Source organism: Streptomyces sp. Ru71 (genome assembly GCF_002920535.1).
GTDB lineage: Bacteria > Actinomycetota > Actinomycetes > Streptomycetales > Streptomycetaceae > Streptomyces.
On the sequence record NZ_PQSS01000064.1, the window covers coordinates 1 to 42,901 of the forward strand.

General features: G+C 73.4%; 42 protein-coding genes, 4 tRNA genes, 1 other RNA gene and 1 pseudogene. 26 read left to right on the top strand and 22 right to left on the bottom strand.

Annotated elements, in window-relative coordinates; translation table 11 throughout:
• Both C3489_RS28605 and ffs read right to left on the bottom strand, forming a co-directional pair.
• The coding region (locus tag C3489_RS28605) for a DNA polymerase III subunit gamma and tau (protein WP_103784979.1) at nt 1-1,770 on the bottom strand (1,770 nt) is incomplete at its 3' end.
• Between the two features lie 95 nt (nt 1,771-1,865).
• An RNA gene (gene ffs / locus C3489_RS28610) (signal recognition particle sRNA small type) lies at nt 1,866-1,964 on the bottom strand.
• A gap of 72 nt (nt 1,965-2,036) precedes the next feature.
• Here ffs and C3489_RS28615 point away from each other — a divergent pair.
• From C3489_RS28615 to C3489_RS38850, 4 genes are all read left to right on the top strand, one after another.
• Nucleotides 2,037-2,124, top strand: a tRNA-Ser gene (locus C3489_RS28615).
• Nucleotides 2,125-3,490: 1,366 nt separating this feature from the next.
• On the top strand, nt 3,491-4,240 hold the full coding sequence (locus C3489_RS28625) for a YeeE/YedE family protein (protein ID WP_103784981.1): 750 nt from the start codon (nt 3,491-3,493) through the stop codon (nt 4,238-4,240).
• Nucleotides 4,240-4,656 (top strand): YeeE/YedE thiosulfate transporter family protein, encoded by a 417-nt coding sequence (locus C3489_RS28630; RefSeq protein WP_103784982.1) that lies wholly within the window; start codon nt 4,240-4,242, stop codon nt 4,654-4,656. Before C3489_RS28625 ends, C3489_RS28630 begins: the two co-directional genes overlap by 1 nt.
• Nucleotides 4,653-4,826: a hypothetical protein gene (locus C3489_RS38850; protein ID WP_181139892.1), complete on the top strand. Its 174-nt coding sequence runs from the start codon at nt 4,653-4,655 to the stop codon at nt 4,824-4,826. The genes C3489_RS28630 and C3489_RS38850 overlap by 4 nt, the downstream gene beginning before the upstream one ends.
• Before the next feature lie 79 nt (nt 4,827-4,905).
• On the opposite strand, the gene C3489_RS28635 is transcribed toward C3489_RS38850, so the two are convergent.
• Complete coding sequence (locus C3489_RS28635) at nt 4,906-5,556, bottom strand: CGNR zinc finger domain-containing protein (RefSeq protein ID WP_103784983.1); 651 nt, start codon at nt 5,554-5,556, stop codon at nt 4,906-4,908.
• Between the two features lie 91 nt (nt 5,557-5,647).
• Between C3489_RS28635 and C3489_RS28640 the strand changes: the two genes are divergently transcribed.
• Both C3489_RS28640 and C3489_RS28645 read left to right on the top strand, forming a co-directional pair.
• The gene (locus C3489_RS28640; RefSeq protein WP_103784984.1) at nt 5,648-6,559 is read left to right on the top strand and encodes an arginase family protein; all 912 of its coding nucleotides are present in this window, start codon (nt 5,648-5,650) and stop codon (nt 6,557-6,559) included.
• Nucleotides 6,556-7,065, top strand: coding sequence for a hypothetical protein (locus tag C3489_RS28645; protein ID WP_103784985.1), 510 nt, complete (start codon nt 6,556-6,558; stop codon nt 7,063-7,065). The genes C3489_RS28640 and C3489_RS28645 overlap by 4 nt, the downstream gene beginning before the upstream one ends.
• Before the next feature lie 25 nt (nt 7,066-7,090).
• Here the strand turns inward: C3489_RS28645 and C3489_RS28650 are convergent, their stop codons facing one another.
• The 5 genes from C3489_RS28650 to C3489_RS28670 form a co-directional block, all read right to left on the bottom strand.
• Complete coding sequence (locus C3489_RS28650) at nt 7,091-7,720, bottom strand: response regulator transcription factor (protein WP_103784986.1); 630 nt, start codon at nt 7,718-7,720, stop codon at nt 7,091-7,093.
• On the bottom strand, nt 7,717-8,925 hold the full coding sequence (locus tag C3489_RS28655) for a sensor histidine kinase (protein WP_103784987.1): 1,209 nt from the start codon (nt 8,923-8,925) through the stop codon (nt 7,717-7,719). The genes C3489_RS28650 and C3489_RS28655 overlap by 4 nt, the downstream gene beginning before the upstream one ends.
• A gap of 140 nt (nt 8,926-9,065) precedes the next feature.
• Entirely contained in the window at nt 9,066-10,790 is a 1,725-nt protein-coding gene (locus C3489_RS28660) for a copper resistance CopC/CopD family protein (protein ID WP_103784988.1), read from the bottom strand.
• Nucleotides 10,791-11,022: 232 nt separating this feature from the next.
• On the bottom strand, nt 11,023-11,628 hold the full coding sequence (locus C3489_RS28665) for a GNAT family N-acetyltransferase (RefSeq protein ID WP_103784989.1): 606 nt from the start codon (nt 11,626-11,628) through the stop codon (nt 11,023-11,025).
• Nucleotides 11,621-13,681, bottom strand: coding sequence for a penicillin acylase family protein (locus C3489_RS28670; RefSeq protein WP_103784990.1), 2,061 nt, complete (start codon nt 13,679-13,681; stop codon nt 11,621-11,623). The genes C3489_RS28665 and C3489_RS28670 overlap by 8 nt, the downstream gene beginning before the upstream one ends.
• Before the next feature lie 217 nt (nt 13,682-13,898).
• Here C3489_RS28670 and C3489_RS28675 point away from each other — a divergent pair, with 217 nt between their 5' ends.
• From C3489_RS28675 to C3489_RS28690, 5 genes are all read left to right on the top strand, one after another.
• Complete coding sequence (locus C3489_RS28675; RefSeq protein WP_103784991.1) at nt 13,899-14,489, top strand: HhH-GPD-type base excision DNA repair protein; 591 nt, start codon at nt 13,899-13,901, stop codon at nt 14,487-14,489.
• Nucleotides 14,490-14,625: 136 nt separating this feature from the next.
• A complete protein-coding gene (locus tag C3489_RS28680; protein WP_181139893.1) occupies nt 14,626-14,958 on the top strand; it encodes a hypothetical protein in 333 nt (110 codons plus the stop codon).
• Nucleotides 14,959-15,017: 59 nt separating this feature from the next.
• A complete protein-coding gene (locus C3489_RS39600) occupies nt 15,018-15,143 on the top strand; it encodes a hypothetical protein (protein WP_258054994.1) in 126 nt (41 codons plus the stop codon).
• A gap of 214 nt (nt 15,144-15,357) precedes the next feature.
• Complete coding sequence (locus C3489_RS28685) at nt 15,358-15,654, top strand: type II toxin-antitoxin system VapB family antitoxin (protein ID WP_004943146.1); 297 nt, start codon at nt 15,358-15,360, stop codon at nt 15,652-15,654.
• A 179-nt stretch (nt 15,655-15,833) separates the two neighbouring features.
• Nucleotides 15,834-16,445 carry a LytR C-terminal domain-containing protein gene (locus C3489_RS28690; RefSeq protein ID WP_103784992.1) on the top strand — a complete coding sequence of 204 codons (612 nt, stop codon included), beginning with the start codon at nt 15,834-15,836 and terminating at the stop codon, nt 16,443-16,445.
• Between the two features lie 87 nt (nt 16,446-16,532).
• Here the strand turns inward: C3489_RS28690 and upp are convergent, their stop codons facing one another.
• Nucleotides 16,533-17,168, bottom strand: a complete 636-nt coding sequence (upp, locus tag C3489_RS28695) for a uracil phosphoribosyltransferase (protein WP_103785015.1) — start codon at nt 17,166-17,168, stop codon at nt 16,533-16,535.
• 141 nt (nt 17,169-17,309) lie between these two features.
• Between upp and C3489_RS28700 the strand changes: the two genes are divergently transcribed.
• The 4 genes from C3489_RS28700 (at nt 17,310) to C3489_RS28715 (ending at nt 19,277) form a co-directional block, all read left to right on the top strand.
• Nucleotides 17,310-17,564: a hypothetical protein gene (locus tag C3489_RS28700; RefSeq protein ID WP_258054995.1), complete on the top strand. Its 255-nt coding sequence runs from the start codon at nt 17,310-17,312 to the stop codon at nt 17,562-17,564.
• Nucleotides 17,565-18,103: 539 nt separating this feature from the next.
• Nucleotides 18,104-18,634 carry a hypothetical protein gene (locus C3489_RS28705; protein ID WP_103784993.1) on the top strand — a complete coding sequence of 177 codons (531 nt, stop codon included), beginning with the start codon at nt 18,104-18,106 and terminating at the stop codon, nt 18,632-18,634.
• Nucleotides 18,635-18,693: 59 nt separating this feature from the next.
• Nucleotides 18,694-19,125, top strand: coding sequence for a tRNA adenosine(34) deaminase TadA (tadA, locus tag C3489_RS28710; RefSeq protein WP_103784994.1), 432 nt, complete (start codon nt 18,694-18,696; stop codon nt 19,123-19,125).
• A 67-nt stretch (nt 19,126-19,192) separates the two neighbouring features.
• Nucleotides 19,193-19,277, top strand: a tRNA-Ser gene (locus C3489_RS28715).
• A gap of 58 nt (nt 19,278-19,335) precedes the next feature.
• Here C3489_RS28715 and C3489_RS28720 read toward each other — a convergent pair.
• Nucleotides 19,336-19,677, bottom strand: coding sequence for an MmcQ/YjbR family DNA-binding protein (locus C3489_RS28720; RefSeq protein WP_103784995.1), 342 nt, complete (start codon nt 19,675-19,677; stop codon nt 19,336-19,338).
• A gap of 132 nt (nt 19,678-19,809) precedes the next feature.
• Between C3489_RS28720 and C3489_RS28725 the strand changes: the two genes are divergently transcribed.
• The 5 genes from C3489_RS28725 to C3489_RS28745 all read left to right on the top strand — a co-directional run bounded on the left by C3489_RS28725 (nt 19,810) and on the right by C3489_RS28745 (nt 23,381).
• Nucleotides 19,810-19,989 carry a hypothetical protein gene (locus tag C3489_RS28725; protein ID WP_103784996.1) on the top strand — a complete coding sequence of 60 codons (180 nt, stop codon included), beginning with the start codon at nt 19,810-19,812 and terminating at the stop codon, nt 19,987-19,989.
• A gap of 16 nt (nt 19,990-20,005) precedes the next feature.
• Nucleotides 20,006-20,299 carry a Dabb family protein gene (locus tag C3489_RS28730; protein WP_103784997.1) on the top strand — a complete coding sequence of 98 codons (294 nt, stop codon included), beginning with the start codon at nt 20,006-20,008 and terminating at the stop codon, nt 20,297-20,299.
• Between the two features lie 181 nt (nt 20,300-20,480).
• A complete protein-coding gene (locus C3489_RS28735) occupies nt 20,481-21,299 on the top strand; it encodes an RNA polymerase sigma factor SigF (protein ID WP_258054997.1) in 819 nt (272 codons plus the stop codon).
• A gap of 307 nt (nt 21,300-21,606) precedes the next feature.
• A complete protein-coding gene (locus tag C3489_RS28740) occupies nt 21,607-22,524 on the top strand; it encodes an RNA polymerase sigma factor SigF (RefSeq protein WP_103784999.1) in 918 nt (305 codons plus the stop codon).
• Nucleotides 22,525-22,562: 38 nt separating this feature from the next.
• The gene (locus C3489_RS28745; RefSeq protein WP_103785000.1) at nt 22,563-23,381 is read left to right on the top strand and encodes a hypothetical protein; all 819 of its coding nucleotides are present in this window, start codon (nt 22,563-22,565) and stop codon (nt 23,379-23,381) included.
• Between the two features lie 12 nt (nt 23,382-23,393).
• Here the strand turns inward: C3489_RS28745 and C3489_RS28750 are convergent, their stop codons facing one another.
• A complete protein-coding gene (locus tag C3489_RS28750) occupies nt 23,394-23,594 on the bottom strand; it encodes a hypothetical protein (RefSeq protein ID WP_103785001.1) in 201 nt (66 codons plus the stop codon).
• 194 nt (nt 23,595-23,788) lie between these two features.
• Here C3489_RS28750 and C3489_RS28755 point away from each other — a divergent pair, with 194 nt between their 5' ends.
• The 4 genes from C3489_RS28755 (at nt 23,789) to C3489_RS28770 (ending at nt 28,341) form a co-directional block, all read left to right on the top strand.
• Nucleotides 23,789-24,328: a MarR family winged helix-turn-helix transcriptional regulator gene (locus tag C3489_RS28755; RefSeq protein WP_103785002.1), complete on the top strand. Its 540-nt coding sequence runs from the start codon at nt 23,789-23,791 to the stop codon at nt 24,326-24,328.
• 13 nt (nt 24,329-24,341) lie between these two features.
• Complete coding sequence (locus tag C3489_RS28760) at nt 24,342-26,891, top strand: MFS transporter (RefSeq protein ID WP_103785003.1); 2,550 nt, start codon at nt 24,342-24,344, stop codon at nt 26,889-26,891.
• A gap of 108 nt (nt 26,892-26,999) precedes the next feature.
• Nucleotides 27,000-27,821, top strand: a complete 822-nt coding sequence (locus C3489_RS28765; protein ID WP_103785004.1) for a YceI family protein — start codon at nt 27,000-27,002, stop codon at nt 27,819-27,821.
• 49 nt (nt 27,822-27,870) lie between these two features.
• Nucleotides 27,871-28,341: a PPOX class F420-dependent oxidoreductase gene (locus C3489_RS28770; protein WP_103785005.1), complete on the top strand. Its 471-nt coding sequence runs from the start codon at nt 27,871-27,873 to the stop codon at nt 28,339-28,341.
• A 4-nt stretch (nt 28,342-28,345) separates the two neighbouring features.
• On the opposite strand, the gene C3489_RS28775 is transcribed toward C3489_RS28770, so the two are convergent.
• From C3489_RS28775 to C3489_RS28825, 11 genes and pseudogenes are all read right to left on the bottom strand, one after another.
• Nucleotides 28,346-29,107, bottom strand: a complete 762-nt coding sequence (locus C3489_RS28775) for a TetR/AcrR family transcriptional regulator (protein WP_103785006.1) — start codon at nt 29,105-29,107, stop codon at nt 28,346-28,348.
• Between the two features lie 143 nt (nt 29,108-29,250).
• Nucleotides 29,251-30,324 (bottom strand): calcium-binding protein, encoded by a 1,074-nt coding sequence (locus C3489_RS39910; RefSeq protein WP_146075362.1) that lies wholly within the window; start codon nt 30,322-30,324, stop codon nt 29,251-29,253.
• A gap of 260 nt (nt 30,325-30,584) precedes the next feature.
• Complete coding sequence (locus tag C3489_RS28785; protein WP_103785008.1) at nt 30,585-32,780, bottom strand: glycosyltransferase family 39 protein; 2,196 nt, start codon at nt 32,778-32,780, stop codon at nt 30,585-30,587.
• Nucleotides 32,777-34,150, bottom strand: a complete 1,374-nt coding sequence (locus tag C3489_RS28790) for a bifunctional glycosyltransferase family 2/GtrA family protein (protein ID WP_103785009.1) — start codon at nt 34,148-34,150, stop codon at nt 32,777-32,779. Before C3489_RS28790 ends, C3489_RS28785 begins: the two co-directional genes overlap by 4 nt.
• 14 nt (nt 34,151-34,164) lie before the next feature.
• Entirely contained in the window at nt 34,165-35,721 is a 1,557-nt protein-coding gene (locus C3489_RS28795; protein WP_103785010.1) for a HAMP domain-containing sensor histidine kinase, read from the bottom strand.
• Complete coding sequence (locus C3489_RS28800) at nt 35,718-36,458, bottom strand: response regulator transcription factor (RefSeq protein ID WP_103785011.1); 741 nt, start codon at nt 36,456-36,458, stop codon at nt 35,718-35,720. Before C3489_RS28800 ends, C3489_RS28795 begins: the two co-directional genes overlap by 4 nt.
• 107 nt (nt 36,459-36,565) lie before the next feature.
• Nucleotides 36,566-36,925, bottom strand: a complete 360-nt coding sequence (locus C3489_RS28805; RefSeq protein WP_103785017.1) for an antibiotic biosynthesis monooxygenase — start codon at nt 36,923-36,925, stop codon at nt 36,566-36,568.
• 54 nt (nt 36,926-36,979) lie between these two features.
• A pseudogene (locus C3489_RS28810) lies at nt 36,980-37,857 on the bottom strand (DUF2797 domain-containing protein).
• A gap of 52 nt (nt 37,858-37,909) precedes the next feature.
• A complete protein-coding gene (locus C3489_RS28815; RefSeq protein ID WP_103785012.1) occupies nt 37,910-38,296 on the bottom strand; it encodes a hypothetical protein in 387 nt (128 codons plus the stop codon).
• 135 nt (nt 38,297-38,431) lie between these two features.
• Nucleotides 38,432-38,504: transfer RNA gene (locus C3489_RS28820), tRNA-Arg, on the bottom strand.
• A gap of 204 nt (nt 38,505-38,708) precedes the next feature.
• A tRNA-Ser gene (locus C3489_RS28825) sits at nt 38,709-38,799 on the bottom strand.
• Between the two features lie 159 nt (nt 38,800-38,958).
• On the opposite strand from C3489_RS28825, the gene C3489_RS28830 reads away from it, so the two are divergent.
• Both C3489_RS28830 and C3489_RS28835 read left to right on the top strand, forming a co-directional pair.
• Entirely contained in the window at nt 38,959-39,465 is a 507-nt protein-coding gene (locus tag C3489_RS28830) for an SSI family serine proteinase inhibitor (RefSeq protein WP_103785013.1), read from the top strand.
• A gap of 176 nt (nt 39,466-39,641) precedes the next feature.
• Nucleotides 39,642-42,901: PAS domain-containing protein (locus C3489_RS28835; protein WP_146075363.1), on the top strand; the 3,260-nt coding region annotated here is incomplete at its 3' end.

Sequence of the window (42,901 nt, forward strand, 5' to 3'; positions counted from 1 at the left end):
GGCGGGAGCAGCCGCGGGGCCCGGGCCGCCGGGACCGGCGGTCGCCGTGGGGCGGGTACCGCCGCCCGCCGGGGCAGCGGTGGGCCAGCCACCGGGCCTGCGGCCACCTCCGGCCGGGGCGGCCGTGGGCCAGGCGCCCGGGGCAGGAGCAGCGGGGGACGGGGTGGCGGCCGGCGCGTCGGCAGCCGGGGAGACGGCGGCGGAATCGCCGTGCTGGGCGGCGGGGGCGGCGTGCTGGGCGGCAGGGGCGGCGGCCTCGGTCGCCGGCCGGCCTCCGCCCTGCTGCCCGGCACCACCGGGCGCGGCGGCCGGTACGGCCGGGGAGGCCGGCGGAGCGGCCGGCACCGGCACCCCGGCACCGGGGCCCGGGCCCGGACCGCCGACGGGCGCCCCGGCACCGGGCGCACCCGCGCCCGCGCCCGCGCCCGAGGAGCGGACCGCCGCGCGCGCCGCGGCAGCCCCGCCACCGGCGGGAACGGGCGCACCGGCGCCCCCACCCGCCGGACCGGCGGGAACGGCGCCCGGGCCGCCCGCGTGGGGCATGGCACCCCCGTGCGCCTCGGGCCCGGGGACGTACCCCATGGCGGGCATCCCCGCGCCGGCGGAGAAGTTCACGCCGCGCTCGATGCGGTCGAGCCGGGCCATCACGGACCGCTCGTCGCCGTAGGCGGCCGGGAGCAGGACGCGGGCGCAGATCAGTTCGAGCTGGAGACGGGGCGAGGTGGCGCCGCGCATCTCCGTGAGGCCCTCGTTGACGAGGTCGGCGGCGCGGCTGAGATCGGCGGCGCCGAAGGAGCGCGCCTGGGCCTGCATCCGCTCGATGACGTCGGCCGGGGCGTCGATCAGCCCCTTCTCGGCGGCGTCGGGCACGGCGGCGAGGATGACGAGGTCGCGCAGCCGCTCCAGCAGGTCGGCGACGAACCGCCGGGGGTCGTTGCCGCCCTCGATGACGCGGTCGACGACCTCGAAGGCGGCGGCGCCGTCACCGGAGGCGAAGGACTCCACGACGGAGTCGAGCAGCGAGCCGTCGGTGTAGCCGAGGAGGGAGGTGGCCATGGCGTAGGTCACACCGTCCTCGCCGGCGCCGGCGAGCAGCTGGTCCATGACGGACATCGAGTCACGCACGGAGCCGGCGCCGGCGCGCACGACGAGCGGCAGGACGCCGTCCTCGACGGGGATGTTCTCCTTCTGGCAGACCTCGCCGAGGTAGTCGCGCAGGGTCCCCGGGGGCACGAGCCGGAAGGGGTAGTGGTGGGTCCGCGACCGGATGGTGCCGATGACCTTCTCGGGCTCGGTGGTCGCGAAGATGAACTTCAGATGCTCCGGCGGCTCCTCGACGACCTTCAGCAGCGCGTTGAAGCCGGCCGACGTGACCATGTGGGCCTCGTCGATGATGTAGATCTTGTACCGGCTGCGGGCGGGCCCGAAGAACGCCTTCTCACGCAGGTCACGGGCGTCGTCCACACCACCGTGGGAAGCTGCGTCGATCTCGATGACGTCGATCGAACCCGGCCCGTTCCTGGCCAGGTCGAGACAGGACTGGCACTCGCCGCACGGCGTCGGGGTGGGACCCTGCTCACAGTTCAGGCAGCGGGCGAGGATGCGCGCGCTGGTCGTCTTGCCGCATCCGCGGGGCCCGCTGAACAGGTACGCGTGATTGACCCGGTTGTTCCGCAGCGCCTGCTGCAGCGGGTCGGTGACATGCTCCTGCCCGATGACCTCGGCGAAGGACTCCGGGCGATAGCGGCGGTACAGCGCGAGAGACGACACGCTTACGAGGTTATAGGCGCCCACTGACAATCCGGGCAGCCGGAAGAGGCGACGAAGGACACCCCGGGCACCAGGCGCCGCGGCCCCGTCGCACACACGCAAGCGCCCCCCACGCACCCGCCAGAGCCGACCTACCCTTGCTGCCTTCCGGCCCTGGGGGAGTTCAGTCAGATAGCGCCGCGTGAGGGGCTGCGCACAGCCTACCCGATGCGGGCCAGGGGGAACGAGTTCGCGAGCACTCCCCTCGGTCATGTAATGTTTCCGGCGGAGGATTCGCCTAGAGGCCTAGGGCGCACGCTTGGAAAGCGTGTTGGGGGCAACCCCTCACGAGTTCGAATCTCGTATCCTCCGCCAGCCCAGAGGGCCGGACCGCGAAAGCGGCCCGGCCCTCTGGCGTTTGTCCGGCCCGCCCAGCGCCTGGCCAGGCTCACCGCGCGCCTGGCTGAGTGTGAGCCCAGTCACAGGCGCGCGTCGGCGAGGGCCGCGACCGCCCCCTGTTTCAGGCCGGGCTTTTCATCCAGGCGGTGAGCCGGGCCCACCAGCCGCCCCTCCCGACCGACCGGGCCGGCACCGACATCGGCACCGGCGCAGGCGCAGGCACCGACACCGGCCCCGGCTCGCACCGGCACCGCTGATCCGCCGGCACGCCGGAGAGCACCTGCTCCACATGCTGTCCGCAGCCCTCGTAAGTCACTTTCCGGCATGACCCGCAAACAGCACGCTGGCACATGATTCGCTCCCTTGACGCCGACCCCTCATTTACGGACCAGTAATATCAACAGTTTCGTCACAGCCGAATTTCACCGTTCCGCCACAACGGATGTCCGTATCCGCATTGTCTCCACAAATGATCGACTCTCGTCGATGAAGGAGTCGGCCAGGAGGGGGCGTCCGGCTCTCAGAGGGCCCGCCATGGGGCGCACAGATCCGGACGCAAGGGGCATAGGGCTCAAGTTCGGCATGGCGCGTCTCACCCGACGGCATCGAGCGACCACGATCCGCAATCGCCCTGAGTTTGCCCGGAATACCGAAACAGTGGTTCCATCGCGCCCGGCCGGGAAATGGAGGCGCTCCTCCACATTGTGACAGGCCGTCTCCGCGTCATTTTGAGATCGTCGGCCCGGGCGCGGCGAGGGCGACAGACCGAGAACGGCAACCGCCCTCACCGGACGGGTGGTGTGCGCCGGTCGGAAGGGAGCAACGTGAGTTGCTCGCACGCCGTAGGGTGCCCCCTTTTCCCCCTTCTCAGGGAGAGCTTGCAGGGGTGGCGCGACTACTACTGCGACAGCGAGGACCAGTGGCGCGGCTGCGCGCGCTACCAGATGTCACTCACCGGTGAGCGGGTGCCGATCAGCCTGCTGCCCAACGGGGCCCGGGCGCGGCACCTCGAAGACGCCGACCGGCCCAGCCGCGCCCAACCGCAGCAGGGAGCCGGGCAGGCGCCGCCGCCACGGCACGATCCCTGGGCACCGACGGGCGGTTCCTGGCAAGGGCCGACACCGGCCCAGCCGCCCCACCCGTCGGCACCGGTGCCCGAGGCTTCGCAACCCGCGGCCGGGTTGGGGCCGGCGTCTCCGACGATCCCGGTCTCGCATCACCGGCCGTCGTCATCCACGCAGTTTCCCCAGCCCGCGGAACGCCCGTCCCGACGCGCGCGGCGGGGGAGCGGCGGCAAGCGCGGCTGGTGGGCCCGATTCACCGAATGGATGGGAGGCCCCGCATGAGTGGCTACTGGCCCTGGTGGGCCGGCGCTGCCGGGCTCGCTCTGATCACCATCAACTACGCCCTCACCACGGACCGTTCCTTCGGGGTCTCGTCCGCGTGGGATCGCGTGCTGCACTGGCGCAGGGAGCGCCGGCTGGAGCGGATGGACGAGGAGTTCACCGACGAGCGCGCTCTGGCCGACGCCCTCGCCGCGGCGACGGCGGAGCACTTCGGCACCGCCCCGGCGAACGCTGAACACCTCGGCACCGGCCCGGCGAACGCAGCGCACTTCGCCACCGCCCCGGCGGCGGCCCAGCACTTCGGCACCGGCCCCGCCGCGCCCACCGTGCCGCCGGCCTCGTACGGGACGTCACAGCCGGCCGTGGCGGACGTCGAACCGGTGGTGAGCGCGGACGGCACCCCGGTCACCGGACCGGGCCCGGCCCCGCTGGTCACCCAGGCCGCCCTGCTGGTGTCGATCTTCCTCGGCGGACTGATCGCCGCGGTCGCCTCCGGGCGGTTCCGCCTCCGGTTCGACATGGGCCCCGGGTTCCGGGACCTGGTCACGGCCGATCCGGTCACCATGCTCGTCCTGCTGTTCGTCGGAGGCGTGCTGGTCGGGTTCGGCACGCGGCTGGCCGGTGGGTGCAGCTCCGGTCACGGACTCAACGGCTGCGGCCGTCTGCGTCCGGTCAGCCTCGTCGCGACCGCCGTGTTCTTCGGCACCGCCGTCGCCGTGTCGTTCCTGCTGTGGAAGGTGATCTGATGCGTACGCGCGGTGCGGTCCTGGTGGCCAACATCATCACCGGACTGACTCTCGGCTTCACCGTCTCCAACATCGGCTTCGGCGACTACACCGAGCTCAACCGCATGTTCACCTTCCAGGACCTGCGCATGCTCCTCTCCTTCGCCGGCGCCGTCGCGATCATCGTGTGCGCGTTCGCCCTGCTGCGGGTCCGCCGCACCCCGGGGCGCATCCACGCCGGTGTGATCCCCGGCGCGGTGCTGTTCGGCACCGGCTGGGCGATCTCCGGTGGCTGCCCGGCCATCCCGATCGTGCAGGTCGCCGGCGGATACCTGCCCGCCCTGGTCACCCTGGTCGGCGTCAGCGTCGGTATCCGGCTGTGCCGGTGGGCCAACGCCCGCTGGTTCCACCTCGACCGCGGTTCCTGCGGACTGTGACCGAGGACGCGACGGCCCGCCCGGGTCAGCTCGGCGACTTACCCCCCGGCCAGACCGTCGAGCGCGTCGGCGACTGGCACGCGACCGGACGTGCCGCGCGCGCGGCCGCCCTGATCGCCGAGACCGCCGAGCGGGCGGCGGCCGAGGCCGACGCGCACACGCCCGATTGAGCTCCACCTCCTGCGCCCGTCAGGACGAACGAAGGCCCGACTCGTGCGAGGCCGGACCCGTGGCCCTCCGGCAGCGCCCTCAAGGCCCGTCCGGCCCCGCGCCCTGGGCTCGTCTGCGTTGGTAGTGGGTCCGGCCCTTGGCGGAGTTCCCGCAGGTGGCCATCGAGCACCAGCGGCGACGGCCGCCCCGGGAGCTGTCGATGAACACCCAGCCGCATCGCGGACCCAAGCAGACACGGGTGCGTTCCCGTGGCAGGGCACGCAGCAGGTCGAGCGCCTGCAGGGCGATCTCGTGCTGGAGGTAGTCGAGCCCCGACGTCCCGACGCCGACCTCGACTCGCGGCGTGTCCCCGCGGACGGTGAGGCGGGCATGGGCGGCCGCTCGCTTCCAGTGACTCCCGATCCGGTCGACCGCCTCCTCGGGAGCGGGTGCCTCGTGGTGGATCAGTGCCGTGAGCACATCGTGCAGGGCCTCGCGCAGCTCGCGGACGCGGTCCAGGGACTGCTCGGCCGCGTCGGGCTCGGTGTCGGCCAGCCGTCGCAGGGCCGTGAGGTCGGCAGGGGCGAAGTGCCCGGTGAGGGCGGCCCATTCCAGCAGGCGCGGGTAGCCGTCGAGCCAGTCGACCGGCTCCGTGTCGCGTGCGGTCACGGTGTTGACCAGGTCGATGACGACATGCCCGCCGACCAGGTCGCGGGGCCTGAAGGTGTGGGGCTGGACGGTTCCCGCCACGGCTGACCGCCTTTCTGCTTGCCTCCGTCTGTCCAACCGGTGTACTGATGTTATCCGGTTGGATCGGCTTCAGGTCGCGTAGGAGACGCCCATGGCCACTGCCGTCGAAGTCATCGCGGCCCCCTGGAACATCGGCTTGCGGCCGCCCGCGCCGGGCCGGGAGCCCGGAACCTGGCGGGCGCCGCACGCACTGCTGTCCGCGGGGCTGGAAGAGCGTCTGCGGCCGGCCCGGGTGGTGGAGCTCGACCGTCCCCGCTACGCGTTCGACCCACAGCCTGCGACCCGCATCCGCAACGGGGTGACCCTGCGCGAGCACACGCTGCGGCTCGGCGAGGCGGTCCGGGACGCCCTCGCCGCCACCCGGTTCCCCGTCGTCCTGGGCGGCGACTGCAGCATCCTGCTGGGCTGTCTGCTGGGGGCCCGGCGCCACGGACGCTGCGGACTGGTCCACCTCGACGGGCACAACGACTTCCGCCACCCCGGCAACTGGGACGCCGGCTCGTCCCTCGGCGCGGCGGCCGGAATGGACCTGGCCCTGGCCACCGGCCGGGGCGAGCTGCTGCTGACCCACTGGCCCGAGGTGGGCCGAGGGCTGGTCGCCGACGAGGACGTGGTCCAGATCGGCGACCGGGAGGAAGGGGAAGCACCCCCGGTGACCCGGTTCACCGCCCGGGAGCTCCAGCAGACCGGTGTCGCCCGCGTGACGGAGCGGGTCGCCCGCCGCCTGGCAGAGCGCGAACTGGACCGCGTCTGGCTCCACCTCGACCTCGACGTACTCGACGAACGCGTCCTGCCCGCCGTGGACTCCCCTGGCCGGCCCGGCCTGGACTTCCCGCAACTCGCCGAACTCGTCTCGACCCTGGCCGGCACCGGCCGGCTGGTGGGGCTCGACGTCGCCATCTACGATCCGGAACTCGACCCGGACGGTGCGTACGCCGCTCCCCTCGTCGACTGTCTCGCCTCCGCCCTGGCTCCCCTCGCGACCGTGGAGACGCACGCATGAAGACGTTGCTCGCCGACGGGCCCAGCCCCCTTTACGCCGCCGAGATGGAGCAGTTCGGCCGGCTGACCGGGCACTGGGCGACCCGGATCACCTACTACCCCGCCGACGGCTCACCGGCCCACAGCGTCAGCGGTGAATGGGAGTTCGGTTACGCCCTGGAGGGCAGGGCGGTCCTGGACGTCTGGCAATGGCCCGGGCGCGAGGAACTCCCCGCCGCAGGTCGCGCCCCGGACCAGGAGTGCGGTCTGTGCGTGCGCATCTGGGACCCGCGCCTGCAGCTGTGGCGGTTCACCTTCCACGGGACCGCCCACGGCGATCCGGTGCACATGTACGCCCGCCAGATCGACGACGACATCGTGATGGAGCGCGCCGTGGACGGCGACCTCGTCCGCTGGACGTTCACCGACATCACCTCCGACACCTTCCACTGGCGCAACGAACGGTCCACCGACGGCGGACTCGGCTGGCGACTCGACCAGGAGGTCAGTGCGCGCCGCCTGCGGTGAGCCCGATGCCTTGCTTCCGGCCCGCTCAGGGCACCAGCCGTCGCTCCTTCGCCACCGCCACCGCGCCCGAGCGGGTGTCGACGCCGAGCTTGTCGTAGATGCGGCGCAGATGGGTCTTGACCGTGGCCTCGCTGATGTGGAGCTCGCGGGCGATGTCCCGGTTGCCGAGGCCGCGGGAGAGGTGGGTGAGGATGTCCCGTTCCCGGGGGGTCAGGGCGGGGGCGGGGTTGCGCAGATGGGCCATGACGCGCCCGGCGACGGGGGCGGACAGGGTGGTGCGGCCCCGGGCGGCGGAGTGGATCGCGGCGAACAGCTCCTCGGGCCGCTCGGCCTTGAGCAGGTAGCCGGTGGCGCCGGCCTCGATCGCCCGGGTGATGTCGGCGTCGGTGTCGTAGGTGGTGAGGACGAGGACGTACGGGGCGTCCCGCTCGGCGACCAGCCGGCGGGTGGTCTCGACGCCGTCGATGCCCTCGCCGAGCTGGAGGTCCATCAGGACCACGTCCGGGCGCAGCTTGCGGGTCAGCGCGAGCGCCTCCTCGCCGCTACCGGCCTCCCCGATCACCTCGATGTCGGGGGCGCTGCCCAGCAGGGCGAGCAGCCCGGCGCGGACCACGGCGTGGTCGTCGCAGACCAGGACTCGGACGACGGTGCTCATACGGGCGGCTCCAGGGGGATCGCGGCCGACAGCACCGTGCCCTCGCCCGGTGCCGACTCGATGGTGAGGGTGCCGCCCAGCTGCCGCAGGCGGGCCCGGATCGCCGGCAGTCCGTGGCCGCGCACGGAAGTGGCGGGCCGTGCCTCGTTCGCCGAGGCGTCGAAGCCGCGGCCGTCGTCGGCGACGTCCAGGACGATCTCGTCGTCCAGGCAGGTCAGGGTCAGCGTCGCGGTGCGGGCGCCGGCGTGTTCGCGGACGTTGGCGAGGGCGCCCTGGGCGATGCGCAGCAGGGCCGACTCGACCAGGGCGGGCAGCGGATGCGCCGGGCTGCCCTCGGCGTGCACGCGGACCGTCAGGTCGGCGGTGGCCGCGCGCTCGGCCACCGCGCGCAGCGCCTTGAGCAGCCCGCCGCCCTCGGCGAGGTCGGCCGGGGCCAGGTCGTGCACGAAGCGGCGGGCCTCGGCGAGGTCGCGCTCGGCGATGGAGGCGGCCGTACGGACGTGGGTGCGGGCCGTGCCCGGGTCGCTGTCCCAGAGCCGGTCGGCGGCCTGGAGCAGCATGCGCTGACTGGACAGGCCCTGGGCGAGGGTGTCGTGGATCTCGCGGGCGAGGCGTTCGCGTTCGGCGAGGGTGCCCTCGCGGCGTTCGGTGGCGGCCAGTTCGCGCCGGGTGCGGATCAGGTCGTCGATCAGCTCGCGCTGGCGGCGGGCCTGGCGCTCCATGACGACGAACACGGCCGTGGCGACGGCGGCCACGGCCGGCGGGGCGAGCAGCACGTTCGGGTCGGGCCAGCCCGCCAGCTGCGCCTGGGCGGTCACGGCGAGCGCGGTGAGCCCGCCGACGAGGACGATCGCGGCGCGGGCCGGCAGGGTGCGCAGCCCGGTGTAGAAGAGGGGGACCGCGCACCAGGCGAAGCTCGGGGCGAGCGTCACCAGCACCGCCCAGGTCGCGACCACGGCCGTGAGCCAGGCCAGCCGGCGTGCGGTGAGGCGGGCGCCGAGGGCGGGGCCGAGGACGTAGAGCAGCGCCAGGAACAGGGACAGCGCCACCACCCAGGGGGTGCGCGGCTCGCCCGGGTGGCGGAGCAGGAAGCGGGCGAGCGAGGCGCCGAGCAGCACGAAGAACGCCGTGTGCATGATCACGGCGAGGGTGCGGGTGTCGTCGTCGCCCTCCGGACGGGGCGCGGCCGTGGCCGTCGTACCCATGACGCGCTCACCTCCCCGGTACGCCGCTGAACTGGGCAAACAACTTCATTGTCGCCCCGGGTCCGGGAACGGGGGGTCATCCGATCGGCTGACCTTCACCCCATTGGCGTGGGGCCCGCGCGGCTGTGCCGGTGCGCCGGTCAGCGCGCGAGGACGACCTGCCGCACCTCGCTGACCTGGTCGGTCTCCGACACCCGCACCGTCACCTTCATCGTCCAGGTGCCGGGCAGGGGGAGGGTGACGCGGTCGGCAGCCCAGTAGCCGCCCCGGTCGGTGACACGGGCGTCGATCGGCCCGATCCGCTGCGCCGGCAGGGTGAAGGACACCCGCAGTTCGGGCACGGTCGCCAGGCCGCCGTCGGGGCCGTAGACCACCGCCTGCACGGAGGTGTCGCCGGCCCGCCCCGGGTCCAGCGTGACCTGCACCTTCCCGCGGCCGCCCGGGGTGCCGACGTCGAACGGCACGTCGGTGACCGAGGCCGTGGGCAGCCCGGGCGCGGCGACCGGCTGCGTCTTGGCCGCCTCGGCGGCGGCCCGCCCGGGGAGGGTCCCGGCGAGGACGGTCGAGATCAGCAGGACGAGCGCGCCGAGGGCCGTCTCAACGAGGACGGCCCGGCGGAGCAGCCGGCGGTCGGGCCGCGGGGAGAGCGCCGGGTCCGGGTCGCCGCCGGCGGCCGTCCCGTTCGTGTGCGGCTCCGGTCCCCCGGCCATCGCGGGCAGCCGCTCCCGTACGGCGCCGGCCTCCGCCCCTGTCCGCAGCCGCCCGGTGAGATGCCGGGCCCCGGCGGCGGCCGTCAGCAGCAGCGTCACCGCGGCCAGCTTGAGCAGCAGCAGACGGCCGTACCCCGTGCCGGTGAGCGCGTCGAGGGAGCCGAGGCCGCGCCAGGACTGGTAGACGCCGGTGAGCGCCAGGACGGTGACGCAGCCGAGGGCGAGCCGGGAGAAACGGGTGACGGCGGCCACCGGCACGTCGGACGTGCACAGCAGGGTGACCAGGCCCCCGAGCCACACGGCCGCCGCCAGCAGGTGCAGCAACGCGGCGGCCATCGCGACGGGCACCTGGATCCCGGCGGCGGCGTGCTCGGCGACCGCCCAGGTCAGGGCCAGGCCGAAGGCCAGTGCCGCGCCCGCCGCCCGCGCCCTTCGGCCCCACGCCCGGCGCCGCACCAGCACACCGGCCGCCGCCAGCAGGCCCAGCCGGGCCACCAGGGCGATCCCCGGGCGGGTGGTCAGGGTGCGGGCCGCGCCGGAGGGATCGAGCACGGTCGACAGGCCCGTACCCCTCTCATAGGGCGCCCGCAGGAGCAGCAGTACGGCGGTGGCGGCGGCCAGCGTCGTCCACCCCACCGCCGTCGGGGTGCGCGCCGCCCCCGGTGCCAGCGCCCGGAACACCCCGCCGCCGATGAGCAGGGCGGCGCCCAGGTAGGCGGCGTACCGGGCGAGGTCGTAAAGGCCGCCGACGGCCGTGTTCTCCGGCTGCGTGGCGGCGACGGGCGGCGCGGGCGTGGGGGCGCCGACGGAGTAGGTGAAGGCGCCGGAGACGGGGTGGCTGTCGGCGGACACCACCCGCCAGGCCACCGTGTACGTGCCCCGGCCCTGGCCGGCCGGCAGGGTGACGCGGACGGTGTCGGAGCGGCCCGGCGCGTGCTGTGGCTCGCCGGTGCGCAGCCGGTGGTTGCCGGGATCGAAGACGCGGACCGAGTCGTCGAGCAGGGCGACGGACTCGGTGAAGGTGAGGGTGAGGTGGTCCGGGGCCGTCGTCAGAACGGAGGCGTCGGCGGGGTCGGTGCCGCGCAGGACGGCGTGCGCCCAGGCGGGCGCCGCGCCGCCGAGGAGGAGCAGGGTCAGCAGGGCGCCCAGCAGCACCGCGCGCCCTGTCCGTCGTTGTCCGCACGCATGCCTGTCGACCACGCGGTCCGCTCCCCTGCCGCCGTCCGCTCCGCTTGCCGCCGGATGTCCCGGGCGCCCGGAACTCCCCTCGGCAGTACGTACGCGCGCGAGACGCGGATCGCTCAGCGGGCTCCCGTACGGCCGGGGCGGACGGTCACCCGGCTCCCGTACGGCCGGCCCGAGCGGACGGTCTCCTCGCAGCCGTCGGCTAGCCGGGGCGGACGGTCTCCCGGTGCAGGAAGGCCAGTTGGGCGTGCTTCTGCGGCAGGTACACGTCCGGCAGGTCGATCTCGGGCAGGACGACCACCGGTCCCATCTCGAAGCCCAGCCGTTCGAAGCGGGTGATCGCCTTGCCGTTGCGCACGTCCGGGTCGACGACGATCCGCTGCCGGTCCAGGCCGCGCAGCACATAGGCCGTGATCGCCGAGACCAGGTGGGCGGTCCAGCCGGTGCGCGCACCGGCGGGGCCGGCCGGGGCGAGCAGCAGGTGGACGCCGATGTCGCCGGGCCGCACGGGGTAGCACTCGCCGACCCGGTCGGCCTCGGGCTCGTAGGTCTGCAGGAGGGCGGCCGCCTCACCGTCCTTGGCGACGAGGAAGGCGTGATGGGTGTCCAGGGTCTCCATGTGGGCGTAGATCTCGGCCACCTGCGTCACCGTCAGCCCCGTCATGCCCCAGAAGACGGCGCGTTCCTCGCTGACCCAGCGGTGGATCACCTCGGCGTCGGCGTGCGGGTCGAGGGGCAGCACGCGGACGGTGCCGAAGCCGTCGATCCGCTGCTCGTGCACGGCCTCGCGGTGCTGGAGGTCAGACATCGCTCTCCTTCGTGAGCTGGTCCCAGTCGGTGACGACGGGAACGAGTTCTCCCTTGAGCCACAAGGGGAGTTGGTCGCGGTGGTGCGGCGCGTCGGCGGTGCCGTCCGCGCCGAGGGGCACCACCCAGCGGCTGTTGTCGCGCCGGTGCAGGTCCCAGACGTAGCGGGCCGCCGGTCCGCGCGCGGCGAGATCGGTGACGCCGGGCACGGCGGTGGTGCACAGCACGCAGTCGTGGTCGCCGGACAGGCCCGGTGCGTCGTACGGCGTTGCCGTGAGCGCCCGCCAGGGGGCGAGGCGGTGGGTGTCGCCCCAGGTGCCGGCCGGCGGCCGGGCGGCGACCTCCTCCACGGCGGCGCGCAGCAGGGCGGCGCGGTCGATGCCGTAGACGTCCGGTGCCCGCAGCAGGTGTTCGAGTGCGAAACCGATGCGCGGGGTGAGGGCCAGCCAGGGCTGGAAGACCTCCGGGTAGGCGGGCGGGGACGTGAGGGCCGCGAACGCCTCCTGCGCGGCGAACCGCCGCACGAGGGCGCCGCGCACGGCCGCGTACAGCGCCGCGTCCCGGCTTGCGGCGTCCATCCGGCGGTCCCAGCCCAGCAGCCGGTCGCGCAGCGCGGCCGCGTCCGGGCCGAGCCCTTCGAGTGCGGCCAGACCGTCGAGCAGGGGCCCGGCGGAGGCGAGGTGGGTGTCCATGTGGACGGCGGCCATGTCGCCGGCGGACCACTCCCGCCGACCGGACAGCAGGGCGCGGATGCGTTCGGCGCGATGGTCCGGGGCGAACTCCGTGCCCAGCTCGGCCGCGAGGCCGCGCTGGTTGGCCATGACGGCGACGCCGTCGTCGAGGCCGGCGCGGGGCATCTCGTGCCAGCCGGTCCACTCGTGGCCCGGCTCCCAGGCCGGAACCAGCCGGGTGCGGTTGGCCCGGGCGCGCACCGGCACGCGTCCGGCGACCCGGTGCAGCAGCCCGCCCTCGGTGTCGGCGGCGTGCACGACGTTGACGGGTTCGGCCCAGGCGTCCAGCGCCCGGTCCACGTCGGCGACCCGGCGGGCCCGCAGCAGGGGCAGCAGGGCGCCGAAGCCGAGGTCGTGGGTGACCCGGGGCGGATGGCGCAGGCTCAGCGCGAGGGGTGTGCCGTCCTCCAGGCCCTCGGGTCCTCCGGCGACGACGGGTCCCCGGGCGGTCTCGATGACCTCGACCTCGACGCTCTCCTCTCCCGCGACCCGCACCAGCTCGGTGTGGCGGGCGGCGCGGTGCCAGCGTCCGTCCGGCCCGAGTGCCTCGACACCGGCGCCGGTGCGGCGCAGGCGTTCGCGGTAGAGGTCCTGGTAGTCGGCCATGGCGTTGGTGATGGCCCAGGCGACGGTGCCGGTGTGGCCGAAGTGGGCGATGCCGGGGACGCCGGGCACCGCGAGGCCGACGACGTCGAACTCGTCGCAGGCCAGCCGGATCTGCTGGTAGACGCCGGGGTCCTCGATGAAGCGGTGCGGGTCGCCGGCGATGAGCGGCTGCCCCGTCGTGGTGCGCTCCCCGCTCACCAGCCAGCCGTTGCTGCCGGCGGTGGCGGGGCCGTCGGCGGCGAACAGCTCGACCGCGCCGGGGCCGAGGTGCCGTGCCACCTCCTCGCGCCACAGCTTGGCGGGGAAGCCGGCGAACAGGATGTGCGTGGACAGCCACACGGCGAGCGGGGTCCAGGGCTCCCAGCGGCCGGGGGCGAGGCCCACCTGCCGGAACTCCCCGGTGGGGTGCAGGCCTTCGTTGACGCCGTCGACGTACGCGCGTACCCAGGCGGAGGTCTCCGCGTCCCGCTGCTCCAGCGCGGCGAAGCAGCGGCGGGCGGTGTCGGCGAGCCGGACCCGCCGGGCGAACCGGTCCCAGTCCAGCGAGGCGGGGCCGAGGAAGGCGGCCGAGGTGCCCTGGGCGCGGTGGCGTTCGACCTCCAGCTGCCAGGACCGGTCGCGTGCGGTGACCAGGCCCTGGGCCCGCGCGAGCGCCAGGGCGCCGGTGGCGCGCAGGTGCGGGATGCCCCAGGCGTCCCGGTGGATGGTGGTCGTCACTCCGGCCCCTCTTGACTTTAGGTTAGCCTCACCTAAGTAGGCGGTTCCGGGGATCGTACTCGAACCGTGGGAAGGGCCATGGCGACGGGGCATGCGAGCCGACGGCGCCGCAGCCCACCGAGGGGCGCGGGGAACTGCGCGAGCGGCCACCCACCGGCCCGCGGACGAACGGCCACCTCGGCGCGCAGACACGCACCCCGCGCGGGATCATCGAGACATGGACGTCACCCTGCACCTCGCCCAGGACGCCGAGGCCGACGCGCTGCTCGGCCGGTCGCCGCTCGCCGCGCTGGTCGGGATGCTGCTGGACCAGCAGATCCCGATGGAGTGGGCGTTCAAGGGCCCCCGCACGATCGCGGACCGCCTCGGCGCCGACGACCTGGACGCCCACGACATCGCCGCCACCGACCCGGACGCGTTCGCCGCCGTGCTGTCCGAGAAGCCGGCCGTCCACCGCTACCCGGGCTCCATGGCCAAACGCATCCAGCAGCTGTGCCAGTACCTCGTCGACCACTACGACGGCAACGCCGAGCTCGTCTGGAAGGGCGTCGACGACGGCCGCGAACTCCTGCGCCGCCTGGAGGAACTGCCCGGCTTCGGCAAGCAGAAGGCGCAGATCTTCCTCGCCCTGCTGGGCAAGCAGTTCGGCGTGCGCCCCGCCGGCTGGCAGGAGGCCGCCGGCTCCTACGGCGAGTCCCAGTGCTTCCGCTCCGTCGCCGACATCACCGGACCGGAGTCCCTGGCGAAGGTCCGCGCCCACAAGCAGGAGATGAAAGCGGCGGCGAAGGCGGCCAAGAGCAAGAAGTAGCGCGGGGTGCGCCCCCGCGCGCGGTGCGCTCCCGCGCCGATGTAAAGGAAGCTCGCCGCAACGGGTGTAGTCCGAGCGGGCGGATCTCGCGGCCGGTGCGAGGGCCGGCCCGCACGCCCCGGGCAGATGTCCTTGCGTGAGCCGCACCGCACGCGCCCTCCCCCGCAGCCACACCTGGCTGCGGGCGCTCGTGCTGCTGCTCGCGCTGCTCGTGCCCGGTGAGGCGTTCGGCGAGGCATACGCTCCGCCGGCCACCCCCGCCGCCACCGCGAGCGCCGAGCACGACGTGACCGACACCGCCGTACGGCCGCCCGTCCAGGGCGCGCACCGCACGGCCGTACCGCCGCGCCCCGCGCCCCTGCCGGACGCGCCGGCGCCGGCCAGGGCCACCGGCCCCGTCCCGCGGGCGGGGGTGCGGACGCCGTACACCGCCCTGCTCGCACTGCGCTCCGTGGTGCTGCGCTGCTGACCGAACCCGGCTTCCGGCCGCCATCGGTCCGTCAGTTCGACACCACGAGGAGCACGACCATGCCCACGGACCCCTACGCGGTCCTGCGCGCCCTGCTGCGCGCCGAGGCCGCACGCAGGACGCCCGAGCGGGGCGGGACCCCGCGACCCGAGCAGACCCCGCCGCAGCAGAAGCGGGAGCGCTGACGCACCCGGCGGGGGTGGACTGCCGCCTCCGCCGGGCCGTGCCGACCCCTTTCGGGCGAACCGGCCGGGGAAGAGGCCACAGGAAGCCGGTCGCCGCCGCCGAGGCCGGGCGCGGCCCCCGTTTCCGTTTCACCCTGTTCTGCAACATCTTTTCCGGTGGCGCACTCCGTCTCCATGGCTGCGCCCCGAACGCCAGGACCGGTAGGCTTTCCGTGTGATCTTCAAGCGCATCGGAAACGGCCGGCCGTACCCCGACCACGGCCGGGAGAGCACCCGGCAGTGGGCGGACGTCGCGCCGCGCCCGGTCCGCCTCGATCAGCTGGTGACCACCAAGCAGCAGCTCGACCTGGAGACCCTGCTCGCCGAGGACTCGACGTTCTACGGCGACCTCTTCGCGCACGTCGTGAAGTGGCAGGGCGACCTGTATCTGGAGGACGGCCTGCACCGCGCGGTCCGGGCCGCGCTCCAGCAGCGCCAGGTGCTGCACGCACGCGTCCTGGAACTGGACTGACGGCAGGGGCGCAGCCGGACTGACGGGCGTCCGAGGGCGGCACCGACCCCACGGAGTGACTCCGTCCGGTCACGGTGTGGCCCTTTCGGGTTCTCCTGGGCGGATCGAATGATCATCTAGTAGGCATCGCCGCCCGGGCGCACTACGCTGCGCCCATGAGCATGCTGACTCCCCCCGGCATGGGCGGCAAGTACCGGATCACGGGGGACAAGTACCCGCGCATGCGCCGTCCCCGGCGCCGCGGCAGGCTGGTGTTCCTCACCGTCGCCTGCGTCGCCGTGCTCGGAGTGATCGGCTGGGGCACGCTGCAGCTCATCGACGTCTTCACCGGCGGCGGCAAGAAAGCGACGGCGTCCGGCTCCAAGGGCGACTGCCGGACCAAGGCCGGTCCGTCGTCCGCCGCGGCCGCCGCCCTGCCCGCCCCGGGCTCGATCACCGTCAACGTGTTCAACGCGACGCCCCGCAGCGGGCTCGCCAAGCAGACCGCCGACGAGCTGAAGAAGCGCGGCTTCCGGATCGGCGAGGTGGGCAACGCGAGCAAGGACTACGACAAGAAGGTGCCCGGCACCGCGGTGCTGCTCGGCCCCGCCTCCTCGCTGAACACCTCGCTGCCGGTCCTCGCCACGCAGCTGGCCGGCGCCGAGCGCCGCACCGACGCCGCCCACAAGGGCGCGGCGATCGACCTGATCATCGGCAACACCTTCAAGTCCCTGGACGCCAAGCCGGCCGCCGACCAGGCCCTGAAGAAGCTGACGGCCCCGGCGTCCACGGCACCGAAGAAGGGCTGCTGAGCGCTCCGCCGATCCGGCGCCGTGCCAACGGCGCCGGGGCGCCGTGTTCCGGGGTTGCTCACCCGCGCCGGGGTGCGCGCTCCGGTGTTACTCCGCCGCCCCGTAGAGCCGGTCGCCCGCGTCGCCGAGGCCCGGGATGATGTAGCCGTGCTCGTTGAGGTGGTCGTCGACCGCCGCGGTGACGACCGTGACCGGCGTGCCCGCCAGTTCGCGCTCCATGATCTCGACGCCCTCGGGCGCGGCCAGCAGCACGACGGCCGTGACGTCGTCCGCGCCGCGCTTGATCAGCTCGCGGATCGCGGCGACCAGGGTGCCGCCCGTGGCCAGCATCGGGTCCAGCACGTACACCTGGCGCCCGGAGAGGTCCTCGGGCATCCGCGTGGCGTACGTGGAGGCCTCCAGCGTCTCCTCGTTGCGGATCATGCCGAGGAAGCCCACCTCGGCCGTCGGCAGCAGCCGCATCATGCCGTCCAGCATGCCGAGCCCGGCCCGCAGGATCGGCACCACCAGCGGACGCGGCCGGGCCAGCTTGACGCCGGTGGTCCGGGCCACGGGGGTCTGGATGTCGACCGCCTCGGTGCGCACGTCCCGGGTCGCCTCGTAGGCGAGCAGGGTGACCAGCTCGTCGGCGAGCCGACGGAAGGTCGCGGAGTCGGTGCGCTGGTCGCGCAGCGTGGTGAGCTTGTGGGCGACCAGGGGGTGGTCGACGACATGGAGACGCATGTCCACAACAGTAACCGGGCGCACCGCACCCGGCGTCCGCACGCTGCGTGAGCCTTTGCGGATCGTTTTCTTCCGGCTGCTGGCATCGGACCGCCCGCCCGGGGGAAGGTGGTGGGGACGGACCGGGGGTGGTGTTCCCACATGGCTGACCTGTCAGAACCCGAGATACCCGAGCGCGCTTCCGCGCGGCAGCCGGATTCCCAGCAACGGGACTCCCCACGACGGGACTCCCCGCAGCGGGACGTTCCGGAGACCGACGCGGAGCGGCGGCGCCGCCGCGCCCAGTTCCTGCGCGACCTGGCCGAGGCGCGCGAGCTGCGCGACCGGGTGCAGCCCCGCCGCGCCAAGGCGGCCCGGCTCCGGCACGCGATGCGTATGCGCACGTTCCGCTGGTGACCCGCCGGACGCGGGACACGCGGCGACCGGCGGACACGGACACGCGCAGACCGGCCGCGCGGGGACACGCGGTGACCCGTGAAAGCCAGACACGCGCAGACCGGCAGGCGCGGACACGCGCAGACCGGCGAACGCGGACACGCGCAGACCGGCGGCGCGGGGAGACGCGGTGACCCGCCGGACGCGGACACGCCGTGCCCCGTGGACGCGGAAGCGCGTGGCGCCCGTGGACGCGGGGCCATGGGCGGGAAGATCCGCGGGCCGTGCGGGCGTTGCCGGGGTGGGCGTGCGTGGGAGATGTGAAAACCCGCGTACGATCCGCAGGTGGCGGCAACGAGTGTGCTGGTGAGTCCAGATGGACGTGCCCGCGGACCCGCGTGCAAAACTGCCGGACACAGGGAGCCGAAGACGTCCCCTGAACGCCTTGTTTCTGCCACGATTCCGAGTGGGTGGGGCTCGGAGCCCGAGCTTCTCCCCGTCCGTAACCTCCGCCGGGGGGACCCCCAACCGGCACGCCTAAGACCAGTGGGAGAGTCACGGTGTACTTCACCGCACTGCTCGCGCGCACCGAAGACGGGTGGGAAGCGAGCGACACAGAGCTCGACGATGTGGAGACCCTGTCGGATCTGGCCGACCTGGCCCGGGAAGCCTCTCCCGACGAGGACACGGTGCTCGTCCTGATCGAGCAGGAGGACGCGTGGTTCGGCGTCGTCCGGGTGGACGGCGAGGAGGACCCGCGGGTCTTCGTCTCGAACGCCTCCGTCGCCGCCCGCAGCTCCTACGGCGAGCTGCTGCTCACCGACGAGCTGCTGGGCCGGGAGCCGGGTGAGGACGACACCGACCTGGACGCGCTCGACCTGGACGGCACCGAGGACGGCGACCCCGAGGACGCCGCCGGTGACGAGGACGGCGGCACCGCCGAGGCCGTGCCGAACGGCCCGGTGGGCGACTCCGCGCTCCTGGACGACCTGGGCGTGAGCGCGAAGGAGCTGCTGGCCCTGGAGGGCGACGCGCTGTCGGAGATCGCCGACGCGCTGGGCGCCTCCGAGATCCTGGAGGCGGTCCGCTGACCGTCCCGCACGACACCGCGCCGGCCCCGGACCCGGTACGCGACCGCTGGCGGCCCGCGATGCGGCTCGCCCTGGACGAGGCGGCGCGGGCGGCCCGGGGCGGTGACGTGCCCGTCGGAGCGCTGGTCCTGGCGCCCGACGGCACGAGCGTGCTCGCGACCGGGCACAACGAACGCGAGATCACCGGCGATCCGACCGCGCACGCGGAAGTCGTGGCGATCCGCCGGGCGGCGAGCGCGCTCGGCGAGTGGCGGCTGACCGGCTGCACGCTCGTCGTGACGCTGGAGCCGTGCACGATGTGCGCGGGCGCGATCGTCCAGTCCCGGGTGGACCGGGTGGTCTACGGCGCCCGGGACGACAAGGCGGGCGCGGCCGGCTCCCTGTGGGACGTGGTCCGCGACCGCCGGCTCAACCACCGGCCCGAGGTGATCGAGGGCGTGCTGGCGCGGGAGTGCGCGCAGCAGCTCACGGACTTCTTCCGCACCCGCTGACCGCCGCCCGGCGGCCCCCCGCCTATCGATTTCGGTCCACGGCCCCCCGTGCTGTAAGGTCTCCCTCGGTAGCGTGTCCGAGCGGCCGAAGGAGCTCGCCTCGAAAGCGAGTGTGGCGCAAGTCACCGAGGGTTCAAATCCCTCCGCTACCGCTGACAACACCCCCCGCCGCGGCAACGCGGACGGGGGGTGTTCTGCGTCCCAGCCCCCTCACCCCCCGAGATGCCCCCGAGCCACACTCACCGGGACACACATCCGCCAGGCGTCCGTGACCAGTTCCGCCAGTTCGTCCGGCGTGAGCGCGGCGAGCCGGGCCTCGGCCCAGTTGAACCGCAGGTCGGACGCGCGGGGGAGGGAGAACTTCTCCGGCTGGGAGGCGACCAGCGCCGCCCGCTCCTCCTTCGGGAAGGCGAAGCCGAGGACGGTCTCGTCGCGCGACAGGGCGAGGTAGACGATCCGCCCGATGCGGAACTTCACCCGGTCCCGGATCAGATGCTCCTCGGTGCGCGGCAGCGCAAGCGCGAGCCGTCGTACGTCCTCGACCGTGGCCATGCCACCACCCCCGCCGCCAGAGTCTCACGCAACGTCTCGGCGTGGGCCGTTGGTCCTCAAATACGACTGGTCGTTACACTCACGGCCGGCAACAGGGGACCCACCAGGCACGTCCGTGACAGGGAGGCCGCGATGGCGGTGAACGCGAAGAAGATCGCCGTCTATGCGCTCGTGGTCTTCGCGCTGTACGTGATCATCACGGACCCGGCCAAGGCCGCGGACTACGTCCAGATAGGGTTCGAGGGCATATCGGACGCCGCCAAGGCCATCGGTGACTTCATGACATGGGTCGCCAATGGAGGCAAGGGCTGACCCCCGGGAGTACCCCATGATCCGCCACCTGGTTCTCTTCAAGCTCAACGAGGGCGTCGAGCGCGACGACCCGCGGGTCGTGAAGGGCGTCGAGGCCTTCGAGGCGCTCGACGGCAAGATCGACGAGATCCGCTTCTGGGAGCTCGGCTGGAACATCAGCGACCGCCCCATCGCCTACGACTTCGCGATCAACTCGGGCTTCGACGACGCCGACGCGCTGCGCCGCTACGTCGAGCACCCCGAGCACCAGGCCGGCGTGGCCCTGTGGCGCGAGTTCGCCACGTGGGTGATCGCCGACTACGCGTACTGAGCCTCCCGGCCCGAGCGCCGGCCTGCCCCGCACCCGCCAAGGGTGCGGGGTTTTAGTCGTCTTATGGCCCATCTCTTACCCCAACACGTAGATATGCGGTGCTTGCACACAGTGGACATGTCTTGTGATGCTATGACCGCTTTTGACGGATGAGTTGACGGATGACGAGGTGGAGTTGACCGTGCCGGCCAGTACTGCGCCTCAGGCACCGCCCCAGGACGCCGCACCCCGACGCAGCCGGGGCGCCGACACCCGGGCACTCACCCAGGTGCTCTTCGCGCAGCTGAAGGAGCTCACGCCGGGCACGCCGGAGCACAACCGGGTACGAGGGGCGCTGATCGAGGCCAACCTGCCGCTCGTGCGCTACGCCGCCGCCCGCTTCCGGTCCCGCAACGAACCGATGGAGGACGTCGTCCAGGTCGGCACCATCGGGCTGATCAACGCCATCGACCGGTTCGACCCGGACCGCGGGGTGCAGTTCCCGACCTTCGCCATGCCCACGGTCGTCGGCGAGATCAAGCGCTACTTCCGCGACAACGTCCGCACCGTCCACGTCCCGCGCCGGCTGCACGAGCTGTGGGTGCAGGTCAACAGCGCCACCGAGGACCTGACCACCGCCTTCGGGCGCTCCCCGTCCACCGCCGAGATCGCCGAGCGACTGCGCATCAGCGAGGAGGAGGTGCTGTCCTGCATCGAGGCCGGACGGTCGTACCACGCCACCTCGCTGGAGGCCGCCCAGGAGGGCGACGGGCTGCCCGGCCTGCTCGACCGGCTCGGCTACGAGGACCCGGCCCTGGACGGCGTCGAGCACCGCGATCTCGTACGGCACCTGCTGGTGCAGCTGCCCGAGCGCGAGCAGCGCATCCTGCTGCTGCGCTACTACAGCAACCTCACCCAGTCGCAGATCAGCGCCGAGCTGGGCGTCTCCCAGATGCACGTCTCCCGGCTGCTCGCCCGCAGCTTCCAGCGACTGCGCTCGGCCAACCGGATCGACGCATAATCGGACCGGCGAGCAACCCGTTCGCGCCACCGGCGCACAACCGAATACCGGATCGATCCCTCACCGCCGCGAGCGAATCGCTCATCAGCGCGGATGTCGGTGTTTTCGGCCCGAAAGCCCGTCAGACCCCTTGTTTCCAGGGCCGTTTCGCATCTCGCATGTCGACATGTCACTACAGCGTGTTGCCGACATGTGACATTCTGCCGGAAGAGCGTTTGCCGTGGCTTCGGCTCCGGTATTCAGGTGAAGGCTGCGTTCCTTCGTGGGAGCGTCCGCCGCGACCGTCCCGCGACCCAAAGGGGGTGGCATGTCCGCAGACCAGGGCAGCTCGAAGGTGCTCACGCTCACGAAGAGCGAGACAGCGCCGGAGACGCTCGACGTTCTCGATGACGCCTCGGCCCTGGAGGCCGTGCCGGCCCCCGCCCTGCCGACGGAGCCGGCCGCGGCCCCTCCGGTGACCGGGGACATCGACACCCGCACGCTGTCCCGCTCCCTGTTCCTGCGGCTCGCCGCCCTCGACGAGGACAGCCCCGAGCGTGCCTACGTCCGGGACACCCTGATCGAGCTCAACCTCCCCCTCGTGCGCTACGCGGCCGCCCGCTTCCGCTCGCGCAACGAGCCGATGGAGGACATCGTCCAGGTCGGCACCATCGGCCTGATCAAGGCGATCGACCGGTTCGACTGCGAACGCGGAGTGGAGTTCCCGACCTTCGCGATGCCGACCGTCGTCGGCGAGATCAAGCGGTTCTTCCGGGACACCTCCTGGTCGGTGCGCGTGCCGCGCCGGCTCCAGGAGCTGCGCCTGGCGCTGACCAAGGCCAGCGACGAACTGTCGCAGAAGCTGGACCGCTCCCCGACGGTCGCGGAGCTCGCCTCGGTGCTCGGCGTGTCCGAGGAGGACGTGGTCGACGGCCTCGCGGTCGGCAACGCCTACACCGCCTCCTCGCTGGACTCCCCGGCCCCCGAGGACGACGGCGGCGAGGGCTCGCTCGCCGACCGGCTCGGCTACGAGGACAGCGCGCTGGAGGGCGTGGAGTACCGCGAGTCGCTCAAGCCGCTGCTGGCCAAGCTCCCGCCCCGCGAGCGGCGGATCATCATGCTGCGCTTCTTCGCCAACATGACCCAGTCGCAGATCGGCGAGGAGGTCGGCATCTCCCAGATGCACGTCTCCCGCCTGCTCACCCGCACGCTGGCCCAGCTGCGCGAGGGACTCATCTCCGACTGACCCTTCATTTCTGATGCGGCGTCAGTCACCATGGCGCGATGCTGCGATCGACGTGGACACGTGGCCGCCGGGGCGCCGTGATCGGTGCGTCGGCGGCCGTCGTCTGTGCGGGCGGGGTGCTCCTGGCGACGGGCGGCGGTGACGGCCGCGAGGGATACGCCGCGGTGGGCGCCGCCGGCGGCCCCCTGGCCTCCGGTACGGCGGCGAGGCCGACGGAGGACGTACGGCTGGTCCCGCTGGACGGCCGGGCGGACAACGCGCCCGGTGAGAAGGGGAGTTCACGGCCACCACGGACGCCGGCCGAGTCCGCCGCGTCCGCCGGGACCGCGGCCCCTGACCGCCGTACGGCCGCTGACATGGCACCCGGCGCACCGGCGCCCGCGAACGCCTCCGTGCCTTCGAGGGCACCGGCTCCGGCGTCACCGCACGGGCCCGGAGCGCCCCCGGCGCCTGCCCCGGGGCACACCTCCCCGCAGGCCCCGCCCTCCGCCGGCACACCATCGCCGACGCCGAAGCCCGCACCCTCTCCCGCCCCGAAGCCGCCGCCGGCCCCCGCCGCCCTCACCTGGACCGGCCCGGTCCGGGCGCCCGCGGATCAGCGCTGGTGCGAGAAGGTCACCGTCACCTTCCGCAACTCGGGCGGCACGCCGGTGCGTTCGGGGACGGTGACCTTCGGGACGCACATCATCGGCGGGCTCGGGATCGACTGGGGGACCGTCGAGTCGACCGCGGCGCTGCCGGCGCCGATCGGGGCCGGGGCGCGGCTGGAGCGGACCTGGACGGTGTGCGTGGACGCCTGGCGGGTGCCGCTGGGCATGCACGTGGAGACACGGGACGTCGCGGTCGTCTGGAAGTGACCGCGCCGCTGCCTACTTGAGCGCGAGCCAAGCCACCGCCGCGACGATCACCACGGCGGCGATCACCCCGACGATCAGTCCGATGCGCGGGCCGGAGGAGGTGGCAGCGGCCTGCTGCTGCCGTCCCTGGGGAGCCTCGTCGACGAACGCGCGGAACATCTGGGTGCTGCCGGCGGGGTCGTAGTTGCCCTGGGGGCCCTGGGTGTTAGCCATGGCCCGAGACACTAGCGAATCCGCCCCTCGGGCCCAAGTGCGGGGCTGATCACCCCTGCGACCACCCCCACCTGCACGTTTACTTCCGCAATACTTGCCTTTGCCAAGTTTTTATCCCGGCGGCTCCCCCTTTATTTGCCTGCGGCAACCAACCAAGCCTATGGTTGCCCTAAGCAACGAATACGGGAGGCGTGATGGCCGCAAAGGCGCAGTACGAGGAGCTGATCCGTCAGTTCAGCGCCTTCGGCGCCGTCAAAAGGGAGCTCGGCAGGATCCTGCCGTCCGACTGCCCGAGCGGCTCGGCCGCCGTGCTGACCCTGCTCGGCCGGTACGGCGACATGCGCATGAGCAAGCTGGCGGAGCTGCTGGCCGTGGACATGTCCGTCACCAGCCGCCACGTGGCGCACGTCGCCGAGCGCGGCTGGATCGAGCGCTCCCCGGACCCGGCGGACAAGCGGTCGCGCATCGTGCGGCTCACCCCGGAAGGGAACCGCAAGCTCGACGCGATGTCCCGGGCCACCACCCAGCTGCTGGCCGAGCGGCTCGGCGACTGGAGCGACGAGGAGGTCGCCCAGCTCACCCGCCTGATGCAGCGGCTGCGGGCCAGCTTCGACGACTGCCGTTCCCCCAAGCTCCCGGCCGCGCTCGAACAGGCGGGACCCCCATCCCCGCTGCGGCCCCCCGCACCGCCACCCGTGGTCGAGACGACCACCCGTACACCCGCAAGCACGTAAGTAAAGGAAGCCCATGGCAACGACCACACCAGCCGGTGTGCGGGCTCATGCCAAGCACGGGGGAGGCGCCTCCGGCGGCCATGCTCCGATGACGCACCGGCAGATCATGGAGGCGCTCTCCGGGCTGCTGCTCGGCATGTTCGCCGCCATCCTGTCCTCCACCATCGTCTCCAACGCGCTGCCCGAGATCATCACCGACCTCGGCGGCGGTCAGAGCGCGTACACCTGGGTCGTGACCGCCTCGCTGCTGGCGATGACGGCCACCACTCCCCTGTGGGGCAAGCTCGCCGACCTGGTCAGCAAGAAGGCGCTGGTCCAGATAGCCCTCGTGGTCTACATCGCGGGCTCGGTCGTGGCCGGTCTGGCGCAGAACCCGGGCATGCTGATCACCGCGCGTGCCGTGCAGGGCATCGGCGCCGGCGGTCTGTCCGCCCTGGCGCAGATCATCATGGCCGCGATGATCTCCCCGCGTGAGCGCGGCCGTTACTCCGGCTACCTGGGCGCGACCTTCGCCGTCGCCACCGTCGGCGGTCCGCTCATCGGTGGTGTCATCACCGACACCGACTGGCTCGGCTGGCGCTGGTGCCTGTACGTCGGTGTGCCGTTCGCGCTGATCGCCCTGGTGGTGCTGCAGAAGACGCTGCACCTGCCGGAGACCAAGCGCAAGGTCAAGGTCGACTGGGCCGGTGCCTTCTTCATCACCGCGGCCGTCTGCCTGCTGCTGATCTGGGTCACCTTCGCCGACGACAAGTACGACTGGCTGTCCTGGCAGACCGGCGTCATGGTCGGCGGCTCGGTGCTGCTCGCCCTGCTGTTCGTCTTCACCGAGACCAAGGCCAGCGAGCCGATCATCCCGCTGCGCCTGTTCAAGAACCGCACCATCACGCTGGCCTCGGTCGCCTCGCTGTTCGTCGGCATCGCGATGTTCGCGGGCACCGTCTTCTTCAGCCAGTACTTCCAGCTGGCCCGGGACAAGTCCCCGACGATGTCCGGCGTCATGACCATCCCGATGATCGGCGGCCTGTTCGTGTCGTCCACGGTCTCCGGCCAGGTCATCACCCGCACCGGCAAGTGGAAGGCCTGGCTGGTGGCCGGCGGTGTGCTGCTGACGGCGGGCCTCGGCCTGCTGGGCACGATGCGCTACGACACCCCGTACTGGCACCTGGCGATCTTCATGGCGCTGATGGGTCTCGGCGTCGGCATGATGATGCAGAACCTCGTGCTGTCCACGCAGAACCAGGTCGCCCCGAGCGACCTCGGTGCCGCGTCCTCCACGGTCACCTTCTTCCGCTCCCTCGGCGGTGCGGTCGGCGTCTCCGTGCTGGGCTCGGTGATGACCACCCGGATCAGCCACTACGCCAAGGACACCATCGGGCAGCTCAGCCCGAAGGAGCAGCTGGCCGCGGCCAAGGCCGCCGGCGGCAGCACGCTGCCCGACATGGACGCGCTGCCCGGCCCGATCCGCACCTGGCTGGAGGGCGCCTACGGGCACGGCATCGGCGACATCTTCCTCTACGTCGCGCCGATCGCCTTCCTCGCCTTCCTCGTGACCCTGTTCATCAAGGAGGTCCCGCTGCGCACCACCGGTGCCCTGGCCCAGGCCGCCGAGGCGCACACCGAGGCCGCGGCCCCCGCCGCCGCCCCCTCCGCCGCCGAGGCCGCCGCCACCCCGGCCCAGCCGGTTCAGGACAAGACCCCCAGCTGGGCCTCGGCCGCCTCGGACACCGAGGCCGCCACGGACGGCACGGCACCGCAGAAGCTCGCCGCCGTCGCCACCATCGAGCGGGAGGAGCCGACCGTAGGCGGCATCCCGGTCCGCGGCTTCGTCCGCGGCGCCGAGAGCGCGCCGGTGGCGCAGGCCGCCGTCACGCTGATCTCGCTGGCCGGCCGGCAGCTCGGCCGCTCGGTGGCGCAGGCCGACGGCTCCTACGCGGTCAGCGCGCCGGGCGCCGGGTCCTACGTCCTGATCGCCTCCGCCGACGGCTTCCAGCCGCAGGCGTCCACGATCGTCGTCGGCGACGAGCCGGTCACGTACGACATCCTGCTGTCCGGTACCAGCGGTCTGACCGGTGTGGTGCGGGCCGTCGAGTCGGCGCTGCCGGTCAAGGACGCGATGGTCATCGTCACCGATGTGCGCGGTGACCTGCTGGCCAGCGCCACCACCGGCGAGCAGGGCGAGTTCTCCTTCGCGGAGCTGGTCCCGGGCACGGTCACCATCGCGGTCAACGCCGCCGGTTACCGGCCGCGCGCGCTGCCCGTCGAGGTGGGCGGCGCCGGCGTGACCCGCGTCGAGGTCGACCTGGAGACCGGCGCCCAGCTCCAGGGCGTCGTCCGCGCCCCGCACGGCCCGCTGGCCGACGCCCGGGTGACCCTGGTCGACGCCGCCGGCAACGTCGTCGGCACCGCGACCACCGGCTCGGACGGGGCGTACGCCTTCACCGACCTGGACAGCGGCGAGTACACCGTCATCGCGACGGGCTACCCGCCGGTGGCGACCGCGCTGACCGTCAACGGCGGCGGCGTGGACGGCCACGACATCGAACTCGCCCACCCCGGCGAGTAGTCCGACCCCGGCCCGCGGCGGGCGAGCGCACTTCGAGCGGAGGTGCGCCCCGCCGCGGGCCGGACTCTTACGACCGATTTGCACAGCTTCGCAGGGAGAAGAAACGGGATGGGACTGACCGCGAGGATCCGCACCCGGGACGGATGGGCCGTGTCGCACGCGGTCGTCACGGTGACCGACATGACCGGCACCCAGGTGCTGCGCGCCGAGGCCGACACCGAGGGCGCCGTACGCGACGACACCGCCCTGGCTCCCGGGGCGTACACCGTCATCGTCACCGCCGTCGGCTACGCGCCGGCCGCCTCCAGCGCGATCGTCACCGCGTCGGGACGCGCCGAGGTCGGCACGGTGACGCTGGCCCGGCAGGGCGGCACCGAACTGCCGCCGCCCGGCCCGTGGACCATCGATCCGGTCCACTCGTCCGTGGGCGCCGTCGCCCAGCACCTGGGCATCTCCAGCGTGCGCGGCCGGTTCACGGACTTCGCCGGCCGGATCGAGATCGCCCCGGACGACGTGACCGGCTCCCGGGTGGAGGCCGTCATCCAGGCCGCGTCCATCGACACCGGCAACAAGATGCGCGACGACCATCTGCGCTCGCCGGACTTCCTGGACGTCGACGCCTACCCGGAGATCACCTACCGGTCCACGGGCCTCACCGCCGCCGGCCCCGACCGCTGGACCGTGCACGGCGAGCTGGGCATGCACGGCGTGCTGCGGCCCGTCGACCTCGACCTCGCCTACCTCGGCTCCGGCGCCGACCCCTGGGGCGGCACCCGCGCCGCGTTCCGCGCCACGACCGAACTGCACCGCGAGGACTTCGCGATGAACTACAACCAGGTCCTCCAGGCCGGCATCGCCGCCATCGGCACCACGCTGAAGGTGGAGCTGGACATCCAGGCGGTGCAGGGCGACACCCTGCCGCAGGCGTAGGAACGCCAGGGTCAGGCACATCCGGGCGCCCGCGGCCTAGGCTGCGGGCATGGCACCGAACATCGCGACCAACACCCGTGTCTCCCTGGACGAGCTGCTGGACTTCGTACGCCCCCGGCACCGCGCCCTGCTGCTCACCCGGCGCGCTGACGGCAGCCCCCAGGCGTCTCCCCTGACCTGCGGGGTCGACGACTCGGGGCGGATCGTGGTCTCCACCTACCCGGAGCGCGCCAAGACCCGCAACGCCAAGCGCGACCCCCGGGTCAGCCTCGTCGTGCTGAGCGACGAGTGGAACGGGCCGTGGGTGCAGATCGACGGCACCGCCGAGGTGATCGACACGCCCGACTCCGTCGAGCCGCTCGTGGAGTACTACCGCAACATCGCCGGGGAGCACCCCGACTGGGACGAGTACCGGCAGGCCATGGTCAAGCAGGGCAAGTCCATCATCCGGATCACGCCCGAGCGGTGGGGTCCGGTGGCCACGGGCGGCTTCCCGGCACGGCTGGCCGAGCAGGACTAGCGCGTCACCCCTCGCGCTCCACCAGCGCCTCGATGCCCGCGATCAGCAGGTCGAGCGCGTAGGTGAAGTCCCGCTCCATCATCTCCTCGACCGTGTCCCCACCCCGGGCCTCCATGATCGCCCTGGACTCCTGGAGGACCTCGGCGCAGGCCGGGGACTCGCTCACCTGAGCCACCGAGTTGCGGAAGTACTCGTCGCGGGACATGCCGAGGGCCGCGCTGCGCGTGTTGAAGTGGCCCTCCAGAGTGCCGTAGCCGTACACGAACTGGAAGACCGCCGAGATGGTGCTGGTGAGCCGGTGCACCGGCAGGCCGGTGCGGCGCACGACCTGCTGCACCACCCGGGAGAACGCCACGTTGTTGGGCCCGATGTTGAGGTAGCGGCCGACCAGTGGCGACACCCAGGGGTGGCGCACCAGCACCCCGCGGTACTGCGCGGCCAGCTCCCGCAGCTGCTCGCGCCAGTCGACGCCGTCCGCCGTGGGATCGGGCAGCCGCATCTCGCCGTAGACCGCGTCGAGGGCCAGTTCCAGCAGGTCGTCCTTGGTGTCGACGTACCAGTAGACGGACATCGCGGTCACGTTCAGCTCGGCGGCCAGCCGGCGCATGGAGAACTTCGCCAGACCCTCGGCGTCCAGCAGCCGCACGCTGACGGCGGTGATCCGGTCCCGGTCGAGCCCGGACGGCTGGCCACCGCCCCGGCCGCCGCGCCGTGGCTTGTCCTGCCGCCACACGCTCAACCGCGCCGGCCCCGCTGCCCTCGCCATCGGCGCAACCTCCAAAGACTCGGCCACTGCGCCCCACTTTAGGGGGGTGCCGCCGTGTCGCTCCGTGGCCCGTGTCCCTCGCGGGGCCGGGGCACGCGGAAGGGGCCCGGCCGCTCACCCGGCCGGGCCCTTCTGCCGGTCCGTCATGTCTCGCAGTTGATCACGATGTTGCGGCCACCGTCGCCGTCGCACGTGTCCGTGCCGGGGCCGCCGTCGAGGAGGTCGTCGCCGGGGCCGCCGAAGAGGGAGTCGTTCCCGGCCCCGCCCGCCAGGCGGTCCCGGCCGCCCGCGCTGCCGACGAGGTCGTACTGCTGGGTCTCGGGGTTGAACGAGACGTTGTCGCCGAACACGGTGTCGTCCCCGCCGCGCGCGGTGATCAGGTCGTTGCCCGCGGTCAGGGTGGAGCCGGCCGCGTCCCCGACACTGTTGTCACCGATGATCGTCAGCTCGCCGGCGGCCCCGCCGCTGATCCGGTCGTCACCGGACCCGGTCGCGGTGGTCGGGGCGCTGTGGTCGCCGATCGCGAAGAACCCGCCGTCCGCTCCCATGTCGATGAGGTCGTTGCCGCCCGCTCCGCCGGCACTGCCGATGAAGGACGTGCTGTCGCCGGTGGCGTCGCCGAAGTCGCCGGGGCCCTCCAGGAGGACGTCGTCACCGGCGCCGGTCGCCGCGTAGAAGCCGAGCGAGTCGCCGATGAGGCTGTCGTTGTCGTCCCCTCCGTCCAGGCGGTCGTCCGCACCGCCGTCCGCGTGGTCGCCGCGGACGTCGCCGACCAGGTTGTCGGAGCCGGGACCACCGGACAGGGTGTCGGGCGAGGCGTGCTCGGCGTCGCCGAAAGCGGCGTAGTTGTCCCCGACCATCGAGTCGTCCCCGGCGCCGCCGATCAGCCGGTCGGACCCGGTGGGGCCCTTCACGTCGCCCTGCAGGGCGAAACCGTCCCCGACGACGTCGTCGTTGCCGTCGCCGCCGTCGATCCGGTCGTCACCCGGACCGCCGATGAGGCGGTCGTCGCCGCCCAGACCACAGATCAGGTCGTTGCCGCCCAGGCCGTCGATCGTGTCGGCCCCGGGCGTGCCGATGATCACGTCGTTGCCCGCAGTCCCGGTCGTACTGCCCGGGTCGGTCGCCGGGCGCCCGAAGCACAGCGGTGCCTGGGCGCTGGCCGAAGCGGCGCCCAGGAACGCCATGACCATCGCGGCGAAGAGGGTCACGCTCACGGCCAGGGCGCCGCGTCGCCTCGCACGGTTCCTGGATTCGTACGGCCTGTCGTTGCGGTGCGCCGGAGTCACCCGCCACCTGCCCCTCTGGTCATGCGGACAATGCCGGAACAACTCCTTTCCTGACGAGGGGCCGAAAGCACCGCGAGGACGTCGAAAGCACCCGTACAGCGCTGGTCGCGTCCGTGCCGTGGTGTGCGCCGCACCGTGATCGCGGGGCGGTGCACACCACGGGTCCTCCGTCGTACGGCCTTCCCTTCTCAGCCGCTCGTCTTCTGCGTCAGGTCGTAGAAGGTGGCCGAGCCGGCCGTCACCTTCTTGAAGGTGCTCTCGACCCAGGAGGTGATCTGCGACGACGTGCCGCTGCCACCCATGCCGCCGCCTCCCATGCCGCCGCCGGCGATGAAGTAGTGGATCTTTCCTTCCTCGACGTACTTCTTGAACTGGGCGAGCGTCGGGGACGGGTCGGTGCCGTTGAAGCCGCCGATCGCCATCACCGGGTAGCCGGTGGAGAGCTGGTAGCTCGCCGCGTTCTGGGAGCCGATGGACGCGGCGGCCCAGGTGTACTTCGACGCGTCCGTCTCCAGCAGCTTCCTGGCCTCGGCACTGACGTTCGCGCCGTTGAGCAGGCCGCCGGCGCCGCCGCCCATGCCGCCCTCGGCGCCGTTGCGGCCGCCGGGGAAACCGCCCGCGCCGGGCACGCCTTGGCCTTGCCGGCCCTGCTGGTTCTGGCCCTGGCCGGGCAGGCCGCCGCCGGGGAAGCCGCCGGTGCCGCCGCCCGGGAAGCCGTTGCCCTGGCCCTGGCCCTGCTGGCCCTGCTGGCCCGGCATCGCCCCGCCGCCGAAGCCGCCGCGCGTCCCGGCGCCCCCGGGGCCGCCGCCGGGGCCGCCCCGGCCGCCCATCATGCTCGCGCCCGCCGGACCCGCCGTCGGGATGGAACCGGTGTGCGCGGAGTCGACCGTGCTCAGCGTGTACGCCGTCGGACCGGCCAGCGCCGCCAGCACGCTCACGGCCGCCGCGGCGAGCGCGAGCCGCCGGGTGACGCGGCCCGCGAAGATCAGCCCGAGCGCGCCGGCCAGGCCGCCGACCAGCACCAGCCACTTCAGCCAGGGCAGGTACTCCGCGGTGCGGTTGAGCAGCACATACCCCCAGACCGCCGCCGCCACGACGGACGCGGCGAGCGCGAGCGACGCCCAGGTCCGCTTGCGGCGCTCCCACAGCACGGCGGCGCCCATGCCGGTCACGGCCGCGAGATAGGGGGCGAGGGCCACCGTGTAGTACTGGTGGAAGATGCCCGCCATGTAGCTGAAGACGACCGTCGTGATCAGCAGCGAGCCGCCCCAGACCAGGAACGCGCCACGGGTCACGGACGTACGGCCGGCCTTCCGGGTCGCCCACAGCGCGGCCACCAGCAGGATCAGCGCCGTCGGCAGCAGCCAGGAGATCTGGCCGCCGACCTCGGAGTTGAACATCCGGTCCCAGCCGGTGGCGCCCCACATGCCGCCGCCGTTGCCGCCGCCCGGGCCGCCGCCCCCGCCGACGCTGCCCGTCTCGTCGCCGTTGATGCGGCCGAGCCCGTTGTAGCCGAAGGTCAGCTCCAGGAAGCTGTTGTTCTGCGAGCCGCCGATGTACGGCCGCGAGGACGCCGGCCACAGCTCGACGATCGCGACCCACCAGCCGCCGGAGACGACCAGCGCGAGCGTGGCCAGGGCCAGTTGACCGAGCCGCCTGCGCAGCCGCACCGGCGCGCAGACCGCGTACACGAGCGCCAGCGGCGGCAGGATCAGGAACGCCTGGAGGGTCTTGGCGAGGAACGCGAAACCGATCGCGACCCCGGCCCACACCAGCCACTTGGTCCGCCCGTCCTCCAGCGCGCGGACGACGAGGTAGCAGGCCGTCGCCATGAGCAGCGCCAGCATCGCGTCCGGGTTGTTGAAGCGGAACATCAGCGCCGCGACCGGGGTCAGCGCCAGCACCGCGCCTGCGAGCAGGCCGGCCACCGGACCGGACCGGCGCCGTACCGCCGCGTACACGACGGCTACCGTCGCCACCCCCATCAGCACCTCGGGCACCAGGATCGCCCAGGAGTTCAGGCCGAAGATCCGCACCGACAGCTCCATCGGCCACAGGGAGGCCGGGGGCTTGTCGACGGTGATGGCGTTCGCGGCGTCGAGGGAGCCGAAGAAGAACGCCTTCCAGCTCTTGCTGCCCGCCTGGACCGCCGCCGAGTAGAAGGAGTTGGCCCAGCCGGAGGCGCTCAGGTTGTAAAGGTAGAGCAGGCCGGTGGCCAGCAGCAGGGCGAGCAGCGCCGGGCGGGCCCAGCGGGGGTCCGCGGGCCGGGGGCCGTCGGCCTCCGGGGGCGGCGCGGCGGGCCGGGCGACGGTGGGGGATGCGGTCGGGGGTGCGGTCGGGGGCGGGCCCCAGGTGGCCACGTCGTCGGAGCTGTGGGTGGTCATCGGCGGTCCCTCGGGTCGGTGTCGTGCGGGCGCACCGGCTGCAGCTGCAGGGTGACGTCCCGCCAGGAGGAGTCGGCGGCGGTATACGTGCGGGTGTCGGCATCGGTGCCGTCGGCGCGGTACGACGCGGTGTCCCGCTCGGGGAACACCCAGGCGCGGAAGAGCAGGAACCGCAGCACGGTCGCCGCGAGGTTGGCGGCGATCAGCACGGCCAGTTCGGTGGAGTGCGCGGGCTGGGACGTCGCGGCGCCGAGCGCGGCCAGCGAGCCGCTGGTCAGGGCCAGTCCGATGCCGAACACGACCAGCCCCTGCGCCTGGTGCCGTACGGCGCCGCCGCGGCCGCGCACCCCGAAGGTGAGCCGGCGGTTGGCGGCGGTGTTGGCGACCGCGGAGACCAGCAGCGCGAGCGCGTTGGCGAGCTGCGAGCCGGTGACGGTGCGGAAGCCGCTGTACAGGAGCAGGTAGAACAGGGTGGACAGTCCGCCGACCACGCAGAAGCCGACGAGCTGGCGGGCCAGTCCGGTGGGGACGTCCTTGATGTCGCGGTCGCGCGGGTCGTCGCCGAAGGGGCGGGCGAGCCGGTCCAGCGGCAGCGACCCGGTGGCCAGCGCCCTGCCCACCCGCCACACGCCCTTGAGGTCGTCGGTGGCCGTCCTCACGATGTGCACGGTGGAGTCGGGGTCGTCGACCCAGTCGACCGGCACCTCGTGGATGCGCAGCCCCGCGCGCTCGGCGAGCACCAGCATCTCGGTGTCGAAGAACCAGCCGGTGTCCTCCACCAGCGGCAGCAGCACCTGGGCCACGTCCTTGCGGATCGCCTTGAAGCCGCACTGGGCGTCGGAGAAGCGGGCCTGCAGGGAGCCGCGCAGGATGAGGTTGTAGGAGCGGGAGATGAACTCGCGCTTGGGCCCGCGCACCACCCGGGCGCTGCGCGCCAGCCGGGAGCCGATCGCCAGGTCGGAGTGGCCGGAGATCAGCGGCGCCACCAGCGGCAGCAGCGCGTTGAGGTCGGTGGACAGGTCGACGTCCATGTAGGCGAGGACGGGCGCGTCGGAGGCGGACCACACGGCCCGCAGCGCACGCCCGCGGCCCTTCTGCTCCAGCCGGAACACCCGTACCTGCGCGATGCGTTCCGCCAGCCGCGCCGCCACCAGCGGGGTGGCGTCACTCGACGCGTTGTCCGCGATGGTGATGCGGAACGCGTACGGGAAGGTCCGGGTGAGGTGCTCGTGCAGTCGCTCGACGCACGGCCGGAGGTCCTTCTCCTCGTTGTAGACGGGGATCACTACGTCCAGGACAGGCGTTCCGGCTGAGTCGGCCGGGAGGTGCTCCCGCGCCGGCAGGGTGCCGGGAGAAGAGTCGGTTCGCATGCGAGCGACTGTGGTCAGACGCCCTGTTGCACCCATGTGGTGACGCTGTGCCGTGCCTGTGAGTCCCGCGGCCCCTGCTGGACGAGCGGGGGCAGGTGCACGGTGAACACGGTCCGGCCGGGCACGCTGTCGACGGTCACGGCGCCGCCGTGCGCGCTCGCCACGGCCTGCACGATGGCGAGACCGAGGCCGGTCGAGCCGGTCGCCCGGGAGCGGGCCGAGTCGCCGCGCGCGAACCGTTCGAAGACATGCGGGAGGAGCGCCGGTGGGATGCCGGGTCCGTCGTCCTCGACGTCGACGCACAGCCAGGGCCCGCCGGCACGCACCCGTGCGGTGACGGTCGTACCGGGCGGTGTGTGGGTGCGGGCGTTGGCCAGCAGGTTGACCAGGACCTGCTGGAGCCGGGCGGGGTCGGCGAGGACGAGGGCGGGTTCGTCGGGCAGCTGAAGCCGCCACACGTGCTCGCGTCCGGCGGCGCGCGCGTCGCTGACGGTGTCGACGACGAGCGGGACGAGATCGGTCTGCTCGAAGCTGAGGGGCCGGCCGGCGTCCAGCCGGGCGAGCAGCAGCAGGTCCTCCACGAGCAGCGTCATCCGCCCGGCCTCGGACTCGATCCGGCCCAGCGCGTGCCGGGTGTCGGGCCCGACCTGCTCCCGGCCGCGCCGGGTCAGCTCGGCGTAGCCGCGGATGGAGGCGAGCGGGGTTCTCAGTTCATGGCTGGCGTCGGCGACGAACTGCCGTACCCGCATCTCGCTCTGCTGACGGGCGTGCAGGGCGCCGTGCACATGGTCGAGCATGCGGTTGAGGGCGACGCCGACCCGGCCGACCTCGGTGTGCGGGTCGCACTCGGACTCCGGGACCCGCTCGGAGAGGTTCACCTCGCCCGAGTGCAGGGGCAGTTCGGAGACCCGGGTGGCGGTCGCGGCGACCCTGCGCAGCGGGCGGGTGGCGACGCCGACCAGCACGGAACCGGCGATGCCGGCGGCGACGAGACCGGCGGCGGTGACGCTGACCTCGACGAGGATGAGGGTGTTGACGGTGGAGTCGGTCTGGCGGGTGGGAACGGCGACGTAGAAGGCCCCGTTGCGGCCGCTCTGGTACTCCACCTGGTACTTGCCGAGGCCGGGGAGGTCCGCGGTGTGCGGGTGCCCGTCACGGGGTACGGCGCCGAGCGCCGCGAGCTGCCCGGAGTCGAGGTAGACGGCCTCGGCCATCTTGACCTCGTTCGCCTTGCTGACCACGCCCAGGGTGACCTTGCCGCTGACGACGGTCGCGCCGATCGTGCCGAAGCCGCCCTGGGGTGCCCGGGTGACGAAGTCGAGCGGGTCCTGGCCGGTCATCGGCCGCGGCCCCGGTTCACCGACCGCGGGTCCCGCCGCCCGCATCGCGATCTCCCCCAGCTGCCGGTTCAGCTGGTCGTAGAGGTGGGAGCGCAGCGCCAGCGTGGTCACGGTGCCGATCACCGCGCACACCACGGCGATCAGCACCACGGACGCGACGACGAGCCGCGTCCGCAGCGTGCGCGGCTGTCGTCCCCGCCTCTGCGTACGCGGCCGTCGCCGTCCGCTCATGACACGGCGGGCTTGATCAGGTACCCGGCGCCGCGCCGGGTGTGGATCATCGGCTCGCGCCCGGCGTCGATCTTGCGCCGCAGGTAGGAGATGTACAGCTCGACGACGTTGGCCTGGCCGCCGAAGTCGTAGGACCACACCCGGTCGAGGATCTGCGCCTTGCTGAGCACGCGCCGCGGGTTGCGCATCAGGAAGCGCAGCAGTTCGAACTCGGTGGCGGTGAGGTGGATGTTGTCGCCGCCCCGGGACACCTCGTGGCTGTCCTCGTCGAGCATCAGGTCGCCCACGACGAGCACGGAGTCCGACCGCCGGTCGGTGGCGCCGGAGCGCCGGATGAGCCCGCGCAGCCGGGCCACGACCTCCTCCAGGCTGAACGGCTTGGTGACGTAGTCGTCGCCGCCGGCCGTCAGCCCGGCGATACGGTCCTCGACGGCGTCCTTCGCGGTCAGGAACAGCACGGGCACGTCCGGCAGCTCGCGGCGCAGCCGTCCGAGGACGGTCAGCCCGTCCATGTCGGGCAGCATCATGTCGAGCACGACGGCGTCGGGGCGCAGCTCCCGCGCGGCCCGGAGGGCGCCCTGCCCGTCCCCCGCCGTGCGGATCTGCCAGCCCTCGTACCGCAGCGCCATCGACAGCAGCTCGGTGATCGACAGCTCGTCGTCCACCACAAGCACCCGGACGGGGCTCCCGTCCGGCCTCAGCAGTTCGGTGCGCCCCTGGGGCGAGGTCGTGGTCATGGTGACCACCTTGTCCGGGGCCTCTGAGAGGAGGCTTTCGCCCGTCTGTGATTTTCCTGAGAAACACACAGGGGGCTCTCAGGAACCCCTCCGGGGCGGGACAGGCGTCAGCCGGCGGCGTCGCGCACGAAGCCGTGGCTGCGCTCGACCTTGGCGACGTGCAGGGTGTACCGCTCGTACCACTGCTCGCGTCCGCGCCGCTGGGCACGCCGGTGTTCGAGGTCGCTGCGCCATGCCTCGATGGCCTCGGCGTCCTGGAAGTACCCGACGGTGATCGACAGCCCGCCGGCGCTGCGCGCGTGGTCCATCCCGAGGAACCCGGGGATCTTCCGCACGAGTTCGTCCATGCGGTCGGCGGTCTCGGGGTAGCCGTCCTCGTCCTCGGTGCGCACGGAGGTGAAGACGACGGCGTAGTAGGGCGGTTCGTGGGCCGGTACGGGAAGTGGGGCGGGCTGCTGATCGGTCATGACGCCCAGCATGGCCGCCCGCCCTGCCCGGCCGGAACCCTCTTTGCCGAACGGTCAGAACAACCCGTCCTGCGCGGACCGCTCCCTCCTGAACCGCACCACCGGCACGGACGGTTCCCGCCCCGCCGCCGGCACCAGCCCCCAGCCCGGCAGCAGCCGGGTGTCGAGGACGACGATGCCGCGCGCCGTACGCAGATGCAGATCCGGGCCCGCGGCCGCGACCAGCTCCCCGCTGACCACGCCTCCGGGGCCCAGCCCGGCCACCTCCCCGACGACCTCCGCTCGGGACTCCCGCCCGAGCCCGAACACCTCCACGTGGTCGACGACCCGGCACGGCTCGCGCACCAGCGACTCCGGCCAGCCGTCGAGCGCCAGGGCCCGCGCGTGCAGCGCCACCACCTCCGCGGCCCGCTCACCCTCGGTGCCGGGCAGCCGGGCCCGCACGGCCCGCTTCTCGGCGTACGGAATCCGGTCGGGCACGCCCAGCGCGGCCCGCAGCAGCTCCTCCGTGCGCCGCGCGGCCATCAGCGGCCCGGCGCCGAGCCAGCTGAAGCAGACCGCCCCCTGCTCCAGCAGCCGGGCGGACCCGCGCTCGACGGCGGTGATCCCGGCCTTGACCATGCCGGGCCCGAACCAGGCCAGATAGACGTGGTACGGCCGCCGGTCGTCGGCCATTGTGTCCGCCGCCACGGAGTGCGCCCGGTCCAGCCGCGCACACTCCTCACACCGCGCACCGGTACTGCGCGCCGACACCTCCACCCGCCCCGGACAGGGATGCCCCCGCGCCCCCACACACGTCCGCACACCCCCGTCCTCGACCCCGAAGGCCACGCTCTTCCCCCAGGTCAGCGCGGAGCACCGCCCCCATCCCAGCCCAGCACGGGCCGGCCCCCCACCCACCGCAGCCCCGCGCATCTCCACACCTGTGCCATCACTTGCGAGGGTAGGGGGGACCACTGACAACACGACCCGCTGCACCGCGCCTCAACGCGCCCGCACGCCTCGACGCCGCCAGGCCAGCACCGGCGCGACGACGGCCAGGACAAGGAGAACGCCGGCGACGGTCAGGTGCGGCACCGTCCTTCCCTGCGTGAGCGCGAAGAGCCCGCAGGCCACACCGCCGACGGCGACGCCCAGGGCAGGGGGCCAGCGATCGGTGACCAGACCGGTGATCAGCACGACGTACGAGGGCATCGCGGCCAGGAAGAGCACCCACCCGCGCACCTTGTAGCCGTCCGCGGCCACACAACCGCCCCGAGGACCGCGCTCGCAACCGCCCTCGACGAGCCCCAGGACACCCCAGGTCGCAGCCGCCATGACGACGACGGCCAGGGGGACCCACCACCAGCGGGACCAGTTCTCCTCGTCCAAGGACCATCCACGCGACGAACGCCCCGCGCCCATTGCCCCACCCCACGTCGAAAATCTCCGCGATCACAGGACTGGGCCCGCCCGCACGCCCCGGAAACGCCAGAGGCCCCGGATTGCTCCGGGGCCTCTGTTCTGTGCACTCGGCAGGATTCGAACCTGCAACCTTCTGATCCGTAGTCAGATGCTCTATCCGTTAAGCTACGAGTGCTTGTTCATTTTTTCCGCCTCCGCTTTCGTTCCTTTCGGCCCGCTCGCGGCGACAGGAAGAACATTACATGACTGCCGCCGACATGTGAAATCCGATCCCTGGAACCCCTCTGACCTGCGAAAACGTGGATGAGGGCGGGTGAGGGGCGGGGGCCGGGAACGACGAAGCCCCGGTCCTGGGGACCGGGGCTTCGGTGATCGAGCGCGGAGGCGGAGGGATTTGAACCCTCGATGGGCTTTAAGGCCCAAACCGCATTAGCAGTGCGGCGCCATAGACCGGACTAGGCGACGCCTCCAGCACAGCCGCTCGCGCGAGCGCGAGTGGTGCGTGCAGATGATGACACAGTCGAGCGTCGTGTCACCAATCGGCTCCCACGGTACTAGGCAGGCGGGCCGGAGGGCAAAGCCCTTACGGTGCGGCGCAACGTCCCGCCGCGGGTCGCGTTAGGCAGGTCATGTCACACGTCACGCCTCACGGGCCGGCCGGCGCACTGCGCCGCGTCCTCGTCCTCGCCGCCGTCTCCCTCGCCGCCGGATCGCTGTCCGCCGCGCCCTCCGTCGCCTCCGCCCACCCCGGCGCGGGCAGCGGGCCGCTGATGCCGCCGCCCGTGCGGGACGAGGACCGGCCGGGCGGCGGTGACCATCTCGTCGTCCACGTCCAGGGCGCCGGTCCCCGCTGGGACGGGACGTACGAGGTCTCCTGCCACCCGGACGGCGGCACCCATCCGGACGCGGCCGGGGCGTGCCAGGCGCTGGACCGCAACACCCGGTGGGGGCAGGAGACCTTCACGCCCGTGCCCGAGGGCAGCATGTGCACCATGCAGTACGGCGGGCCGGCCACCGCCCACGTGACCGGCACCTGGGCCGGGCGCCCGGTGGACGCGCGGTTCGACCGGAGCGACGGGTGCGAGATCGGACGCTGGGACCGCTTCGTGCCGCTGCTGCCCGACCTGCGGGACTGAACCCGCCGCGGCGCCGGCCCGCGACGAGGCCGTCACCGGGACGTGTGGGCAACCGGCTCATCCCGCATCGCAGCCGCAACGCCTCCCCGTAGACTCCCTCGCGTGACACGCCGCGGGCCGGTTGGCAAGATGGCCCGAGCGGTCGGCAAGGTGCGGTAACAGGGAGGAAGCGTCTCGTGAGCAGCAGGCCATCCCGAGGCGCTGCTCGCCTCGCAGCCATACTGGACGCGCTGCCCGACGCGTTGGTGCTGGTCAACGCCAACGGCACCGTCGTCAACGCCAACACCATCGCGCTGGAGGCGTTCGAGACGCCGGGCACCGCCCTCGTGGGGCGCGGGCTGCTCGACCTGCTGCCCGACTTCGACTCCAAGCTCATCCCGGGCTCGATGCGCCGCCCCGACCACATCGACCCGCGGGCGCGCACCAAGCCGACCCGGATGATGGCCCGGCGCACCGACGGCACCGAGTTCCCGGTCGAGGTCACCAGCGCGAATCTGGAGAACGGCCAGCAGGCCTACGACGGTTATGGCTACACCGGCGACGAGCTGCTGATGCTCGTCGTGCGCGACTTGTCCGGCACCATCGACACCGAGGCCGAGCTGGCCCGCTCGCAGCGGCAGACCGAGATGATCCTGCGGGCCGCCGCCGAGGGTGTCGTCGGCACGGACACCGACGGGCGGATCGTGCTCGTCAACCCGGCCGCCGCGCAGATCCTCGGCTACCGCGCCAGCGACCTCGGCGGCAAGGAGCTGCACGGCCTCGTCCTGCACTCGCGCGCCGACGGCACGCCCTTCCCGTACGACGAGTCGCCGCTCGCCGACACCCTGCGCTCCGGGCGCAAGCACCGGGTGCGCGGGCAGGTGCTGTGGTCCAAGGGCGGGGAGAAGGTCTCCGTCGACCTGACCACCGCGCCCGTGCGCGACGGCGACCAGCTCGTCGGCGCCGTCATGACGTTCACCGACCGGCGCCCGTACGAGGCCCTGGTCGAGGCCAAGGCGACGCTGGAGAAGGCGCACGCCGAGGAGCTGGAGAAGCTCTCCGAGGAGCACGCCTCCGACCTGACCGCGCTGCGCCAGCAGCACATCGCCGAGCTGGAGGAGCTCCGCGACAAGCACGCGGAGGAACTGGCCGCGGGGGAGGAACGCTACGCCGCCCTCGCCGAGCGCGAGAAGGATCGTCACGAGGCGCTGAACGCGCGCTACGAGCAGCTGGTGACCCTGCTGGGCACCTCGCTGCGCGGGCCGCTGGAGGAGCTGCGCCGCGAGCTGGCCGCCCTGGCCGCCGACGACGCCGGGCAGCTGTGGCCCGAGGCCAACCAGGTGCTGCACCACCTGTCCGCCGGCTACTCGCGGATCACCACCCTCATCGACAACGTCCTCGGCTACCAGCGGCTCGACGCCGCCGGGCAGCAGGTCTCCCGTACGAAGGTCATGCTCGACGCCGTCGTCGCTTCGGGTGTCGACGGTGCCGTGGAGCTGATCGGTCCGGGCCGGGTGCAGTTCGCCGTGCACGCGCCGCCCATCGAGGCCGAGGTCGACCCGCGGCTGCTCGCGACCGCGCTCGCGCACCTCGTCGCGGACGTCGCCGGCGTCGACGCCACCGGCAACGCGCCCGTCTCCACGGGCGGTTACCTGGACAACACCGTCGTCGTCGCGGCGGCGCAGCGCGGCGAGGTCGCCCGGATCGAGGTGCGCGGGCCGTACGCCGGGGGAGACCCGGTGCACGAGCCGATCGTGCGCGGGATCGTGCGCGCCCACGGCGGTGTGCTGCAGACCCACGAGGTGCCGGGCATGAGCGGCAGCGCCTACGTCCTCGAAGTCCCGCTCGGCGGTGGGGCGGGAGCCGTCGCGCCGGGCGCGGACGCCGAGAGCGCCGATCCGGCCGCGGGCGCCGACGGGGTCCCGGGCGACGGGCAGACCTCCGGCGGCGGGCGGCGGCGGGCCCGGCGTTCGTCCACCGACGCGTTCCTGGAGCTCGACGGCGCCGAGGAGGCGGCCGGCTCCCCGGAGGGCCCCGGCGGCACCGGGCGGCGGCGCCGTCGTGCCGCCGCGCCCCAGGAGGAGGCGCCGGCCGAGGCCGCGGCCCTGGAACCGGCCGGTGGCGGCACCGGGCGGCGCCGCCGCGCGGCCGCGACGCCGGGCGGGGCGGGAGCCCCGGCCGAGGGTGCCGTGGTGACCGCCGACGAGCACGCCGCGGGCACCGCGGCCGCGGGCAGCGGGCTCGGCGGGACCGTCCCGCCGCAGGGTGTGCCGGTGCCGTCCGGCCGACGGGCCCGTCGCGCGGTCGAGGGCCAGCAGAACGCGCTGCCGCCCGCGCTTCCCGCCTCCACCGGGGACGCGGCGGACACGACGGACTCGGCGCACGCTCCGCAGCCGACGGGGCGGCGTCGCCGTGCCCTCGCGGCCGCGCAGGAGCGCGCCGCCGCGCAGGAGGCCGCGCCGCGCACCGTCTTCGCCCTCCCGCCGGCCGACGCCGACCGCCCGGCCGACGAGGAGGTTCCGGACGCCACGGATGCCTCGGGCGTCGCGGATGCCTCGGGCGCCGCCGAGCAAGGGCCCGCTCAGGCCATGCCGCTGCCCGTGCCGGGGCCGGGTGTGCCCGCGGACGTCCTGATCGCCCACGGCCGCCCTGACAGCGCGCCCGACGGGGGCTCCGACCACCACACCCCGCCGCAGCCGCACCCGACGGCCACCCCGGCCGATGCGCCCGCCGCCGTGCCCGCCGTGTCCGCCGACGCCCCGACGGGCCGACGGCGCCGGGCGGTCGCGCCGCCCGTGGGGGGCGCCGCCGGGGCTACTCCGGCTGAGGCTTCTCGTGCCGCCGGCCCCGTGCCGGCCCAGGGCACCGCGGGGCAGCCCGCTGTCCCGGCGACGGCCGCACAGCCCCTCCCGGCGCCCGCGCCCCAGCCGGTCCCGGGGCGGCCGATCCCGGCCCAGTTCACCCCGGCGCAGGGCGCTCCGGGGCAGCCCCTTCCCGCGGCCGGGGCCCCGGGCAACCCGGGTGACGGGGGTGCCCCCGTCCCCGCGCAGGTCCCGGGCACGGCACCGGCGCCCGGCCTCCCGCACCCGGTGCCCGCACCGGCCGCAGCCCAGCCCCTGCCCGCCGAGACCGCTCCGGGTCAGGCCACCCCGGCTCAGGGCACACCCGCCCTGCAGCAGTGGCCGGCCGCCGGGGCTACGCCGGCCGCTGGTGTGCCGCAGGGTGCCGGTTTCCCGCAGGGCGCCGCGCTCCCCCAGGGCGCCGGTGTCCCCCAGGGCGCTGACGCCACGCCCGGCGGCGGCACCGCCGTACCGCCGAACGCCACCGGCCCGCTCCCCGCGCCCGGAGCGCCCGTGCCGCCGAACGCCACCGGCCCGCTCCCGGCCGCCGGAACACCCGTACCGCCGAACGCCACCGGCCCGCTCCCGGCCCCGGAGCACCCGTGCCGCCGAACGCC

Bases quoted from the DNA above. Each gene is read 5' to 3' on its own strand.
- C3489_RS28625 (WP_103784981.1), top strand. From the start codon at position 3,491: ATGAGTGGCTACTGGCCCTGGTGGGCCGGCGCTGCCGGGCTCGCTCTG.
- C3489_RS28630 (WP_103784982.1), top strand. From the start codon at position 4,240: ATGCGTACGCGCGGTGCGGTCCTGGTGGCCAACATCATCACCGGACTG.
- C3489_RS28640 (WP_103784984.1), top strand. From the start codon at position 5,648: ATGGCCACTGCCGTCGAAGTCATCGCGGCCCCCTGGAACATCGGCTTG.
- C3489_RS28645 (WP_103784985.1), top strand. From the start codon at position 6,556: ATGAAGACGTTGCTCGCCGACGGGCCCAGCCCCCTTTACGCCGCCGAG.
- C3489_RS28650 (WP_103784986.1), bottom strand. From the start codon at position 7,720: ATGAGCACCGTCGTCCGAGTCCTGGTCTGCGACGACCACGCCGTGGTC.
- C3489_RS28655 (WP_103784987.1), bottom strand. From the start codon at position 8,925: ATGGGTACGACGGCCACGGCCGCGCCCCGTCCGGAGGGCGACGACGAC.
- C3489_RS28665 (WP_103784989.1), bottom strand. From the start codon at position 11,628: ATGTCTGACCTCCAGCACCGCGAGGCCGTGCACGAGCAGCGGATCGAC.
- C3489_RS28675 (WP_103784991.1), top strand. From the start codon at position 13,899: ATGGACGTCACCCTGCACCTCGCCCAGGACGCCGAGGCCGACGCGCTG.
- C3489_RS39600 (WP_258054994.1), top strand. From the start codon at position 15,018: ATGCCCACGGACCCCTACGCGGTCCTGCGCGCCCTGCTGCGCGCCGAG.
- C3489_RS28690 (WP_103784992.1), top strand. From the start codon at position 15,834: ATGGGCGGCAAGTACCGGATCACGGGGGACAAGTACCCGCGCATGCGC.
- upp (WP_103785015.1), bottom strand. From the start codon at position 17,168: ATGCGTCTCCATGTCGTCGACCACCCCCTGGTCGCCCACAAGCTCACC.
- C3489_RS28700 (WP_258054995.1), top strand. From the start codon at position 17,310: ATGGCTGACCTGTCAGAACCCGAGATACCCGAGCGCGCTTCCGCGCGG.
- tadA (WP_103784994.1), top strand. From the start codon at position 18,694: ATGCGGCTCGCCCTGGACGAGGCGGCGCGGGCGGCCCGGGGCGGTGAC.
- C3489_RS28720 (WP_103784995.1), bottom strand. From the start codon at position 19,677: ATGGCCACGGTCGAGGACGTACGACGGCTCGCGCTTGCGCTGCCGCGC.
- C3489_RS28725 (WP_103784996.1), top strand. From the start codon at position 19,810: ATGGCGGTGAACGCGAAGAAGATCGCCGTCTATGCGCTCGTGGTCTTC.
- C3489_RS28730 (WP_103784997.1), top strand. From the start codon at position 20,006: ATGATCCGCCACCTGGTTCTCTTCAAGCTCAACGAGGGCGTCGAGCGC.
- C3489_RS28740 (WP_103784999.1), top strand. From the start codon at position 21,607: ATGTCCGCAGACCAGGGCAGCTCGAAGGTGCTCACGCTCACGAAGAGC.
- C3489_RS28745 (WP_103785000.1), top strand. From the start codon at position 22,563: ATGCTGCGATCGACGTGGACACGTGGCCGCCGGGGCGCCGTGATCGGT.
- C3489_RS28750 (WP_103785001.1), bottom strand. From the start codon at position 23,594: ATGGCTAACACCCAGGGCCCCCAGGGCAACTACGACCCCGCCGGCAGC.
- C3489_RS28755 (WP_103785002.1), top strand. From the start codon at position 23,789: ATGGCCGCAAAGGCGCAGTACGAGGAGCTGATCCGTCAGTTCAGCGCC.
- C3489_RS28760 (WP_103785003.1), top strand. From the start codon at position 24,342: ATGGCAACGACCACACCAGCCGGTGTGCGGGCTCATGCCAAGCACGGG.
- C3489_RS28765 (WP_103785004.1), top strand. From the start codon at position 27,000: ATGGGACTGACCGCGAGGATCCGCACCCGGGACGGATGGGCCGTGTCG.
- C3489_RS28770 (WP_103785005.1), top strand. From the start codon at position 27,871: ATGGCACCGAACATCGCGACCAACACCCGTGTCTCCCTGGACGAGCTG.
- C3489_RS28775 (WP_103785006.1), bottom strand. From the start codon at position 29,107: ATGGCGAGGGCAGCGGGGCCGGCGCGGTTGAGCGTGTGGCGGCAGGAC.
- C3489_RS28785 (WP_103785008.1), bottom strand. From the start codon at position 32,780: ATGACCACCCACAGCTCCGACGACGTGGCCACCTGGGGCCCGCCCCCG.
- C3489_RS28790 (WP_103785009.1), bottom strand. From the start codon at position 34,150: ATGCGAACCGACTCTTCTCCCGGCACCCTGCCGGCGCGGGAGCACCTC.
- C3489_RS28795 (WP_103785010.1), bottom strand. From the start codon at position 35,721: ATGAGCGGACGGCGACGGCCGCGTACGCAGAGGCGGGGACGACAGCCG.
- C3489_RS28800 (WP_103785011.1), bottom strand. From the start codon at position 36,458: ATGACCACGACCTCGCCCCAGGGGCGCACCGAACTGCTGAGGCCGGAC.
- C3489_RS28805 (WP_103785017.1), bottom strand. From the start codon at position 36,925: ATGACCGATCAGCAGCCCGCCCCACTTCCCGTACCGGCCCACGAACCG.
- C3489_RS28830 (WP_103785013.1), top strand. From the start codon at position 38,959: ATGTCACACGTCACGCCTCACGGGCCGGCCGGCGCACTGCGCCGCGTC.